At 71.8% G+C, this 56849-nt stretch carries 54 protein-coding genes (2 of these 54 running past the window's edge); 43 read left to right on the top strand and 11 right to left on the bottom strand.

Annotated elements, in window-relative coordinates; genetic code table 11:
- The 3 genes from AC4H2S_RS10430 to mshC all read left to right on the top strand — a co-directional run.
- Window positions 1-385 carry the 3' portion of a DUF3090 domain-containing protein gene (locus AC4H2S_RS10430; protein ID WP_491497076.1) on the top strand. 200 nt of this gene lie to the left of the window's left edge, so only the last 385 of its 585 coding nucleotides appear in the window; its start codon lies beyond the left edge, outside the window; the stop codon is at window positions 383-385.
- Window positions 375-1151 carry an SCO1664 family protein gene (locus tag AC4H2S_RS10425; protein ID WP_491496907.1) on the top strand — a complete coding sequence of 259 codons (777 nt, stop codon included), beginning with the start codon at window positions 375-377 and terminating at the stop codon, window positions 1149-1151. The genes AC4H2S_RS10430 and AC4H2S_RS10425 overlap by 11 nt, the downstream gene beginning before the upstream one ends.
- Window positions 1152-1214: 63 nt before the next feature.
- A complete protein-coding gene (mshC, locus tag AC4H2S_RS10420) occupies window positions 1215-2453 on the top strand; it encodes a cysteine--1-D-myo-inosityl 2-amino-2-deoxy-alpha-D-glucopyranoside ligase (protein ID WP_491496906.1) in 1239 nt (412 codons plus the stop codon).
- A 21-nt stretch (window positions 2454-2474) separates the two neighbouring features.
- On the opposite strand, the gene AC4H2S_RS10415 is transcribed toward mshC, so the two are convergent.
- A complete protein-coding gene (locus AC4H2S_RS10415; protein WP_491496905.1) occupies window positions 2475-3320 on the bottom strand; it encodes a PAC2 family protein in 846 nt (281 codons plus the stop codon).
- Window positions 3321-3526: 206 nt separating this feature from the next.
- Between AC4H2S_RS10415 and metH the strand changes: the two genes are divergently transcribed.
- Window positions 3527-7240 (top strand): methionine synthase, encoded by a 3714-nt coding sequence (gene metH, locus AC4H2S_RS10410; protein ID WP_491497075.1) that lies wholly within the window; start codon window positions 3527-3529, stop codon window positions 7238-7240.
- A 105-nt stretch (window positions 7241-7345) separates the two neighbouring features.
- On the opposite strand, the gene AC4H2S_RS10405 is transcribed toward metH, so the two are convergent.
- Complete coding sequence (locus AC4H2S_RS10405; RefSeq protein ID WP_491496904.1) at window positions 7346-8767, bottom strand: GntP family permease; 1422 nt, start codon at window positions 8765-8767, stop codon at window positions 7346-7348.
- A gap of 292 nt (window positions 8768-9059) precedes the next feature.
- On the opposite strand from AC4H2S_RS10405, the gene AC4H2S_RS10400 reads away from it, so the two are divergent.
- From AC4H2S_RS10400 to AC4H2S_RS10360, 9 genes are all read left to right on the top strand, one after another.
- Window positions 9060-9821 carry a transporter substrate-binding domain-containing protein gene (locus AC4H2S_RS10400; RefSeq protein WP_491496903.1) on the top strand — a complete coding sequence of 254 codons (762 nt, stop codon included), beginning with the start codon at window positions 9060-9062 and terminating at the stop codon, window positions 9819-9821.
- A gap of 4 nt (window positions 9822-9825) precedes the next feature.
- Complete coding sequence (locus tag AC4H2S_RS10395; RefSeq protein ID WP_491496902.1) at window positions 9826-10479, top strand: amino acid ABC transporter permease; 654 nt, start codon at window positions 9826-9828, stop codon at window positions 10477-10479.
- A 5-nt stretch (window positions 10480-10484) separates the two neighbouring features.
- The gene (locus tag AC4H2S_RS10390) at window positions 10485-11255 is read left to right on the top strand and encodes an amino acid ABC transporter ATP-binding protein (protein WP_491496901.1); all 771 of its coding nucleotides are present in this window, start codon (window positions 10485-10487) and stop codon (window positions 11253-11255) included.
- Window positions 11256-11302: 47 nt separating this feature from the next.
- Window positions 11303-12013, top strand: coding sequence for an HAD family hydrolase (locus AC4H2S_RS10385; protein ID WP_491496900.1), 711 nt, complete (start codon window positions 11303-11305; stop codon window positions 12011-12013).
- Window positions 12014-12124: 111 nt separating this feature from the next.
- Window positions 12125-13780: an ABC transporter substrate-binding protein gene (locus AC4H2S_RS10380; protein ID WP_491496899.1), complete on the top strand. Its 1656-nt coding sequence runs from the start codon at window positions 12125-12127 to the stop codon at window positions 13778-13780.
- A 90-nt stretch (window positions 13781-13870) separates the two neighbouring features.
- A complete protein-coding gene (locus AC4H2S_RS10375; RefSeq protein ID WP_491496898.1) occupies window positions 13871-14881 on the top strand; it encodes an ABC transporter permease in 1011 nt (336 codons plus the stop codon).
- A 5-nt stretch (window positions 14882-14886) separates the two neighbouring features.
- Window positions 14887-15900 carry an ABC transporter permease gene (locus AC4H2S_RS10370; RefSeq protein WP_491496897.1) on the top strand — a complete coding sequence of 338 codons (1014 nt, stop codon included), beginning with the start codon at window positions 14887-14889 and terminating at the stop codon, window positions 15898-15900.
- Window positions 15901-15905: 5 nt separating this feature from the next.
- The gene (locus AC4H2S_RS10365) at window positions 15906-16925 is read left to right on the top strand and encodes an ABC transporter ATP-binding protein (protein WP_491496896.1); all 1020 of its coding nucleotides are present in this window, start codon (window positions 15906-15908) and stop codon (window positions 16923-16925) included.
- Window positions 16922-18061, top strand: coding sequence for an ABC transporter ATP-binding protein (locus AC4H2S_RS10360; protein ID WP_491496895.1), 1140 nt, complete (start codon window positions 16922-16924; stop codon window positions 18059-18061). The genes AC4H2S_RS10365 and AC4H2S_RS10360 overlap by 4 nt, the downstream gene beginning before the upstream one ends.
- A 119-nt stretch (window positions 18062-18180) precedes the next feature.
- On the opposite strand, the gene AC4H2S_RS10355 is transcribed toward AC4H2S_RS10360, so the two are convergent.
- Window positions 18181-19095 (bottom strand): RecB family exonuclease, encoded by a 915-nt coding sequence (locus tag AC4H2S_RS10355; protein ID WP_491496894.1) that lies wholly within the window; start codon window positions 19093-19095, stop codon window positions 18181-18183.
- A 94-nt stretch (window positions 19096-19189) separates the two neighbouring features.
- Between AC4H2S_RS10355 and AC4H2S_RS10350 the strand changes: the two genes are divergently transcribed.
- The 4 genes from AC4H2S_RS10350 to AC4H2S_RS10335 all read left to right on the top strand — a co-directional run bounded on the left by AC4H2S_RS10350 (window position 19190) and on the right by AC4H2S_RS10335 (window position 23700).
- Window positions 19190-20359, top strand: a complete 1170-nt coding sequence (locus tag AC4H2S_RS10350; RefSeq protein WP_491496893.1) for a site-2 protease family protein — start codon at window positions 19190-19192, stop codon at window positions 20357-20359.
- 35 nt (window positions 20360-20394) lie between these two features.
- The gene (locus AC4H2S_RS10345) at window positions 20395-21387 is read left to right on the top strand and encodes a tRNA (adenine-N1)-methyltransferase (protein WP_491496892.1); all 993 of its coding nucleotides are present in this window, start codon (window positions 20395-20397) and stop codon (window positions 21385-21387) included.
- A 188-nt stretch (window positions 21388-21575) separates the two neighbouring features.
- The gene (gene arc, locus AC4H2S_RS10340; RefSeq protein ID WP_491496891.1) at window positions 21576-23321 is read left to right on the top strand and encodes a proteasome ATPase; all 1746 of its coding nucleotides are present in this window, start codon (window positions 21576-21578) and stop codon (window positions 23319-23321) included.
- Window positions 23322-23328: 7 nt separating this feature from the next.
- On the top strand, window positions 23329-23700 hold the full coding sequence (locus AC4H2S_RS10335) for a hypothetical protein (protein WP_491496890.1): 372 nt from the start codon (window positions 23329-23331) through the stop codon (window positions 23698-23700).
- Between the two features lie 172 nt (window positions 23701-23872).
- Here AC4H2S_RS10335 and AC4H2S_RS10330 read toward each other — a convergent pair whose 3' ends face one another.
- A complete protein-coding gene (locus AC4H2S_RS10330; protein WP_491496889.1) occupies window positions 23873-24496 on the bottom strand; it encodes a class I SAM-dependent methyltransferase in 624 nt (207 codons plus the stop codon).
- Between the two features lie 3 nt (window positions 24497-24499).
- On the opposite strand from AC4H2S_RS10330, the gene dop reads away from it, so the two are divergent.
- From dop to prcA, 4 genes are all read left to right on the top strand, one after another.
- Window positions 24500-26020, top strand: a complete 1521-nt coding sequence (gene dop, locus AC4H2S_RS10325; protein ID WP_491496888.1) for a depupylase/deamidase Dop — start codon at window positions 24500-24502, stop codon at window positions 26018-26020.
- A 183-nt stretch (window positions 26021-26203) separates the two neighbouring features.
- A complete protein-coding gene (locus AC4H2S_RS10320; RefSeq protein ID WP_491496887.1) occupies window positions 26204-26401 on the top strand; it encodes a ubiquitin-like protein Pup in 198 nt (65 codons plus the stop codon).
- Window positions 26398-27228, top strand: coding sequence for a proteasome subunit beta (gene prcB, locus AC4H2S_RS10315; protein WP_491496886.1), 831 nt, complete (start codon window positions 26398-26400; stop codon window positions 27226-27228). Before AC4H2S_RS10320 ends, prcB begins: the two co-directional genes overlap by 4 nt.
- Window positions 27229-27247: 19 nt before the next feature.
- A complete protein-coding gene (gene prcA, locus AC4H2S_RS10310; RefSeq protein ID WP_491496885.1) occupies window positions 27248-28225 on the top strand; it encodes a proteasome subunit alpha in 978 nt (325 codons plus the stop codon).
- On the opposite strand, the gene AC4H2S_RS10305 is transcribed toward prcA, so the two are convergent.
- Window positions 28171-28701, bottom strand: a complete 531-nt coding sequence (locus AC4H2S_RS10305; RefSeq protein WP_491496884.1) for a hypothetical protein — start codon at window positions 28699-28701, stop codon at window positions 28171-28173. The two genes, prcA and AC4H2S_RS10305, sit on opposite strands and share 55 nt — an antisense overlap.
- A 101-nt stretch (window positions 28702-28802) precedes the next feature.
- Between AC4H2S_RS10305 and pafA the strand changes: the two genes are divergently transcribed.
- The 12 genes from pafA (at window position 28803) to AC4H2S_RS10245 (ending at window position 40828) form a co-directional block, all read left to right on the top strand.
- The gene (gene pafA, locus AC4H2S_RS10300; RefSeq protein WP_491496883.1) at window positions 28803-30164 is read left to right on the top strand and encodes a Pup--protein ligase; all 1362 of its coding nucleotides are present in this window, start codon (window positions 28803-28805) and stop codon (window positions 30162-30164) included.
- Window positions 30165-30262: 98 nt separating this feature from the next.
- The gene (locus tag AC4H2S_RS10295) at window positions 30263-31222 is read left to right on the top strand and encodes an FKBP-type peptidyl-prolyl cis-trans isomerase (RefSeq protein ID WP_491496882.1); all 960 of its coding nucleotides are present in this window, start codon (window positions 30263-30265) and stop codon (window positions 31220-31222) included.
- Window positions 31223-31254: 32 nt separating this feature from the next.
- On the top strand, window positions 31255-32235 hold the full coding sequence (locus AC4H2S_RS10290) for a helix-turn-helix transcriptional regulator (RefSeq protein ID WP_491496881.1): 981 nt from the start codon (window positions 31255-31257) through the stop codon (window positions 32233-32235).
- Complete coding sequence (locus AC4H2S_RS10285; protein ID WP_491496880.1) at window positions 32232-33227, top strand: helix-turn-helix transcriptional regulator; 996 nt, start codon at window positions 32232-32234, stop codon at window positions 33225-33227. Before AC4H2S_RS10290 ends, AC4H2S_RS10285 begins: the two co-directional genes overlap by 4 nt.
- A gap of 47 nt (window positions 33228-33274) precedes the next feature.
- Window positions 33275-33586 (top strand): twin-arginine translocase TatA/TatE family subunit, encoded by a 312-nt coding sequence (gene tatA, locus AC4H2S_RS10280; protein ID WP_491496879.1) that lies wholly within the window; start codon window positions 33275-33277, stop codon window positions 33584-33586.
- A 20-nt stretch (window positions 33587-33606) separates the two neighbouring features.
- Window positions 33607-34443, top strand: coding sequence for a twin-arginine translocase subunit TatC (tatC, locus tag AC4H2S_RS10275; protein WP_491496878.1), 837 nt, complete (start codon window positions 33607-33609; stop codon window positions 34441-34443).
- A 23-nt stretch (window positions 34444-34466) separates the two neighbouring features.
- Window positions 34467-34865: a hypothetical protein gene (locus AC4H2S_RS10270; RefSeq protein ID WP_491496877.1), complete on the top strand. Its 399-nt coding sequence runs from the start codon at window positions 34467-34469 to the stop codon at window positions 34863-34865.
- Window positions 34866-34933: 68 nt separating this feature from the next.
- Entirely contained in the window at window positions 34934-35839 is a 906-nt protein-coding gene (locus AC4H2S_RS10265) for a diacylglycerol kinase (protein WP_491496876.1), read from the top strand.
- Between the two features lie 68 nt (window positions 35840-35907).
- Window positions 35908-38640, top strand: a complete 2733-nt coding sequence (locus AC4H2S_RS10260) for a DEAD/DEAH box helicase (protein WP_491497074.1) — start codon at window positions 35908-35910, stop codon at window positions 38638-38640.
- A 92-nt stretch (window positions 38641-38732) separates the two neighbouring features.
- On the top strand, window positions 38733-39668 hold the full coding sequence (locus AC4H2S_RS10255) for a 5'-3' exonuclease (RefSeq protein WP_491496875.1): 936 nt from the start codon (window positions 38733-38735) through the stop codon (window positions 39666-39668).
- Window positions 39669-39678: 10 nt separating this feature from the next.
- On the top strand, window positions 39679-40131 hold the full coding sequence (locus tag AC4H2S_RS10250; RefSeq protein WP_491496874.1) for an Lrp/AsnC family transcriptional regulator: 453 nt from the start codon (window positions 39679-39681) through the stop codon (window positions 40129-40131).
- Window positions 40132-40177: 46 nt separating this feature from the next.
- On the top strand, window positions 40178-40828 hold the full coding sequence (locus AC4H2S_RS10245) for a maleylpyruvate isomerase family mycothiol-dependent enzyme (protein ID WP_491496873.1): 651 nt from the start codon (window positions 40178-40180) through the stop codon (window positions 40826-40828).
- A 121-nt stretch (window positions 40829-40949) separates the two neighbouring features.
- Here AC4H2S_RS10245 and AC4H2S_RS10240 read toward each other — a convergent pair whose 3' ends face one another.
- On the bottom strand, window positions 40950-41903 hold the full coding sequence (locus AC4H2S_RS10240; protein ID WP_491496872.1) for a hypothetical protein: 954 nt from the start codon (window positions 41901-41903) through the stop codon (window positions 40950-40952).
- A 206-nt stretch (window positions 41904-42109) separates the two neighbouring features.
- Entirely contained in the window at window positions 42110-43588 is a 1479-nt protein-coding gene (locus AC4H2S_RS10235; RefSeq protein ID WP_491496871.1) for a KamA family radical SAM protein, read from the bottom strand.
- A 169-nt stretch (window positions 43589-43757) separates the two neighbouring features.
- Here AC4H2S_RS10235 and kdd point away from each other — a divergent pair, with 169 nt between their 5' ends.
- The 7 genes from kdd to AC4H2S_RS10200 all read left to right on the top strand — a co-directional run bounded on the left by kdd (window position 43758) and on the right by AC4H2S_RS10200 (window position 50893).
- Window positions 43758-44828: an L-erythro-3,5-diaminohexanoate dehydrogenase gene (kdd, locus tag AC4H2S_RS10230; RefSeq protein WP_491496870.1), complete on the top strand. Its 1071-nt coding sequence runs from the start codon at window positions 43758-43760 to the stop codon at window positions 44826-44828.
- The gene (kamD, locus tag AC4H2S_RS10225) at window positions 44828-46420 is read left to right on the top strand and encodes a lysine 5,6-aminomutase subunit alpha (RefSeq protein WP_491496869.1); all 1593 of its coding nucleotides are present in this window, start codon (window positions 44828-44830) and stop codon (window positions 46418-46420) included. The genes kdd and kamD overlap by 1 nt, the downstream gene beginning before the upstream one ends.
- Before the next feature lie 76 nt (window positions 46421-46496).
- Entirely contained in the window at window positions 46497-47264 is a 768-nt protein-coding gene (gene kamE, locus AC4H2S_RS10220; protein ID WP_491496868.1) for a lysine 5,6-aminomutase subunit beta, read from the top strand.
- Window positions 47261-47671 (top strand): 3-aminobutyryl-CoA ammonia lyase, encoded by a 411-nt coding sequence (kal, locus tag AC4H2S_RS10215; RefSeq protein WP_491496867.1) that lies wholly within the window; start codon window positions 47261-47263, stop codon window positions 47669-47671. Before kamE ends, kal begins: the two co-directional genes overlap by 4 nt.
- Before the next feature lie 404 nt (window positions 47672-48075).
- Window positions 48076-49614 carry an apolipoprotein N-acyltransferase gene (gene lnt, locus AC4H2S_RS10210; protein WP_491496866.1) on the top strand — a complete coding sequence of 513 codons (1539 nt, stop codon included), beginning with the start codon at window positions 48076-48078 and terminating at the stop codon, window positions 49612-49614.
- A gap of 23 nt (window positions 49615-49637) precedes the next feature.
- Entirely contained in the window at window positions 49638-50381 is a 744-nt protein-coding gene (locus tag AC4H2S_RS10205; protein ID WP_491496865.1) for a polyprenol monophosphomannose synthase, read from the top strand.
- Window positions 50378-50893, top strand: a complete 516-nt coding sequence (locus AC4H2S_RS10200; RefSeq protein ID WP_491496864.1) for an FxsA family protein — start codon at window positions 50378-50380, stop codon at window positions 50891-50893. Before AC4H2S_RS10205 ends, AC4H2S_RS10200 begins: the two co-directional genes overlap by 4 nt.
- 12 nt (window positions 50894-50905) lie before the next feature.
- Here the strand turns inward: AC4H2S_RS10200 and AC4H2S_RS10195 are convergent, their stop codons facing one another.
- The 3 genes from AC4H2S_RS10195 to AC4H2S_RS10185 all read right to left on the bottom strand — a co-directional run bounded on the left by AC4H2S_RS10195 (window position 50906) and on the right by AC4H2S_RS10185 (window position 53730).
- Window positions 50906-51286: an RNA polymerase-binding protein RbpA gene (locus tag AC4H2S_RS10195; protein WP_129454004.1), complete on the bottom strand. Its 381-nt coding sequence runs from the start codon at window positions 51284-51286 to the stop codon at window positions 50906-50908.
- 282 nt (window positions 51287-51568) lie between these two features.
- Window positions 51569-52921 (bottom strand): MFS transporter, encoded by a 1353-nt coding sequence (locus AC4H2S_RS10190; RefSeq protein ID WP_491496863.1) that lies wholly within the window; start codon window positions 52919-52921, stop codon window positions 51569-51571.
- On the bottom strand, window positions 52918-53730 hold the full coding sequence (locus AC4H2S_RS10185) for a glycerophosphodiester phosphodiesterase family protein (protein WP_491496862.1): 813 nt from the start codon (window positions 53728-53730) through the stop codon (window positions 52918-52920). The genes AC4H2S_RS10190 and AC4H2S_RS10185 overlap by 4 nt, the downstream gene beginning before the upstream one ends.
- A gap of 34 nt (window positions 53731-53764) precedes the next feature.
- Here AC4H2S_RS10185 and AC4H2S_RS10180 point away from each other — a divergent pair, with 34 nt between their 5' ends.
- Complete coding sequence (locus AC4H2S_RS10180) at window positions 53765-54025, top strand: zf-TFIIB domain-containing protein (RefSeq protein ID WP_491496861.1); 261 nt, start codon at window positions 53765-53767, stop codon at window positions 54023-54025.
- 21 nt (window positions 54026-54046) lie between these two features.
- Here the strand turns inward: AC4H2S_RS10180 and AC4H2S_RS10175 are convergent, their stop codons facing one another.
- Complete coding sequence (locus AC4H2S_RS10175; protein WP_491496860.1) at window positions 54047-55570, bottom strand: helix-turn-helix domain-containing protein; 1524 nt, start codon at window positions 55568-55570, stop codon at window positions 54047-54049.
- 101 nt (window positions 55571-55671) lie between these two features.
- Between AC4H2S_RS10175 and AC4H2S_RS10170 the strand changes: the two genes are divergently transcribed.
- Complete coding sequence (locus AC4H2S_RS10170) at window positions 55672-56688, top strand: zinc-dependent alcohol dehydrogenase family protein (protein WP_491496859.1); 1017 nt, start codon at window positions 55672-55674, stop codon at window positions 56686-56688.
- Window positions 56685-56849: the start of an alkaline phosphatase D family protein gene (locus tag AC4H2S_RS10165; RefSeq protein WP_491496858.1), read on the top strand. It continues 1632 nt past the right edge of the window; 165 of the gene's 1797 nt are visible here — the first part of the coding sequence; its start codon is at window positions 56685-56687; its stop codon lies beyond the right edge, outside the window. The genes AC4H2S_RS10170 and AC4H2S_RS10165 overlap by 4 nt, the downstream gene beginning before the upstream one ends.

The raw sequence follows: 56849 nt of genomic DNA, 5'->3' as shown, positions 1-56849 counted from the left end.
CGTGCTCATCCCGGCGATCGCCCCGCGCGACATGGCCGACACCGCGCCCCTCGAGCAGCCGATCGAGGAGGAGTTCCGCGCCGGCACGATGACCCTGTCGTGGGACGGTGCCGCCGAGCGCGTGGTGATCGAGGTGTTCCCGTTCACCGAGGCCGCGGTCGTCTCGCCCGAGCAGCTCCAGGAGGGCCTCGAGGAGCTCCTCGAGCCCGAGCCGGAGGAGATCTTCCTCGTCCGCGTCACCGCCGCCGCAGCCCGCTCGTTCGTGGAGAGGGCGCTCTCGGTGATCGGGGCCGGTCGTCCCGACTGCCCGTTCTGCGGCGAGCCCATCGACCCCGACGGGCACCTGTGCGTGCGCGCCAACGGCTTCCGGCGCCGTGATCCCTGACCTGCCCGAGGGCTTCCCCACCGGGGAGCTCACGCTTCACGGACGGGTCCTGCCGGCCTCCAACGCGACCTTCGTCGGCGAGGTCGACGGCGTCCGGGTGGTCTACAAGCCGATCGCGGGGGAGCGTCCGCTGTGGGACTTCCCCGACGGCACGCTCGCCGCGCGCGAGGTGGCGGCGTACGCCGTCTCGGAGGCGCTCGGCTGGGACGTCGTGCCGCCGACGGTCCTGCGCGAGGGCCCGCACGGCCCGGGGATGGTGCAGCTGTGGCGCGACGAGGTGCCCGACGCCTCGCCCGTCGACATCGTCGGCGAGGGGGAGGTGCCGCCCGGCTACCGCCACGTCTTCGACGGCCTCGACGCCCACGACCGCTCCGTGTCGCTGGTGCACGAGGACAGCGCCCCGCTGCGCCGGATGGCGCTCTTCGACGTGGTCGTCAACAACGCCGACCGCAAGGGCGGCCACGTGCTCCCCATGCCCGACGGGCACCGCTACGGCGTCGACCACGGGCTGACCTTCCACGTGGAGCACAAGCTGCGCACCGTGCTGTGGGGCTTCGTCGGCGAGCCGATCACCCCCGATGAGGCCGACGGCCTGCGCCGGCTCGCGACCGCGATCGACGGGGAGCTCGGCGTGGTGCTCTCGGGACTGCTGACCGAGGACGAGGTGGCGACCACCGCGCGGCGGGTCGACCGGCTCCTGGCCGGGGGCGCGTTCCCGGCGCCCGCGTCCTCGGCGTACCCCGTCATCCCGTGGCCGCCGTTCTGAGCCCAGCAGCCCCGACCGAGGCGCACCACGGGCCGCTCACGAGCGGCGGATAGGCTGCGCGGCATGCGCGCCTGGTCGTCCCCCGACGTTCCCACCCTGCCCGTGACGGGTCCCGTCGTGCGGGTGCACGACACGGCGAGCGACTCCGTGGTCGAGACCCGGCCCGACGGCGCGGCGCGGATGTACGTCTGCGGCATCACCCCCTACGACGCCACCCACATGGGCCACGCCGCCACGTACGTGGGCTTCGACCTGCTCCACCGCGCGTGGCGCAACGCCGGGCACCAGGTGACCTACGTCCAGAACGTCACCGACGTCGACGACCCGCTGCTCGAGCGAGCGACCAAGGTCGGCGTCGACTGGGCCGACCTGGCCCTGCGCGAGACGCAGCTGTTCCGCGAGGACATGGAGGCGCTGCGGGTCCTGCCGCCGGCCCACTACACCGGCGCCGTCGAGTCGATCCCGGAGGTCATCGCGCTGATCCAGCGCCTTGACGAGGCCGGTGCGGTCTACCGCGTCGAGGACGACCTCTACTTCTCGGTCGGCGCCGACACGACGTTCGGGTCGGTGTCGCGCCTGGACCGCGCCGCCATGCTCGAGATCTTCCCCGAGCGCGGCGGCGACCCGGACCGTGAGGGCAAGAAGGACCCGATCGACTGCGTGCTGTGGCGCGCCGAGCGTCCGGGGGAGCCCTCGTGGGACAGCCCGTGGGGTCCGGGCCGGCCGGGCTGGCACGTCGAGTGCTCCGCGATCGCGCTCGACCACCTCGGCCCGGCGTTCGACGTCCAGGGCGGGGGCAGCGACCTCGCCTTCCCGCACCACGAGATGTCCGCCGGTCACGCGCAGGTCGCGCACCCCGGCGAGCCGTTCGCCCGGGCCTACGCCCACGCCGGCATGGTCGCCTACGACGGCGAGAAGATGTCGAAGTCGCGGGGCAACCTCGTGTTCGTCTCCGCGCTCCGCAGGAGCGACGTCGACCCGATGGCGATCCGCCTGGTGCTGCTGCGCCACCACTACCGCAGCGACTGGGAGTGGACCGACGACCAGCTCTGGGACGCCGTCGACACCCTCGGCACCTGGCGCCGGGCCCTGGCGCTCGGCGCCGGCGCACCCGCGGCACCCGTGGTCACCGCCGTCCTCGACGCACTGGCCGACGACCTCGACGCGCCGACGGCGGTGGCCGCCGTGCAGGAGTGGGTCGAGTCGACGCTCGGCACCGCCGGGCTCGCGGACACCTCCGACCCCGAGGCCGCAGCGACCGTGCACCGGCTCCTCGACGCCGCGCTCGGCCTGTCGCTCTGACGTACGCCCGCCTCGAGCGGGTCAGTCGGTGTCGCGGCGCTTGAGGTAGCGCTCGAACTCGCGGGCGATCGCCTCGCCGGAGGCCTCGGGGAGGTCGGCGGTGTCGCGGGTCTCCTCGAGCGCCCTGACGTAGTCGGCGACGTCCTCGTCCTCCGCGGCGAGCTCGTCGACCCCGCGCTCCCACGCCTTGGCGTCGTCGGCGAGGTCGCCGATGGGCATCGGGGCCTGGAGCAGCTCCTCGAGCTGGCCGAGCAGCGCGAGCGTGGCCTTGGGGCACGGCGGCTGGGCGACGTAGTGGGGGACCGCCGCCCAGTAAGAGACGGCCGGGATGTCGAGCTGGGTGCAGGCGTCGTTGAAGACACCGACGATGCCGGTCGGGCCCTCGTAGGTCGACTGCTCGAGGGCGAGGCGGTCGACGAGCTCGGGCTCGGTCGCGGTGCCGGTGACCGGGATCGGCCGGGTGTGCGGGGTGTCGGCGAGCAGGGCGCCCAGCGTCACGACGAGCTCGGCGCCGAGGTCGTCGCAGGCGGCGAGCAGCTCGGCGCAGAACTGGCGCCACTTCATGTTGGGCTCGATGCCGCGCACCAGGATGACGTCGCGGTCGAGCTCGGCCGGGCGTGCGACGGCGATCCGGGTGGTCGGCCAGCTGAGCCGGCGGTGGCCGTTGTGGTCGGTGCTGATGATCGGGCGGTTGACCTGGAAGTCGTAGAACTCCTCGGGGTCGATCGCCCCGATCACCTCGGCCTTCCACTGCTCGAGGAGGTGGTCCACGAGGCCGGACGCCGCGTCGGCGGCGTCGTTCCAGCCCTCGAAGGCGGCGATCACCACGGGGGAGACCAGGTCCTGCACGTCGTCGAACTCGATCACCCCTCCAGCCTAGGGCGCGGCCCCAGCGTTTCCCTCGTGATTTCGCCGCCCGACCCGCCGGTGCCACCATGTGGGAACCCGGTCCGCCTGTCGGACGACGTTCCTAGGCTGGCGTCACCGCCATCCGAGAGGAGCCACGCACCGTGGAGCCACAGCACCGCCCCGACGCCACCGCCGCCCTCACGGCGATCCTGAGCGAGCGGATCATGGTGCTGGACGGCGCGATGGGCACGGCGATCCAGCGCGACCGTCCCGACGAGGCCGGCTACCGCGGCGAGCGCTTCGCCGACCACCCCAGCGACCTGGTCGGCAACAACGACCTCCTGACGCTGACGCAGCCCCAGCTGATCCGCGCGATCCACGAGGACTACCTCGGCGCCGGGGCCGACATCATCGAGACCAACACCTTCAACGCCAACGCGATCTCGCTGTCCGACTACGGCCTCGAGGACCTCGCCTACGAGCTCAACCTCGAGTCGGCCCGGCTGGCGCGCCAGGCCGCCGACGCGGTCGCGACCGACGACCGGCCCCGCTGGGTCGCCGGCGCCCTTGGCCCCACGACCCGCACGGCGTCGATCTCGCCCGACGTCAACGACCCGGGCGCCCGCAACGTCTCCTTCGACCAGCTCGCCGACGCCTACCTGACGGCCGCCCGCGGCCTCGTCGACGGCGGCGCCGACCTGCTGATGATCGAGACGATCTTCGACACGCTCAACGCCAAGGCCGCGATCTTCGCGGTCGAGACGCTCTTCGAGGAGCAGGGCCGCCGCTGGCCGGTGATCATCTCGGGCACCATCACCGACGCCTCGGGGCGCACCCTGTCGGGCCAGGTCACCGAGGCGTTCTGGGACTCGGTGCGCCACGCGCGCCCGCTGGCCGTCGGGCTCAACTGCGCGCTCGGCGCGCGCGACATGCGCCCCTACGTCGCCGAGCTGTCGCGCCTGGCCGACTCCTTCGTCAGCGTCTACCCCAACGCGGGGCTGCCCAACGCGTTCGGCGAGTACGACGAGACGCCCGACCAGACCGCGGCGGTGCTCGCCGAGTTCGCCGAGGCCGGCTTCCTCAACCTCGTCGGCGGCTGCTGCGGCACCACCCCCGAGCACATCGCCGCGATCGCGGGGGCCGTGGAGGACAAGAAGCGCCGCGAGCCGGTCGCGCACCAGCCCGTGATGCGCCTCGCCGGGCTCGAGCCGCTGACGATCACCGACGAGAGCCTGTTCGTCAACGTCGGCGAGCGCACCAACATCACCGGGTCGGCCCGCTTCCGCAAGCTGATCAAGGACGGCGACTACGACGCCGCGCTGAGCGTGGCGGCCCAGCAGGTCGAGGCCGGCGCCCAGGTCATCGACGTCAACATGGACGAGGGCATGATCGACGGGGTCGCGGCGATGGACCGCTTCCTCAAGCTGATCGCCGCCGAGCCCGACATCAGCCGGGTGCCGGTGATGGTCGACTCCTCGAAGTGGGAGGTCATCGAGGCCGGCCTCAAGTGCGTGCAGGGCAAGCCCATCGTCAACTCCATCTCCATGAAGGAGGGGGAGGAGGCGTTCCGCGCCCACGCGCGCCTGTGCCGCAAGTACGGCGCCGCGGTGGTGGTGATGGCGTTCGACGAGGACGGCCAGGCCGACAACCTCGAGCGCCGCAAGGCGATCTGCGAGCGGGCCTACCGGATCCTCGTCGACGAGGTCGGCTTCCCGCCCGAGGACATCATCTTCGACCCCAACGTCTTCGCCGTCGCCACGGGCATCGAGGAGCACGCCACCTACGGCGAGGACTTCATCGAGGCGACCCGCTGGATCAAGCAGAACCTCCCCGGCGCGAAGGTCAGCGGCGGCATCTCCAACGTGTCGTTCTCGTTCCGCGGCAACGGTCCGGTGCGCGAGGCCATCCACGCGGTCTTCCTGTTCCACGCGATCCGTGCCGGGCTCGACATGGGCATCGTCAACGCCGGTGCGCTGGTCGTCTACGACGAGGTCGACCCCGAGCTGCGCGAGCGCATCGAGGACGTCGTGCTCAACCGCCGTCCCGACGCCGCCGAGCGCCTGCTCGAGGTCGCCGAGCGCTTCAACGTCGCCGCCGGTGCCGTCGAGGTGACCGAGGACGAGTGGCGCGGCCTGCCGCTGCGCGAGCGGATCACCCACGCCCTGGTCAAGGGCATCGACGCCCACGTCGAGGCCGACACCGAGGCGCTGCGGGCCGAGATCGCCGCGACCGGCGGGCGTCCGATCGAGGTGATCGAGGGTCCGCTGATGGACGGCATGAACGTCGTCGGCGACCTGTTCGGCGCGGGCAAGATGTTCCTCCCGCAGGTGGTCAAGAGCGCGCGCGTGATGAAGAAGGCCGTGGCCTACCTGATCCCCTACATCGAGGAGGAGAAGGTCAAGGACCCGGCGCTGGCCGCGCAGAAGGAGACCAACGGCACCATCGTCATGGCGACGGTGAAGGGCGACGTCCACGACATCGGCAAGAACATCGTCGGCGTCGTGCTGCAGTGCAACAACTACGAGGTGATCGACCTCGGCGTGATGGTGCCCGCGCAGAAGATCCTGGACGCGGCGCAGGAGCACCAGGCCGACATCATCGGCCTCTCCGGGTTGATCACCCCCTCGCTCGACGAGATGGTCAACTTCGCCGCCGAGATGCAGCGCGTCGGCCTCGACCTGCCGCTCCTGATCGGCGGCGCCACGACCTCGCGGGCCCACACGGCGGTCAAGATCGACCAGAAGTACGACGGCCCCGTGGTCTGGGTCAAGGACGCCTCGCGCTCGGTGCCCACCGCCGCCGCGCTGCTCAGCCCGACGGGCCGCGAGAAGCTGATGGCCGACGTCCAGGCCGACTTCGACTCCCTCCGCACGCGCCACGCGGCCAAGAACGACCGGCCGCTGGTGACGCTGGAGCAGGCCCGCGCCAACGCCACGCCCATCGACTGGTCCGACTACCACCCGCCCAAGCCGCACATGCTGCTCCAGCAGGACCACGACGTGTCGCCGTTGACCGGCGTGGCCGTCACCCAGCACGTACGCGTGATCCGCGACCAGGACCTCGCGACCCTGCGCCGCTACATCGACTGGCAGCCGTTCTTCAACGCGTGGGAGATGAAGGGCGCCTTCCCCGACATCCTCAACAACCCGACCTCGGGTCCCGCTGCGCGCAAGCTCTACGACGACGCGCAGGCGATGCTCGACCAGCTCATCGAGGAGAAGTGGATCCGCGCCCACGGCGTGGTCGGCTTCTTCCCGGCCAACTCGGTCGGCGACGACGTCGAGCTCTACCTCGACGGCGACCGCAGCACCGTCCACGCCACCCTGCGCCACCTGCGCCAGCAGGGGCAGCACCGCGAGGGCGTGCCCAACCGCTCGCTGGCCGACTACGTCGCGCCCAAGGAGACCGGCCTGCGCGACCACGTGGGCGGCTTCGCGGTGACCGCCGGCGACGGGCTCTCGGAGCGGGTCGCGGCCCTCCGCGAGGAGCTCGACGACTACAACGCGATCCTGCTCGAGTCGCTCGGCGACCGGCTGGCGGAGGCGTTCGCCGAGCGCCTCCACGAGCGCGTGCGCAAGGAGCTGTGGGGCTACGCGCCCGACGAGCACCTCGACAACGTCGGGCTCATCAAGGAGCAGTACGACGGCATCCGCCCCGCCCCGGGCTACCCCGCCTGCCCCGAGCACACCGAGAAGCGCACCCTGTGGGAGCTCCTCGACGTCGAGGAGCACACCGGGATCACGCTGACGGAGTCCATGGCGATGTGGCCGGGCGCCTCGGTCAGCGGCTTCTACTACTCCCACCCCCAGTCTCAGTACTTCGTGGTGGGTCGCCTGGCCCGCGACCAGGTCGCCGACTACGCCGAGCGCAAGGGCTGGACCCTCGCCGAGGCCGAGCGGTGGCTCTCGCCCAACCTGGGCTACGACCCCGAGGACTGACCTCCGGCTGCGCGGGCGTCCCCCGGCGCCCGCGCTCGGGGTGGGTCATACGAAGCGGGACGAATGGGTGCGGGTCGGGATGACGCAACGCGCAACGACGACCCCTCAGAGCATCACGGCCGCCAGCATCACGAGCGGGAGCGAGACCACCGAGGCGACCGACGTGACGAGGGTCAGCGTCTTGAGGGTGCCCTTGGTCGACAGGCCGAGCAACGACTTGAACATCCAGAAGAAGTTGCTGTTGACCTGCAGCGCGAACATCGCGCCCGAGGCGATCGCCAGGCCGATCACGATGGGGGAGATGGTCAGCGAGTCGAGGATGGGGGCGATGATCCCGGCCGCGGTGATCGCGGCCACCGACACCGAGCCGATCGCCAGGTGGAGCACGGCGGCGATGAACCAGGCGAGCAGGATGCTCAGCACGACCGGCGCGCCCTCGTCGGCCTGGAAGAGATCGCCCAGGACGCTGTCGAGCCCGGTCGCCTCGATGACCGCGCCGAGGGAGCCCCCGACGCCGGTGATCAGCAGGATCTCGCCCGTGGTGTGGAAGCCGTCCTCCATCGCCGCGTTGGTGTGCTCGCGCCCGGCGGCGGCCCGGGAGAGGGCGTACGCCCCGAGCAGGCCGAGGAAGAGGGCGATGTTGGCGTCGCCGAGGAACGCGATGAACGTGGTCGACCAGCCCCCGAGCTCGGCGAACGCCCCGAGCGCGATCAGCACCAGCGGCACCAGGATCGGCAGCATCAGCACCCCCAGCGGCAGGTGGCGCACACCCTCCCGGGCCTCCGCCTCGGTGGCCTCCGCCTCGCTCCGGGCCATCGCCTCCTGCGCCGTCTCGGCCTCGCCGGTGAGGTAGGCCCGGTCGGCGGCCTCCTGAGCGGCCATCGCGTCGTCGACCTCCTCGTCGGACTCGGGGTCCCAGAAGCCGCCGGCCGCGAAGAGCAGGCGCATCAGGAGGGTGGACACGAGCGCCGTCACGAGCCCGATCACCACCCCGTAGACGAGCCAGTCGCCGAGCCGGATGTCGAGGAGCCCGGCGATCGAGATCGCGGCCAGGCCCGGGATGACGAAGACGTAGCCGGCGAAGATCCCGCAGCCGAGCGCCGAGGCGAGCACTGGCAGGCCCACCTTGCCGACGAACGGTGATGCGGAGCGGGCCACCGGTGCGGCGAGCACCACCTGCACGTCGACGTAGATCGACGGCATGACCACGGCCAGCATCGAGGTCAGCGCGTAGGGCAACCGCCCCGAGCCGACCTTCTGCACCAGTAGCGCGACCAAGCGGCGGAAGGCGCCCGTGGAGTGGAGCAGCGCCCCGATGAGCACGCCGAAGCCGATCAGCAGCCCGACCTCCGCCATGATCCCGCCGAAGCCGGTCGTGATCGCCTCGACGGTGCCGGCGAAGCCGACGCCGCCCGCCAGGCCGAGGTAGAGCGAGCCGAGGATCAGCGAGATCACCGGGTCGATGCGGCCCTTGATGATCAGGGCGACGACCAGGACGATCGCGATGGCGGTGTGCAGGGCGACCATGGCTCTCCCGAGGGTGGACGTCCCCGGGAGCCTCCCGGGTGCCCTCTGTCTACCGGTGCAGGGGTGCCACTGGCTAGGACGCCGGTGGATGATCGCGCGGGGGACCGCCTCCCGACCGCGCCTCCCGGGGCCGGGCCGGGGGCAGCCCCGGGGGCGGCGGGCGTTAACCTCGTTCGCCTGACCGAAGCGCGACTCTCGGCCCCACGACCACGTGGGGTGGCCGAACGGAGGCAGGACGACGATGAACAAGCTCCCCCGCAGGATGACGAACCGACGGCGGACGGGGGGCATCGTGGCCCTCGCGACTGCCGCCCTGATGACCCTCGCGGCGTGTGGTGGTGATGACGGCGACGCGGCCTCGGACGGGCCACGCCTGATCAACGACGGCGAGCTGGTCATCGCCATGAGCGGCGAGTTCCAGCCGTTCAGCTACTTCGAGGACAACAAGCTCACCGGCTTCGACTACGACATCGGCGTCGCGATCGCCGAGGAGATGGGTCTCGAGCCCAAGACCGAGACCGGCGCCTTCGACACCCTCATCCAGGGCGTGAAGAGCCAGCGCTACGACGTGCTCATCGCGTCGATGACACCGACCGAGGAGCGCGACCGGGCCGTCGACTTCACCGACAGCTACTACACCTCCGGCGCGACGATGTTCGTCCCCCAGGACAGCGACTGCGAGGACCCCCGCGAGATGGACTCGCCCAAGGTCGGGGTCGCGTCCGGGACGACCTACCAGACCTTCCTCGAGGACGAGGGCCTCGCGGGCGAGGTGGTGACCTTCACCTCGGACGTCACCGCCCTCCAGGACGTCGACGCGGGACGTCTCGACGGTGCGATGACCGACCGCCTCGTCGGCCTCTACCAGATCGACCGCGCCGAGCGCGACCTGCGCGCGTGCGGCGACCCGCTCTACAGCGAGGAGCCCGCGTTCGCGGTTGACGAGGGCAACACGGCGCTCGTCGACCAGCTCAACGAGGCCCTGGCCGCCATCAAGGACGACGGCACCTACGCCGAGATCAGCGAGAAGTGGTTCGGACAGGACATCTCCTGACGCCATGAGCTTCCTCGACCACCTCGTCGACACGGCGCCGGTCTTCCTGGACGCCACGTGGATCACGCTGCGGCTCACCGCCACGGCGCTCGTGTTCGCCTTGCTCCTCGGCTCCGTGGTGGCGGCGATGTCCATGAGCGGGGTCGCGGTCCTGCGCTGGATCGCGACCGGGTTCATCGGACTGATCCGCGGCACGCCCCTGATCGCCCAGATCTTCGTCCTCTACTTCGGCATCGCCGAGATCGTCACGCTGGACAAGTTCTGGGCGGGAGCGATCGCGCTCGGAGTCCACAACGCGGCCTACATCGCCGAGATCATCCGCTCCGGCTTCCAGTCCGTGCCCAAGGGCCTCGACGAGGCGTCCAGGTCGCTGGGCATGTCGCGGCTCAGGACGCTGCGCCGGGTGCGGGCGCCGCTCGCGCTAAGGGCGATCCTCCCGGTGCTGGGCAGCCAGTTCATCATCGCGGTCAAGGACTCCTCGCTCGTCGCGTTCATCGGCCTGCAGGAGCTCTTCCTCAGCGCTCGCAACGAGGCGGCAGCCACCTACGAGCCGCTGACGATGTACCTCATCGTCTCCCTCTACTACCTGGCCATCGTGCTGGCGCTCACCTTCGTGGTGAACCGCCTCGAGCACCGACTCAGCGCCCACCGGAGGTGAGCGGCATGACCAGTCCCGAGACGTCCGCGCCCCAGGAGGGCGAGCCCGTCGTCGAGATGCGCGACATCCTCAAGTCCTACGGCGACACCGTGGTGCTCGAGGGGGTCGACCTCGACGTGCACCGCGGCGAGGTCGTGGTGCTCATCGGCCCGTCCGGCGCCGGCAAGAGCACCCTGCTGCGGTGCATCAACGGTCTCGAGCGCATCCAGGGCGGCACGATCCGGGTCGCGGGGGAGGAGCTGTCCTACCGGGAGAAGGACCTCAACCGGGTCCGCAGCCGCATCGGGATGGTGTTCCAGTCCTTCAACCTCTTCCCGCACCTCAAGGTCGTCGACAACCTGACGATGGCCCAGGTCGACGTGCTCGGCCGCTCGAAGGCCGAGGCACGTGAGCGGGCGCACGAGCTGCTCCGACGGGTCGGCCTGCCGGACAAGGCCGATGCCTATCCGGACCGGCTCTCGGGCGGCCAGCAGCAACGCGTGGCCATCGCCCGCGCGCTCGCCATGGATCCCGAGGTCATGCTGTTCGACGAGCCGACCTCGGCGCTCGACCCCGAGCTGGTCGGCGAGGTGCTGCAGGTGATGCGCACCCTGGTGGACGACGGGATGACGATGGTCGTGGTGACCCACGAGATGCGCTTCGCGCGCCGAGCCGCCGACCGCGTCGTGCTGATGGCCGACCACGGGATCGCCGAGCAGGGCACGCCGGAGGAGGTCCTCGAGCGCCCCTCCAGCGAGCGCGGCCGCGCCTTCCTGGCCGAGCTCGGCGACGGCTGAGCGGCCCTGGCTCCTCGTCCGCGGAGTGCTCGTGGAACGATGCTCCCGTGATTCCTGCGGCGGTCCTGTGGGACATGGACGGCACCCTGGTCGACACCGAGCCCTACTGGATCGACACCGAGTACGCGTTGGCGGAGAAGTACGGCGGCACCTGGTCGCAGGAGCACGCGTTGAGCCTCGTCGGTCGCGCGCTGCTCGACTCGGGCGTCTACATCCGCGAGCACATGGGCATCGACCGCACGCCCGAGGAGATCGTCGAGGAGCTGCTCGACGGCGTGGTCGCGCGTGTCGAGGTCGAGGTGCCCTGGCGCCCCGGCGCCCGCGAGCTGCTGGCCGACCTGCGCGAGCGCGGCGTCCCCTGTGCCCTGGTGACCATGTCCTGGCAGCGCTTCGTCGACCCGATCCTGGCCCAGCTGCCCGAGGGCACCTTCGGCACGGTCGTCACCGGCGACCGCGTCGCGCAGGGCAAGCCGCACCCGGAGCCCTACCTCACCGCTGCCGCCGACCTCGGCCTGGCGCCGGGCGACTGCCTTGCCGTCGAGGACTCCGACACCGGCGTCACGTCGGCCGTCGCCGCCGGCTGCACGGTGCTGTGCGTGCCCAACCACGTGCCGATCCCGGCGGGGGAGCGGCGCGTGTTCGCCGAGACCCTGGCGGGGCTCGACGCCGTGCGGCTGGGCGCCCTCGTCGAGGCGTACGACGCCGGGGAGCGCCGCGTGGCGTCGCGCGACGCGGCTCGGAGCACGCGCCACCCGTGACCCGACCGTGACCATCTCGGTGTGGTCCGGCCCACGTCCGCCGGTCTAGGGTGCGGGACACACCTGATCGATTACCGGACGGAAGGACTCGGGATGTCTGTGAGACGCACCGTGGCTACCTGGACCACGGCGGTCCTGGCGGCCGCCACCTTGGCGAGCTGTGCCGACAGCCAGCGCGACGACGGCGAGAGCGGGGGCAGCGGCAGCGGGGACGACGGCACCTTCGTCTTCGGTGCGGCCGGTGCGCCGGAGATGTTCGACCCCTTCTACGCCACCGACGGTGAGACGTTCCGCGTCACCCGCCAGATGTTCGAGGGCCTCCTCGGCATCGAGCCGGGCAGCGCCGAGGTCGTTCCGGAGCTCGCCACCGACTGGGAGCCCAACGAGGACGGCACCGAGTGGACCTTCACACTGCGTGACGACGTCACCTTCCACGACGGCGAGCCCTTCAACGCCGAGGCCGTGTGCGCCAACTTCGAGCGGATGTTCGACCAGAACGAGGCCGGGCAGACCGCCGGCGAGTACTGGGGCTACGTGATGGGCGCCTTCGCCAACGACGCCGACAACTCGCTCTACCAGGGCTGCGAGGCCACCGACGAGTACGAGGCCGTGGTCTCGATCAGCGGCCCGACCTCCGGCTTCCCGACGATGCTGACCCTCGAGTCGCTGTCGATGCAGTCGCCCAAGGCGCTCGAGGAGGGCGACGCCAACGGCATCGCCGCCGAGGGCGAGGGCTTCAGCTTCCCCGCCTACGCCGACAACCCGGTCGGCACCGGTCCGTTCACCTTCGGTGAGTACGACGAGGCCAACGGCGAGATCATGCTCGAGCGCAACGACGACTACTGGGGCGACACCGCGAAGGTCAGCGAGCTGGTCTTCCGGGTCATCCCCGACGAGAGCACCCGCCGCCAGGAGCTCGAGGCCGGCAGCATCAACGGCTACGACCTGCCCAACCCGGTCGACTGGGCCGGCCTCGAGGAGGACGGCAACAGCGTCGAGGTCCGCGACCCGTTCAACATCCTCTACATGGGCTTCAACCCCGAGGCCAACCCGGAGCTGAAGGACCTCAAGGTCCGCCAGGCGCTCTACCACGCCCTCAACCGCGACCAGCTGGTCCAGACCCAGCTGCCCGAGGGCGCCGCCGTTGCCACCCAGTTCATGCCCGACACGGTGAGCGGCTACAACACCACCCTCGAGGCCTACCCGTACGACCCCGAGGAGGCCGAGCGCCTGCTGCAGGAGGCCGGCGCCGAGGGCCTGGAGCTCACGTTCGCCTACCCGACCGAGGTCAGCCGCCCGTACATGCCGGACCCGGAGAAGATCTTCGAGGCGGTGCGCAGCGACCTCGAGGCCGTGGGCGTCAAGGTCAACGTCAAGACCGCCTCGTGGAACGGCGGCTACCTCGACAACGTCACCGCCGGCCGCTACGACGCCTACATCCTGGGCTGGACCGGCGACTACGACTCGGCGTTCAACTTCATCGGCACGTTCTTCGGCAACCTCAAGGAGAACGACTTCGGCACCACGGGCTACCCGTGGGGCAAGCAGCTCGCCGACGACCTCAAGGCCGCCGACGCGATCGTGGACGAGGGGGAGCGCGGAGCGGCCTTCGAGGAGATCAACCGCCAGATCATGGAGGAGTACCTCCCGGGCCTGCCGATCAGCCACTCGCCGCCCGCGCTCGTCGTGGGACCCGGCGTGGAGGGCGTGACGCCGAGCCCGCTCACCGCCGAGGAGTTCGACACGGTCGTCGTGGGTGGGAAGTGACCCCCGTCCGCTGACCGATCGACAGTGCACGACGTCCGGGGGCCGTACCAGCGACGGCCCCCGGACCGTGCAGGCGTGTGAGGAGAACGCGTGATCCGCTTCGTCGTACGACGACTGCTGCAGATGTTCCTGGTGGTCCTCGTGCTGTCCGTGCTCGTCTTCGCGTGGCTGCGCTCGCTGCCCGGCGGGCCGGTGTCCGCGATCCTGGGCGAGCGGCAGACGCCCGAGCGGCGCGCCGCCCTCGAGGCGGCGCTCGGGCTCGACCAGCCCCTGCCCGTGCAGTACCTCAGGTTCCTCGAGCGTGCCGTCCAGGGCGACTTCGGCGTCTCCACCAAGGTGCTGCCCGGTGAGGACGCGCTCCAGATCTTCCTCGACCGGCTGCCGGCCACGGTGGAGCTGTCGTTCCTCGCCCTCGTGCTGGCGATCGCGCTCGGCATCCCGCTCGGCTACGTCGCCGCGCGCCGCCAGGGCTCGGTGGTCGACACGGGAGCCGTCATCTTCTCCCTCGTCGGCGTGGCGGTGCCGGTGTTCTTCACCGCCTTCCTCCTCAAGTACTTCTTCGCCGTCGAGTGGAACCTGCTGCCGGTGTCCGGGCGACAGAGCACGGGCATCGACGCCACCCGGGTGACGGGGATGTTCGTCCTCGACGGCATCCTGACCCGCGAGTGGGACGCCGCCTGGGACGCGCTCAAGCACCTGATCCTGCCGGCGCTCGCGCTGGCCACCATCCCGTTCGCGGTCATCTTCCGCATCACCCGTGCCTCGGTGCTCGACGTGCTCGACGAGGACTACGTGCGCACGGCCGAGGCCAAGGGTCTCACCACCCGCGTGATCCGGGCGCGGCACGTGCTCCGCAACGCCATGCTCCCCGTCGTCACCACCATCGGCCTGCAGGTCGGAGGCCTGCTGGCCGGCGCGGTGCTGACCGAGACCGTCTTCTCCTACCGCGGCGTCGGCGAGGCACTGGCCACCGCCTTCCGCGAGAAGGACTATCCCGTGCTGCAAGTGCTGATCATGGCGGCCGCGGTGATCTACGTCCTCGTCAACCTGCTGGTCGACATGGCCTACGCGGTCATCGACCCCCGGATCAGGACGAGGTGAGCCCCGTGCCCGACCCGACTCCCACGACCCCCACCCCGGCTCCCACCGACCCGACGCCCGAGCGTGCGCCGCGGCGGCCGTCGTACGGCCGGATGCGCAAGGAGCGCATCGACGCCCTCGCCACGGCCGGCACCGTCGACGACGAGCCCGGCGTCTCGCTCATCCGCAGCGCGTGGAAGCGGCTGCGGCGCAACCCGGTCTTCCTCCTCGGCCTCGTGATCACGGTCGCCTTCGTGGTGCTCGCGATCGTCTCCCCGTGGCTCGCCCCGTGGGACCCCACCGCGCGGCCGCTGCTCGACAAGGTGCGACCGCAGTCCAACCCCGTGCCGGGCCCCGAGGCCGGCCACCTGCTCGGCGCGGACGACCGGGGCCGCGACCTGCTCTCGCGCCTGCTCGTCGGCAGCCGGCAGACCCTCATCGTGGGCGTGTTCGCCACGCTTTTCGGCCTCGTCGGCGGACTCACCCTCGGCACCATCGCCGGCGCCATCGGCGGCTGGGTCGACGCGGTCGTCATGCGCATCGTCGACGTGATGCTGTCGATCCCGTCGCTGCTCCTGGCCTTCACCGTCGCCTCGCTGGCCCGCGAGCCCAGCCAGTGGACGCTGATCATCGCCATCGCGATCATCCAGGTGCCGGTCTTCGCCCGGCTGCTGCGCGGCTCCATGCTCGCGCAGCGCAGCAGCGACCACGTGCTCGCCGCCCGGTCGCTGGGCGTACGACCGACGTCGATCGTGTTCCGCCACATGCTGCCCAACTCGCTCGGACCGGTGATCGTCCAGGCCACGCTCTCGCTGGCCGTGGCGATCGTCGACGCCGCCGCCCTGTCGTTCCTCGGCCTGGGCAACCCCGACCAGCGACAGCCCGAGTGGGGGCAGATGCTGGGCCTCGCGCAGGACTACATCTCCGAGGCCCCGCACCTGGCGTTCTACCCGGCCGGGTGCATCATCGTCGTGGCGCTGGGCTTCACGCTCATGGGGGAGTCCCTCCGCGAGGCGCTCGACCCGAAGTCGAGGAGGTGATCTCGATGACCCAGTCCCTGCACCAGCCCACCCGCTCGGCGGCGTCCGGCGAGCCGCTGCTCTCCGTGCGCGACCTGCGCGTCACGTTCGCCCGGCACGGCGAGGTGCCGTTCCGGGCGGTCGACGGCGTGAGCTTCGACGTACGCCCCGGGCAGACCGTCGGCCTGGTCGGCGAGTCCGGCTGCGGCAAGTCGGTCACGTCGCTGGCGATCATGGGCCTGCTGCCCGGCCGCGGCAACACCGTGGAGGGCCAGGCGCTCTTCGACGGCGAGGACCTGCTCACGCTGTCGCCCTCGCAGATGCGCGACCGCCGCGGCGCCGACATCGCGATGATCTTCCAGGACCCGCTGTCCTCGCTGAACCCGGTCGTGACGATCGGTCGCCAGGTCACCGAGGTGATGGAGCGCCACCAGGGCCTCAGCCGCAAGGAGGCCACCCCCAAGGCCGCCGACCTGCTCGAGCGCGTCGGCATCCCCGACCCCAAGGCCCGGCTGATCAACTACCCCCACCAGCTCAGCGGAGGCATGCGCCAGCGGGCGCTGATCGCGATGGCGCTCGCCTGCAACCCGCGGCTGCTCATCGCCGACGAGCCGACGACCGCCCTCGACGTGACGATCCAGGCCCAGATCCTGGCGCTGCTCAAGGAGCTCGTGGTCGACACCGGCACCGCGCTCGTGATGATCACCCACGACCTCGGCGTCGTCGCGGGGCTGTGCGACGAGGTCAACGTGCTCTACGGCGGCAAGGTCGTCGAGCGCGGTGGTCGCCACGGGCTCTTCGCCCGGCCGCGCCACCCCTACACGGTCGGCCTGCTCCGCTCCATCCCGCGCCTCGACGCCCCGCGCGGGGAGAAGCTCGACCCCGTCCCGGGGTCGGTCGCCGACAACCTGCCGTGGGACTCCGCCTGCGCGTTCGCCCCGCGCTGCGCCAACCGGATCGGCGTCTGCACCGAGGAGACGCCCCAGTGGGAGGGTGACCACGTGGTCGGGTTCCGCTGCTTCAACCCCGAGGGAGGAGTCCGATGACGGAGCCGGCACGCGCGACCGAGGAGTCCGACGTCCTCGTCGAGGTCCGTGGGCTCGAGGTCCACTTCCCGATCAAGAGCGGTCTGCTGTTCGACCGCACGGTGGGCCACGTGCGCGCCGTGGACGGCGTCGACATGGTCATCCGCCGCGGCGAGACCTACGGGCTGGTGGGGGAGTCGGGCTGCGGCAAGTCCACCCTCGGCAAGGCGATCCTCAACCTCGAGCCGCCCACTGCCGGGTCGGTGGTGTTCGACGGCACCGACATCGCCTCGCTCAAGGGCGAGGCCCTGCGGCGCGAGCGCAAGCGCTTCCAGATGGTGTTCCAGGACCCGATGTCGAGCCTCGATCCGCGCCAGACCGTCGAGTCGCTCGTGCTCGAGGGGATGCGCGCGCACGGCATGGCCGACGACAAGGCGAAGACCCACGCCCGCCTGCGCGAGCTGATGTCCGCGGTCGGGCTGCCGCCCGCGGCGCTCAGCAAGTACCCCCACGAGTTCTCCGGCGGCCAGCGCCAGCGCATCGGGATCGCCCGGGCCCTGTCCGTGGGGCCCGACCTCATCGTCGCCGACGAGCCGGTCAGCGCGCTCGACGTCTCGATCCAGGCGCAGGTCGTCAACCTGCTCCAGGACCTCCAGGACGAGCTCGGCCTGACCTACCTGGTGGTCGCCCACGACCTCGCGGTCGTGCGCCACATCAGCGACCGGATCGGTGTGATGTACCTGGGCGCTCTCGTCGAGGAGTCCGGCGCCGCGGAGCTCTACGACGTGCCGCTGCACCCCTACACGCGGGCGCTGATGTCGGCGGTGCCGGTGCCCGACCCGGTGGTCGAGGACTCGCGCGAGCAGATCCTGCTCACCGGCGACCTGCCCTCGCCCGCCAACCCGCCGACCGGGTGCCGCTTCCACACCCGGTGCCCCTGGCGCCAGGAGACGCGCTGCGACACCGAACGCCCCCAGCTGCGCGTCGTGGACGTCGAGGGCGCCTCGTCCGGCCACCGCGTCGCCTGCCACTTCGCCGAGGAGATCGCCGCCGGCACGATCCAGCCCCACCGCGTCGACGCCCAGCTGGTGCCGGAGGGCTTCGGCGCGATCGACGCGGGTCCCACGACGCCTCCCGACGCCTACGTCACGCCCTAGCCTGACCGTCGTACCTCCGCTGCGTCATACGGTCGTCCGGTCGGTATGGGTGCGGGTTCGTCTGACGCACCCGGCGCCAGCCGGAGGCAGGACACCGAACGACGGCGAGGCGGGGGAGGTCAGTCGGCGGACTCGTCGGCCGAGGCGTCGGCCACGGGCGGGGTGGGGGCGGGGAGGGGTGGGATCGTGCCGCCCTTGGTCGGACAGTACTGGTGGAAGGAGCACCAGTCGCACAGCCGCGACGGGCTCGGCCGCCAGTCGCCGGAGTCGCGGGCGGCCTGGATCGCGCGCCACACCGCCTCGACCTTGCGCTCGGTGGCGCGGAGGTCGTCCTCGTCGGGCTCGTAGCGCAGGATCTCGCCGTTGCCGAGGTAGACCAGCTGGAGCACCGACGGCACGACGCCGCGAAGGCGCCAGATCACCAGGGCGTAGAACTTCATCTGGAACAGGGCCTTGGCCTCGTAGCCCTCGCCGGGGCTGCGGCCGGTCTTGTAGTCGACGACCCTGATCCGGCCGTCGGGGGCGACGTCGACCCGGTCGACGAAGCCGCGCAGCAGCAGCCGCGAGTCGAGCAGCGTCTCGACGTAGAGCTCGCGCTCGGCCGGCTCGAGGCGACGAGGGTCCTCGAGGTCGAAGTAGCGCGCGAGCACCGTGCGGCACGACGTGAGCCACGCCGCCACATCGGGGCCCTCGCCGCCGAACATCGCGCCCAGGTCGGGCTCGGCCGCCAGCAGTGCCTCCCACGCCGGCTCGAGCATGTCGTCGGCTCGAGTGGGGGTGCGGTCGGGCGCGGGGAGGTCGAAGAGGTCCTCCAGCACCTTGTGCACGACCGTGCCGCGCACGGCGTCGGGCGACGGCTCCTCGGGCAGCCGGTCGATCGTGCGGAAGCGGTACATCAGGGGGCAGGCCATGAAGTCGCCCGCCCTGCTGGGCGAGATCGCGCCGAGCACGTCCACGCCGTCGACCGGCGTCGAGACCCGATCGGCGGGGGACTCGGGCACGGCATCGGGCGGAGCGGCGAGGGGGTTCGTCATGGCTCGGCTCACCCTAGGCGAGGCGTGCGACACCGACCGTCCCGGCGTGCGCCGCCGGACGGTCGCTGTGGGCGGGGTTCGTTAGGGTTCAGACGTGGCCGACCCGACCGAACCAGCCCCCGCCGACGCACGTCGTCAGGCGGCGCCCCGCGCGCCGGGCACCTTCCGGATCGGGTCGATCGCCGGCATCGACGTGCTGATCACCACCTCGTGGTTCGTCGTTGCGTTGCTGATCTCCGTCGCGTTCGGTCCGCGCATCGAGGCGGTCGAGCCGGGTCTCGGGTTCTGGAAGTACGTCGCGGGCTTCGTGTTCGCGGTCGTGCTCTACCTCTCCGTGCTGCTCCACGAGGCGTCCCACGCCGTCGTCGCGCAACGCCTCGGCTACGGCGTCACCTCCATCACGCTCCACTTCCTGGGCGGCATGACCGAGATCGACGGCACGTCGCGCAAGCCGCGTCACGAGTTCTGGATCGCCGTGGTCGGCCCGCTGACCTCGATCGCGGTCGGCCTCGTCGCGGGTGCCGCGTGGCTGGTGCTCCCCGACGGCCTGGTGGGCATGGCGGTGGGCGGCCTGGCCGCGTCCAACCTGCTCATCGGCGTGCTCAACCTCGTCCCCGGGCTGCCGCTCGACGGGGGACGGGTGCTCAAGGCGGCCGTGTGGGGAGCCAGCGGCGACCAGCACCGCGGCACCATCGTCGCGGGGTGGGGCGGTCGGATCACCGCGCTGGCGCTGCTCGCGTGGCCGCTCGTGATGGAGCCGTTGACGGGGACGTCGCCGACGTTCCTCGACATCGCGCTGGTCTTCATCCTCGGCCTGTTCCTGTGGACGGGCGCGACGGCGGCCATGGCGCACGCCCAGCTCCGGCGGCGGCTGCCGGCACTGGTCGCGCGGCCGCTCGCGCGTCGTACGCTCACCGTCCCGGAGGACCTCCCGCTCGCCGAGGCCGTGCGCCGGGCCCAGGAGGCACAGGCCGGCAGCATCGTCACCGTCGCCGCAGACGGCACGCCCGTCGGCATCGTCAGCGAGGCGGCCGTGACGGCCATGCCCGCCGACCGGCGCCCGTGGGTCGCGGTGTCCGCGGTGGCCCGCACGATGGAGGACGGGCTGACGCTGCCCGCCACGGTGGCCGGCGAGGACCTCATCATGGCGATCAGCCGCCGTCCGGCCGAGGAGTACCTGCTCGTCGAGGACGACGGCCGCATCTACGGGGTGCTGGCGACCGCCGACGTGGACCGGGCCTTCCGCGACAACGCCCGCCGCTGAGGGAAATCCGGGCTCCGGACACTAGGGTGCGGGCCATGTCCGAGCCGTCCGCACCCTCTCCCGACGTCCCCGCCGAGGCCTGGTCCGGCGTCCACCGCGGCCCCCTGCGCGAGGGCGAGTGGGTGCGCCTGACCGACCAGAAGGGCCGCAAGCACAACTTCGAGCTGGTGGCCGGCAAGCGGTTCTTCTCCAACAAGGGCCACCTCGACCACGACGAGATGATCGGTCGCGACGAGGGCTTCACCGTCACCTCCTCGGCCGGCGGCCAGTACCTCGTCTTCCGGCCGCTGCTCAACGAGTTCGTGGTCTCGATGCCCCGCGGCGCGGCGGTCGTCTACCCCAAGGACGCGGCGCAGATCGTCGCCCTGGCCGACATCTACCCCGGCGCCCGCGTCTTGGAGGCCGGTGCCGGGTCGGGCGCCCTGACCTGCTCGCTGCTGCGTGCCGTGGGTCCGTGGGGACGGGTCACGTCGTTCGAGCTGCGCGAGGAGTTCGCCGAGGTCGCTCGCCGCAACGTGCACCAGTTCTTCTCCGCCCCCGACGGCCAGACGCACCCCGCGTGGGACCTGCGCCTCGGCGACCTCAAGGAGGGCCTCCCGGCCCTCGGCGGCCAGGTCGACCGCGTCATCCTCGACATGCTCGACCCCTGGAACTGCGTCGACGTCGTCGCCGACGCCCTGGTGCCCGGCGGCATCGTGTGCGCCTACGTCGCCACCACGACCCAGCTGTCCCGGGTGGTGGAGACCCTGCGCGCCCACGGCGGCTTCACCGAGCCGCAGCCGTGGGAGTCCATGGTCCGCGACTGGCACGTCGAGGGGCTGGCCGTGCGGCCGGGCCACAAGATGATCGGCCACACGGCGTTCCTGGTCACCGCGCGACGCATGGCCCCGGGGGCGAAGCCGCCGCGCAAGACCCGGCGTCCGGCGCCCGGCGCCTACGGACCCGACTACACCGGCCCGCGCCCCGCTGACGTACCCCCGCACGAGCCGGTCGAACAGCCCGAGGTCGCCCTGCCCGACGAGGCATGAGCGGCATCGAGGTCGTCGACCCCTCACCCCGCTGGGCCGAGCAGCTCGAGGAGGTCGCCGCCGGCCTGCGACTCAACGGGGGGTGACCCCCCGCGCCGGCGGCGTTGCGAAACGGTGAGGCAACACGGCGAGATATCCACTTCCGTCCCGTGGCCGGATGGGTAGTGTCGTGGAACAGGAGGTGCGAGATGTCTGAGCCGACACGCGAGCAACTTGCCACGCAGGTGCGTTACCTGGAGGCCGAGGTCACCGACCTGCGCCGCCGTCTGGAGGACCTGCCCGGACAGTCGCGCGGCCTCGAGAGCCGCCTCGCCGACACGCAGCGATCCCTCGCGGCGGTCTCGAGCCAGAACGAGCGGCTCGCCCAGACGCTGCGCGACGCCCGCGACCAGATCACCACGCTCAAGGAGGAGGTCGACCGGCTGGCGCAGCCGCCGGCGGGCTTCGGCACCTTCCTCGCGCGCAACGACGACGACTCCGTCGACGTGTTCACCGGCGGCCGCAAGCTCCGCGTGAGCGTCAGCCCGGCCGTCGAGCTCGACGGCCTGGTGCGCGGCCAGGAGGTCATGCTCAACGAGGCGCTCAACGTCGTCGCCGCCCTCGACTTCGAGCAGGTCGGCGAGGTCGTGATGCTCAAGGAGATCCTCGCCGACGGCGAGCGCGCGCTGGTGATCGCCAACGCCGACGAGGAGCGGGTCGTCCGCCTCGCCGAGCCGCTGTGCGCCGAGGACGTCACCATCCGCGCCGGCGACTCGCTGCTGCTCGACACCCGCGCGGGCTACGTCTACGAGGTCGTGCCGAAGTCGGAGGTCGAGGAGCTCGTCCTGGAGGAGGTGCCCGACATCGACTACACGCAGATCGGCGGCCTCACCACCCAGATCGACGCCATCCGCGACGCCGTCGAGCTGCCCTACCTCCACCCCGAGCTGTTCCGCGACCACGAGCTCAAGCCCCCCAAGGGCGTGCTGCTCTACGGCCCGCCCGGCTGCGGCAAGACGCTGATCGCCAAGGCGGTCGCCAACTCGCTGGCCAAGAAGGTCTCCGAGCGCACCGGCGCCTCGGGCAAGTCCTACTTCCTCAACATCAAGGGCCCCGAGCTGCTCAACAAGTACGTCGGGGAGACCGAGCGCCACATCCGCCTGGTCTTCCAGCGGGCGCGGGAGAAGGCCTCGCTCGGCACCCCCGTCATCGTGTTCTTCGACGAGATGGACTCGCTGTTCCGCACGCGCGGCTCGGGCGTCTCCTCCGACGTGGAGAACACGATCGTGCCCCAGCTGCTCAGTGAGATCGACGGCGTCGAGGCGCTGGAGAACGTGCTGGTGATCGGCGCCTCCAACCGCGAGGACATGATCGACCCGGCGATCCTGCGCCCCGGGCGGCTCGACGTGAAGATCAAGATCGAGCGCCCCGACGCCGAGTCGGCGCGCGACATCTTCTCCAAGTACCTCACCCCGAGCCTGCCGCTGCACGCCGAGGACCTCGCCGAGTTCGGCCAGGACCGCACCGCCACCGTCAACGCGATGATCCGCGCCACGGTCGAGCGGATGTACACCGAGTCGGAGGAGAACCGCTTCCTCGAGGTCACCTACGCCAACGGCGACAAGGAGGTCCTCTACTTCAAGGACTTCAACTCCGGCGCGATGATCCAGAACATCGTCGACCGCGCCAAGAAGATGGCGATCAAGGACTTCCTCGACAGCGACCTCAACCCCGCCCAGCGCGGGCTTCGGGTCCAGCACATGCTCCAGGCGTGCGTCGACGAGTTCAAGGAGAACGAGGACCTGCCCAACACCACCAACCCCGACGACTGGGCGCGGATCTCGGGCAAGAAGGGCGAGCGGATCGTCTTCATCCGCACGCTCATCACCGGCAAGCAGGGCACCGAGCCGGGGCGGTCGATCGACACCGTCGCCAACACCGGCCAGTACCTCTGAGACACCGGTGGCGACCCCCGACGAGGACCTCGGCCACCGCGACATCGAGGCTGCCCTCGAGACCCGCCGAGAGCTCGGCGCGCGCTACGACGCCGAGCTCGTCGACGGGTTCGCCGAGCGCATCCAGCGGGCCGTGGAGCAGCGGGTCGCCGAGGAGCGCGCGCTCGAACGCCGCCAGTCGAGGGGCGACGACGGGGCGCGGATCCGGCAGTTCGTTCTCGGACTCGTCTCCGTCGGGGCGGGCATCCCGATCACCGTCGCCACCACCGTCGCCACCGACGGATGGGGCCTACCCGCCGTGGTCGTCGCCTGGCTGGGCATCGTCGGCGTCAACGCCGCCCACGCCTCCACGGTCAATGGGCAGCGGCGCGCTCCCTGAGCCTCCTGGGAGGGGTTGCCATCCGGCCAGCAACCACTAGGTTGTGCGGATGCGAACCATCCTGATCATCGTCGTCGTCGTCGTTGTCGTGCTCTTCCTCGTGGGGTTCCTGCGCCGCGGCCGTTGATCCCGGCCCGCATCAGGCCCCCACATCCGGACCCTGGCCCGGACGTCAGCCGGCCTCGAGCCGGTAGACGTAGGTCCAGGGCCGCGACACTCCCGGTCCCGGGAGGTAGGACTGGTCGAGCTCGTCGACCCGCCAGCCGGCGTCCGTCGCCAGCGCGACGACGTCGCGGGTGAGGTGGCAGCCCCCTGCGACGGCGCGCTGCACGGGCTCGAGGCGCCGCTGCCAGCGTCGTACGGACTCCTCGGGAGCCGTGCCGTGCTCCAGCACGTGCAGTCGCCCGCCCACGCCCACGACCCGCCGCGCCTCGCGCAGCGCCGCCACCGGGTCGGGGATCGTGCACAGGCTGAACGTCACCAGCGCGCTGTCGTGGGAGCCGTCGGGCAGGTCGAGGCGCTGGCCGTCGAGGCCCGCGCGATCGATCGGCACGCCGCCGCGCGCCCGTCGTGGCCCGGAGAGCTCCCAGCCCAGGTGGGAGGGCTCGATCGCGGTCACCGACGTGACCGCCGGGGGATACCAGCGCACGTTCAGCCCGCTGCCGAAGCCGACCTCGAGCACCCGCCCGGTGAGGCCGGCACAGGCGAGCGCGCGCAGGTCGCCCACCTCGTGGCCGCGCAGGCTCAGGTCGGTCAGTCGCGGCACCACCCGCTCGTCCCACACCCGTAGGCTCATCACATGAGCGTACGACGCGTGATGGGCACGGAGGTCGAGTACGGGATCTCGGTGCAGGGACTGCCGTCGGCCAACCCGATGGTCGCCTCGTCGCAGATCGTCAACGCCTACGCCAGCTCGACGGTGCGGGCCAGGCGGGCGCGCTGGGACTTCGAGGAGGAGTCGCCGCTGCGCGACGCGCGCGGCTTCGACATGGCTCGCCAGGTGGCCGACGCGAGCCAGCTCACCGACGAGGACCTCGGCCTGGCCAACGTCATCCTCACCAACGGCGCACGGCTCTACGTCGACCATGCGCACCCGGAGTACTCCTCGCCCGAGGTCACGACGCCGCTCGACGTCGTGCGCTGGGAGAAGGCGGGGGAGCAGGTGATGCTCGACGCCTCGCGGATGGCCGCGCAGGTGCCCGGCAGCGCGCCGATCCTGCTCTACAAGAACAACACCGACAACAAGGGCGCCTCCTACGGGGCCCACGAGAACTACCTGATGCGACGCTCGACGCCGTTCGCCGAGATCGTGCGGCACCTGACGCCGTTCTTCGTCTCCCGCCAGGTCGTCACGGGCGCGGGGCGGGTGGGCATCGGCCAGGACGGGCGCGACACCACCGCCGAGCGCGGCTTCCAGATCAGCCAGCGCGCCGACTACTTCGAGGTCGAGGTCGGCCTCGAGACGACGCTGAAGCGACCGATCATCAACACCCGCGACGAGCCGCACGCCGACCCGGCGATCTACCGCCGCCTGCACGTCATCCTCGGCGACGCCAACCTCGCCGAGGTCTCGATCTACCTCAAGTCCGGCACCACCTCGCTCGTGCTCGCCATGATCGAGGACGGCTTCATCGACCGTGACCTCAGCGTCGACGGGGCCGTCAAGGCGCTGCGCGACGTCTCGCACGACCCGACGCTCCAGCACCTCGTCACCCTGCGCGACGGGCGCCGGCTCACCGCCGTGCAGCTGCAGCTGGAGTACCTCGAGCTCGCCCGCAAGTACGTCGAGGACCGCTATGGCGCCGACGCCGACGAGCAGACCGTCGACGTCCTCGCGCGCTGGGAGTCGGTGCTGACCCGCCTCGAGCGCGACCCCTTCGAGTGCGCCGCCGAGCTCGACTGGGTCGCCAAGCTCAAGCTGCTGCGCCAGTACCGCGACCGCGACGACCTCGACTGGGACGACGCCAAGCTGCACCTGATCGACCTGCAGTACGCCGACGTGCGCCCCGACAAGGGCCTCTACCACCGCCTCGCCGCCGCGGGCCGCATCGAGCGACTGCTCGACGACGCCACCATTGAGGCAGCCATGCACGACCCGCCGACCGACACCCGCGCCTACTTCCGCGGTCGCTGCCTCGACAAGTACGCCGACTCGGTGGCCGCCGCGTCCTGGGACTCGGTGATCTTCGACCTCCCGGGGCGCGAGTCCCTCCAGCGCGTCCCGACGATCGACCCGCTCCGCGGCACCCGCGCCCACGTCGGCGAGCTGATCGATCGCTGCGACACCGCCCAGGCGCTCGTCGCCGCGATCACCCGCTGACCGGCGCCCGGGGCGCGCGTTCCGCCTGCTGTCGGAGTCCCCGCTCGAGCGGGGACTCCGACACCTGGAGGCCGTTGCAACCCCCTCCAGGTGTCGGACTTCCCCGCCAAGTACGACGGCGACGCGCCGGGCGCCGAGGTGGGACGTCCTTGTGGCGTCGGTGGGAGTGGATAGGGTCGAGTCATGGCCCAGGAGCAGAAGCAGCCGCGCAAGTCCTCGCAGGAGGAGACGGCGACCGAGGAGGTCACCGAGACCGACGTCGCCGAGCGCAAGGAGATGATCGACGAGGACGTCGACGCGATCCTCGACGAGATCGACGAGGTCCTCGAGACCAACGCCGAGGACTTCGTGAAGTCGTTCATCCAGAAGGGCGGACAGTGAGCGAGAGCCGCCTGCCCACGGCGTTCATGACTCCCGGCACGTCGAGCTTCGCCGACTTCCTCGGCGCGCAGGCCCCCGACCTGCTGCCGTCGCGCCGCGCCGTGCCCGCCGGTGACGCCGGCGACCTCGCCCCGCACGGCACCACCATCGTCGCTGCCACGTTCGACGGCGGCGTCGTGATGGCCGGCGACCGCCGGGCCACGATGGGCAACATCATCGCCCAGCGCGACATCGAGAAGGTCTTCCCGGCCGACGAGTTCTCCGTGGTCGGCATCGCCGGCACGGCGGGCCTGGCGGTGGAGATGGTGCGGCTGTTCCAGACCGAGCTGGAGCACTACGAGAAGATCGAGGGCACCACGCTGTCGATGGACGGCAAGGCCAACCGCCTCGCGGCCCTGATCCGCGCCAACCTCGGCCTGGCGATGCAGGGCCTGGCCGTCGTACCGCTCTTCGCCGGCTACGACGTCGCCGCCGGCCAGGGCCGGATCTTCAGCTACGACGTGACCGGCGGGCGCTACGAGGAGACGGCCTTCCACTCGGTCGGCTCGGGCTCGCTGTTCGCTCGCGGGTCGCTCAAGAAGCTCTACCGCGACGACCTCGACGCCGAGGGAGCCGTCACCGCCGTGGTCCAGGCCCTCTACGACGCCGCCGACGACGACTCGGCGACCGGCGGTCCCGACCTCACGCGGCGGATCTTCCCGGTCGTCCACGTGATCACCCCCGACGGCGGCCACCGGCTGACCGACGCGGAGGTCGCCGTCATCGCCGACCGGATGATCGCCGCCCGCATGCTGCGGCCCGACGGCCCCGCCGCGCCCCTCACCTGACGCAGGAGTCACCCATCCCATGAGCATGCCGTTCTACGTCTCGCCCGAGCAGCTGATGAAGGACCGGGCCGACTTCGCCCGCAAGGGCATCGCCCGCGGTCGATCCGTCATCGCGGTCCAGTACGCCGACGGCGTGCTGTTCGTCTCGGAGAACCCCTCCCAGGCGCTGCACAAGGTGAGCGAGATCTACGACCGGATCGCCTTCGCGGCGGTCGGTCGCTACAACGAGTTCGAGAACCTCCGCATCGCCGGCGTCCGCCTCGCCGACATGCGCGGCTACGCCTACGACCGCCGCGACGTCACCGGCCGCGGGCTCGCCAACGCCTACGCCCAGACCCTCGGCACGATCTTCTCCTCCGGTGGCGAGAAGCCCTACGAGGTCGAGATCTTCGTCGCCGAGATCGGCGACGCGCCCGAGGACGACCAGCTCTACCGGCTCACCTACGACGGCCAGGTGGCCGACGAGCACGGCTACGCCGTGATGGGTGGTGCCGCCGACGTCGTGGCGAGCTACCTGGCCGAGCACTACGTCGCCGGTGCCTCGCTCGAGGACGTCCTCCGCGTGGCCGTGGCGGCGCTGGGCCACAGCGACACCGAGGACCGGGTGATCCCCGCCGACGCCCTCGAGGTCGCCGCGCTCGACCGCACCCGCACCCAGCCGCGCAAGTTCCTGCGCGTGCGGGCCTCCCGCATCACCGAGATCCTCGGCGGACGCGGCCCGGAGCAGGCCGGCGAGGCCGCTCCCGAGGACGCCCTCGCCGGGGCCGGTCCCCGGCAGTCCGGCGAGGACGACCCGGCCGACCCGACCGACCAGGTCTCCGGGGCGGTCGCGCCCCTGGAGGACCCCGTCACCGCCGAGCCGCCCGCCGAGCCGCCCGTGGCGCCCCCGGTCGCGCCGCCGACGACCCCGCCGCCCGCGACGCCGCCGTCTCCGGGTCCTGGTCAGCCGCCGGCCCCGGGCACCCCTCCGCCGCCCACCGAGCCGGGCGAGGTCTGAGCCTGCCGGTCCGCCTCGCGGCGGGCCGCGACCCGGCGGTCGACCGCGCTGATCGCCAGCGAGCTACCCGCCGCCGCCACGCCCATCCACAGGCGCGGGCGGCGTACGCCGTGCCGGCGCAGCCAGCCCTCGGCCCAGCCGTCGAGCGCCTCGGTGCCCCGGCTCGTGCCGGCGACGACGAGACACGTGGCCACGCCGACGGCCGCCGCGGCTCCCCGGCCCAGCGCCGAGGCGTCACCGCCCTGACCGGCTCCCGGGGCGAAGCGCCCCGGGTCGTGGGCGAGCAGCGCGGCCCCAGCGCCCGCCAGCGCTCCCATCCCGCCGTGCATCGCCCAGCGCGCCGGTCGTGACCAGCGCTGCATCGGCAGGCGCGCGGTCGCGAGGCCGGTGAGCGCTGCGGTCACGAGGTGGGCCGGCCACGAGTCGAGCGCGCTCGTTCGCGGGGGGCGTGCAGGGGCGAGGAGGGTGTCGTCCATGCCCGGAAAGATAGATGCCGACGCAAGCAGCATCGACCGCCCACCGGGATTTCGGTGCGTGGCGGCCCGCCGCGCGTGGCACCCGGTCCTAGGGTGTGGACATGGACCGGCGCATCTTCGGCATCGAGAACGAGTACGGCGTCACGTGCACGTTCAAGGGGCAGCGCCGGCTCAGCCCCGACGAGGTGGCGCGCTACCTCTTCCGCAAGGTCGTGAGCTGGGGTCGTTCGTCCAACGTCTTCCTGCGCAACGGCGCCCGTCTCTACCTCGACGTCGGCAGCCACCCGGAGTACGCCACCCCCGAGTGCGACGACATCGTCGACCTCGTCACGCACGACAAGGCGGGGGAGCGGATCCTCGAGGGCCTGCTGCTCGACGCCGAGCAGCGCCTCCACGAGGAGGGCATCGCGGGTGACATCTACCTGTTCAAGAACAACACCGACTCCGCCGGGAACTCCTACGGCTGCCACGAGAACTACCTCGTCGGCCGCGCCGGGGAGTTCAGCCGGCTGGCCGACATCCTGATCCCCTTCCTGGTGACCCGCCAGATCGTGGTCGGTGCGGGCAAGGTCGTGACGACCCCGCGGGGCGCGTCGTACAGCGTGAGCCAGCGCGCGGAGCACATCTGGGAGGGCGTCAGCAGCGCCACCACCCGCAGCCGGCCGATCATCAACACCCGTGACGAGCCGCACGCCGACGCGGAGCGGTTCCGCCGGCTGCACGTGATCGTCGGCGACTCCAACATGAGCGAGACCACCACCCTGCTCAAGGTCGCCTCCTGCGACCTGGTGCTCCGCATGATCGAGGAGGGGGTGGTGATGCGCGACCTCACCATGGAGAACCCCATCCGGGCCATTCGCGAGATCAGCCACGACACCACCGGGCGCCGCAAGGTCCGCCTGGCCAACGGTCGCGAGGCGAGCGCGCTGGAGATCCAGGGCGAGTACCTCTCCAAGGCCCGCGACTTCGTCGACCGCCGCCAGATCTCCACGCCCACGATCGAGCGGGCGCTCGACCTGTGGGAGCGCGGGCTCAAGGCCGTCGAGTCCGACGACCTGGGCCTGGTGGACCGCGAGATCGACTGGGTCATCAAGCTCAAGCTCATCGAGCGCTACCGCGCCAAGCACGGCCTCTCCCTGGGCGATGCCCGCATCGCCCAGCTCGACCTGGCCTACCACGACATCCATCGGGGCCGCGGCCTCTACTACCTGCTGGAGAAGCGCGGCGCCGTCGCCCGGGTGAGCAGCGACCTCAAGATCTTCGAGGCCAAGAGCGTGCCGCCGCAGAACACCCGCGCCCGGCTGCGTGGCGAGTTCATCCGGCGCGCGCAGGAGCGCCGCCGCGACTTCACCGTCGACTGGGTGCACCTCAAGCTCAACGACCAGGCGCAGCGCACCGTGCTCTGCAAGGACCCGTTCAAGGCCTACGACGAGCGCGTCCAGCGGCTGATCGACGGCATGTGAGGATCCCGTGACCGGCCCGTGCCGGTGTCGCGGCCTGTCGCGTGGGGGTTGCTGGATAGGGTGACCGGGCAACGCCGACCGATCGAACAGGTGAATCCGTGTCTCGTGTACGTTCCGCTGCCCTCAGCGGTGTCCTCGCCCTCAGCATGCTCGGACTGGCCGCGTGCGGCTCCGAGTCCAGCGACACCGACGAAGGGGGCGCGCCGCTGAGCTCGGTGACCATCGAGGGCAAGCAGGGCGAGGAGCCCAAGGTGACCTTCGACGGCCGCCTCGACGGCTCCAGGGACGAGACCGAGATCCTCGTGGAGGGCGACGGCGACGAGGTCGCCGACGGTGACACCGTCAAGGCCAACTGGTGGATCGGCAACGGCTTCACCGAGGAGGAGGCGCAGACCACCTGGACCAAGGACGGCGCGCCGCAGTCGGTCGAGATGTCCGAGGACGTCCTGCCGTTCCTGCGCGAGGCCATCATCGGCAACCAGGTGGGCGACCGCGTCGTCCTGCTGACCTCCGCGGAGCGGGCGTTCGGCGAGGGCGGTCGCCCCGACATCGGCATCGGCAACCGCGACGCCGTGCTGGCGATCGTCGACATCCTCGACACGGCCGAGACCGTGCCGCCCCTCGACGGCCCCCAGGGCGAGGACAAGAAGCCCGCGGGCTGGGCGCCGACCCTGATCGAGAAGGACGGCGTGATCACCGGGCTCGACTTCACCACGGCCCACAAGCCCAGCGGCGAGCTGATCGCCACCACGCTGGTCAAGGGCGACGGCCCGAAGGTGAAGGCCGGGCAGACCCTGACCGTCAACTACCTCGGCCAGGTCTACGAGGCCGACGAGCCCTTCGACGAGTCCTACAGCGGCGAGCCGGCCGAGTTCCCCATCGGCGTCGGCCAGGTCATCCCGGGCTGGGACGAGCGCCTGGTCGGACGCACCGTCGGCTCGCGAGTGATCCTCGAGATCCCGCCGGCCAAGGGCTACGGCGAGAAGGGCAACGAGCAGGCCGGCATCAAGGGCACCGACACCCTGTTCTTCGTCGTCGACATCCTGGCCGCCTCCTGATCCAGGGGCACACCGGAAGAGCAGGGGGAGGCATGGCGACGCCACGGGCAGAGCGGCTGATGAACCTGCACATCCTGCTGCTCGGAGCCAAGCGCTTCATCGGCAAGGACGCGATCCGCGAGGCGTGCTATCCCGAGCACGCCCGCGGGCCGGCCGGCGACGAGGCGTTCGAGCGGGCCTTCGAGCGCGACAAGGAGGCGCTGCGCCAGATCGGCGCGGTCATCGAGGTCGGCAGCGCGGACGCGTTCTTCGACGACGAGATCGGCTACCGCATCCCCACTGAGCAGACGTCACTGCCCGAGATCCGCTTCGAGTCCGACGAGGCCGCCGTGCTGGGCCTCGCCGCGCAGGTCTGGCAGCAGGCGACCCTGGCCAAGGCGACCGGTCGCGCGCTGGCCAAGCTCAAGGGCCAGGGCGTCGAGATCGACCCGTCGCGCCTCGAGGTCGTCGCTCCCGCCATCACCGCCGACGAGCCGGCTTTCGAGCCGCTGTGGGACGCGACCGGCAAGCGCCGCCAGGTCAGCTTCCCCTACCAGCGCGCCGACGAGACCGAGCCGACCACCCGGCGGGTCCAGCCGTGGGGGCTGGTGCGGTCCTCGGGCCGCTGGTACGTCGTCGGCTTCGACGTCGACCGCGGTGCCGAGCGCGTCTTCCGGCTCTCGCGCATCGTCGGCCCGGTCCGGGCCACCGGTCGGTCCGGGGCGTACGACGTCCCCCCGGGCACCGACATCCGCGACGTCGCGCGGCGGCTCTCGCCGTCGGTGCCGTCGGTTCGCGCGGAGATCCGGGTGCGGCAGGGCACCGGGGTCGGCCTGCGCCGGCGCGCGGAGTCGGTCACCCCGCTCGGGGACCGTCCCGGCTGGGACGCCGTGGTGGTCGAGGGGCCGGTGCCCGACCTGTCCGACGAGGTGCTCACCTGCGGTGCCGACGCGGTCGTCGAGGCGCCGCAGTCGCTGCGCGACGACGTCGTCGCCCGGCTGCGCGCCGTGGCCGGAGCGGGGGAGGAGCGATGACCGCCCAGGCCGGCGACACCGCCCCCGACCAGGTCGCGCGCCTGCTCGCGCTGGTGCCCTACCTGCTCGCCCGCGGCGAGGTACGCCTCGAGGACGCCGCGGCCCACTTCGGCACCGACGCCGAGCAGATCGAGCGCGACCTGCGGCTGCTGTTCATGACCGGGCTCTCCCCGGGGCTGCCCGGCGACCTGATCGAGGTCGACCTCGAGGCGCTCGAGGGCGACCGGGTCATCAGGGTCGACAACGCCGACTACCTCGCCCGCCCGGTGCGCTTCTCGCCGGCCGAGGCCACCTCGCTGGTGGTCGCGCTGCGCACGATGGTCGAGACCGCGCCGGCCGAGGCGCGCGAGGTGATCGAGCGCACCCTGACCAAGCTGGAGGAGGCGGCGGGCCAGGACGACGAGAGCCTCCTGCGCCTCCACGTCGCGCCCACCCCGCTCGAGCGCAGCGCCGTGGTGCCGGTGCTGGAGTCGGCGATCGCGCACGGCCACCAGGTCGAGATCACCTACCACGTCCCCTCGCGCGACCAGGAGTCCACGAGGCTCGTCGACCCGCGCGGCCTCGCTCGCGTCGAGGACCTGCTCTACCTCGACGCCTGGTGCCACACCGCCGGCGGCGACCGGGCGTTCCGCGTGGACCGCATCGTGGCCGCCACCGAGCTCGACAGCCCGGTCGCCGACCCGGGGGCGCGCGCCCGCGACCTGACCGGCGGCTGGTTCAGCGATGCCGAGACCACGACCGTGACGCTGCGGCTGGCTCCGCCCGCGCGGTGGGTCGCCGAGTACTTCCCCGTGACCGGGCGCCGTCCCGGTCCCGACAGCACGCTCGACGTCGATCTGGAGGTGGCCAGCGAGGAGTGGGCGAAGTCCCTGCTGCTGCGCCTGGCACCGCACGCGACGCTGCTCGCACCCACGGCCTGGGCCGAGGCGTTCACGGCAGCGGTCCGAGCGGCGCTCCGCCTCTACGACGACGACGGCGTAGACTCCGGGTGACCGGCCGAGCGACATCCACACAACCGCACGAATGACGGAGTGAGACCATGTTCAACCCGATGATCGGCATGCCGCAGGGTCTCGAGTGGCTTGTGATCCTGGCGATCGTGGTGCTCGTGTTCGGTGCCGCCAAGCTGCCCGACCTCGCCCGCAGCTCCGGCCAGGCGCTCCGCATCTTCAAGACGGAGACCAAGGGCCTGCGCGACGACGACGACACCGACAAGACGCCCGAGCAGCGCGAGCTCGAGGCGCGCGCCAAGGCCGCCGACCCCGCCCACGACCCGTCCCACGACCGTGCCCCCCGGGGTGACGCGTCGGGTGAGGTGCTCCGCGAGCGGCGCGACGACACCACCGCCTGAGTGCAGGAGCCCCGAGGAGCGTGAGGATCGCCGGTCTCGTCGGCCTGTTCAAGGGGCCGCCGAAGGACGCCGTGGGCCCCGACGGCCGGATGGCGCTCGCCGACCACTTCCGCGAGTTCCGCGCCCGGCTGCTGCGCTGCCTGCTCGTGTTCGTGCTGGCGCTCGCCGTGGCGCTGCTGTTCCGGCACTTCCTGATCGACCTCGTCTACGGTCCCTACGAGGATGCGCAGGCCAAGCTCCCCGAGGGCACCACCACCGCGACCACCAGCGGCGCCGGGGCCGGGCTCCTGCTCTGGCTGACGCTGTGCGGGTTCGCCGCCGCGATCGTGACCGCGCCCTACTGGCTCTACCAGATATGGGCGTTCGTGCTCCCCGGCCTCTACGAGCAGGAGCGGAGGATGAGCCGCATCTTCGTGGCCGTCGCCGGGCCGCTCTTCCTCGCCGGCATCGTCCTGGGCTACCTGACGCTGCCCGTGGCGCTCGAGGTGCTCATCGGCTTCAACCCCGAGGGCGTCACCAACCTCATCGACTTCAACGACTACCTGCAGTTCTTCACCCGCACCCTGTTCGTGTTCGGGCTGGCGTTCAACATCCCCGTCTTCGTGGTGCTGCTCAACTTCGCCGGCGTCGTCAAGGGGTCCTCCCTCAAGGCCTACCGGCCGTGGATCATCATCGGCACCTTCGTGTTCGCCGCCGTCGCCACGCCCTCGGCCGACCCCTTCACCATGACGCTGATGGCGGTGCCGATGGTGCTGCTGTTCTTCGCCTCCGAGGCGATCGCGCGGTTCAACGACCGCAGGCGCGAGCGGCGCGCGCCCAACGCCGGGCTTGCACCGGACGAGCTGTCCTCCCTCTGAGGACGCTCTGACAGGGTGGTGCCATGCACGACGCCGCCCTCACCGACACCGACCCGTTCGACCTGCCGGAGTGGCTGGGCACCAGCGACGTGGTCTGGCGCGCCGACGCCGGCCTGGGCACCGGGCACCTGGTGGAGGGACGGCTGACCGCCGCGGAGGACCCGGCGCTGGAGATCGTGTGCGACCTGCTGGCGGTCGACGAGGCCTATCCCGCTCCGGTGGTGGACGACGCGACCCGGCTGCGGGTGCACCAGGCGTGGCGGCACGGGCAGGTCGTGGTCGGCGAGCGCGGCTCGCGGCTGGCCCTGGCCGTCCCGGGCACCGGGTTCGGCCCCGAGCTGGTCCTCGACGCTCTCGGCCGGCTCGCCCGCGCGGTGGGCGCCCGCCCGGAGCGCTACGCCGCCCTGCTGCGGCTCGGCTGACCCACCCGCGGCGCCCGCCCGCGGCGTACCCGGCCGCCCGAGTCGGTGCCGGGGGATAGGGTCGCGCCATGCTCCACCCCGCGGCTCCCGAGCACCAGGTGCGAGGGCGCGAGATCGCCCTGCTCACCAATCCGACGGCCGGCGGTGGCCGTGGAGCCCGGCACCGCGACGTCGCGCTCGTCCGGCTCCGCGAGAGCGGCTTCGTGGTGCGCAACCTCCAGGGCCGCGACGCCGACGAGGCCGCCGACCTGGCCAGCGCGTGCGTCGCCGACGGCGTCGAGGCGCTCGTGCTGTGCGGCGGCGACGGGCTGGTCCACCTCGGGGTGCAGGCGGTGGCCGGCACCGGTGTGCCCCTCGGCCTGATCCCCAGCGGCACCGGCAACGACTACGCGCGCTACCTCGGCCTCCCGCGCACCGACCCGCTCGCGGCCGCCGACCGGGTCATCGCCTCCCGGCGACGCACCATCGACCTCGCCCGCAGCGGCGATCGCTGGTTCGTCACGGTGCTCGCCGCCGGGTTCGACGCGATCGTCAACGAGCGCGCCAACGCGATGACGTGGCCGCGCGGCCAGATGCGCTACAGCCTCGCCACCCTCGCCGAGCTGCGCACCTTCCGGCCCATTCCCTACGTGCTGCAGCTCGACGACGACACGGTGGAGCACGAGGCGATGCTCGTCGCGGTGGGCAACGGGCCGTCGTTCGGTGGCGGGATGCGCATCACCGAGGGGGCGCTACTCGACGACGGGCTGCTCGACGTCGTCGTGATCACCCGGATGAGCAAGTCCAAGCTCGTGCGCTCCTACCCGCGCCTGTTCACCGGCAAGGTCGACGGCGTCACCGAGTACGTCCACCGCCGGGTGCGCTCGGTGACCGTCGCGGCGCCCGGCATCGTGTCGTACGCGGACGGCGAGCGCTTCGCCCCGCTGCCCCTGACCATCGACTGCGTCCCCGGCGCCCTGGAGGTGATCGCGTGAGCGAGCACGACGACCAGCCCACCCCGGCCGAGCGCTACGCCGCGTTCCGGCGCGACAAGCCCTACCCGATGCTCAAGGACTTCTCCGGCCTCTACGGCTTCGAGCTCGACGACTTCCAGGTGCGTGCCTGCCGTGAGATCGAGGACGGGCGGGGGGTGCTCGTCGCGGCCCCGACCGGGTCGGGCAAGACGATCGTGGGCGAGTTCGCCATCCACCTGGCCCTGCAGACCGGGCGCAAGGCGTTCTACACCACGCCCATCAAGGCGCTGTCCAACCAGAAGTACCACGACCTGGTCAAGCGCTACGGCGCCGCCAACGTCGGCCTGCTGACCGGCGACAACGTCGTCAACGGCGAGGCGCCGGTGGTGGTGATGACCACCGAGGTGCTGCGCAACATGCTCTACGCGGGCTCGCGCACGCTGCTCAACCTCGGCTTCGTGGTGATGGACGAGGTGCACTACCTCGCCGACCGGATGCGCGGCGCGGTGTGGGAGGAGGTCATCATCCACCTGCCGGAGTCCGTGACGCTGGTGTCGCTGTCGGCGACGGTGTCCAACGCCGAGGAGTTCGGCGAGTGGCTGGAGACCGTGCGCGGCGAGACCACCACCATCGTGGAGGAGAAGCGGCCGGTGCCGCTGTTCCAGCACGTCATGGTGGGGCGCCGCCTGCTCGACCTGTTCGCGTCCTCCGACGTCGACGCGAGCGCCGGGTTCGTCAAGGAGGGCGCGCCGGTCAACGACGAGCTCACCCGCATCGCCCGCGACGACTGGGCCAGCTCCCGGCTGATGCGGGACCGGCGCTCGCCGCGCAAGGGCAAGCCCGGCTCGTCGAAGAACCCCCGCGCCGTCGGCAACGGCCGCCGGGTGTGGATCCCGAGCCGCGTCGACGTCGTCGAGCGCCTCGACCGTGAGGGCCTGCTCCCGGCGATCGTCTTCATCTTCAGCAGGGCCGGCTGCGACGCCGCCGTCAGCCAGCTCGTCCAGGCCAACACCCGGCTCACGACGGCGGCCGAGCGCGACGAGATCTTCGCGCGGGTCGAGGAGGCCTCCCGCACCCTGCCCGAGGAGGACCTCCACGTCCTGGGCTACCACGAGTTCCTCGACGGCCTGACCCGCGGCGTCGCCGCCCACCACGCCGGGCTGCTGCCGGCGTTCAAGCAGGTCGTCGAGGAGCTGTTCCAGGACGGCCTGGTCAAGGTCGTCTTCGCGACCGAGACGCTGGCCCTCGGCATCAACATGCCCGCGCGCACGGTCGTGATCGAGAAGCTCTCGAAGTGGAACGGCGAGACCCACGCCGAGCTGACCCCGGGGGAGTACACCCAGCTGACCGGGCGGGCCGGTCGTCGCGGGCTCGACATCGAGGGGCACGGCGTCGTGCTCTACCAGCCAGGGATGAACCCCCGCGAGGTCGCCGGCCTCGCCTCCACCCGCACCTACCCGCTGCGCTCGTCGTTCCGCCCGTCCTACAACATGGCGGTCAACCTCGTGCACCAGTTCGGCCGCGCGCGCTCGCGTGAGCTGCTCGAGCAGTCCTTCGCCCAGTTCCAGGCCGACAAGGCCGTCGTCGGGCTGGCCCGGCAGGTGCACAAGGCGGAGGAGGCCCTCGACGGCTACCGCGAGGCCGCGACCTGCCACCTCGGCGACTTCATGGAGTACGCCGCCCTGCGCCGGCGCATCTCCGACCTCGAGAAGGGCGCCGCGCGCGAGCGCCGCCTCGACCGGCGCGAGGAGGCGATGCAGTCCCTCGGCAAGCTGCGTCCCGGCGACGTGATCCACGTGCCGGCCGGCAAGTTCAGCGGCCTCGCGGTGGTGATCGACCCGGGACACTCCGGCGACGAGCCGCGCCCCTACGTCGTCACGGCCGACCGGCAGGCCAGGCGGCTGGCGCCGATGGACTTCCCGACGCCGGTCGAGGCCATCGGCCGGCTGCGGATCCCCAAGTCGTTCAACGGCCGCAACCCCGCCATGCGTCGCGACCTCGCCACCGCGCTGCGCGCCAAGGCACGCGGCCTCGACGCCCCCGGTGAGCGGCGCACCCGGCCGCGCGACTCGTTCAGCGACACCCCTGCCGACCGGGAGATCGGCCGGCTGCGCGCCGAGCTGAAGGCCCATCCGTGCCACCAGTGCCCCGAGCGCGAGGACCACGCCCGCTGGGCGGAGCGCTGGTTCAAGCTCGAGCGCGACACCGAGACCCTCAAGCGCCGCGTCGACAACCGCACCAACACCGTCGCGCGCACCTTCGACCGGGTGTGCGACGTGCTGACGGCTCTCGACTACCTCGAGGGCGACACGGTCACCGAGAAGGGCTCGCACCTGCGGCGCCTCTACACCGACATGGACCTCGTCGCCGCGGAGGCGATCCGGGCCGGGCTGTTCGACGCTCTCGCGCCGTCCGAGCTGGCGGCGGTGCTCTCGGCGCTGGTCTTCGAGGCGCGGCGCGCCGACGACGCGTCCTCGCCGAAGATGCCCGGTGGGCAGGTGCGGCCGGTGCTGGCCGAGCTCGTGCGCGTCTGGGGCCAGCTCGACGCCCTGGAGCGCGACCACCGCCTCGACTTCCTGCGCGAGCCCGACGTCGGGTTCGCGTGGGCGGCGTGGCGCTGGGCCGAGGGCGACGACCTCGACGACGTGCTGATGGTCACCGGGCTGTCGGCCGGCGACTTCGTCCGCTGGATGAAGCAGCTGCTCGACCTCTGTGGCCAGGTCGCCGACGCGGCGGGGGAGCGTGAGCTGCGCGAGACGGCACGGGCGACCGCCAGGCTGCTCAAGCGGGGCGTGATCGCCTACAGCGTCCTGGCCGACTGACGACCCAGAGAGTCCACGCGGGCCAGCATCGCCGACCGCGGCGTGGAGCGTGGTGGGCACCGACGACGCCGTGATGTGGAAGGCTTCCGGCCATGTCCACCGGTGACCGCCTCCTGCTCCTCGACACCGCCTCGCTCTACTTCCGGGCGTTCTTCGGTGTGCCCGACTCGGTGAAGGCGCCCGACGGCACTCCGGTCAACGCGGTGCGTGGCCTGATGGACTTCATCAGCCGGCTGGTGGGGGAGTACGACCCGACCCACTTGGCCTGCTGCTGGGACGACGACTGGCGCCCGCAGTGGCGCGTCGACCTGCTGCCCTCGTACAAGGCGCACCGGGTGGTGCGCGAGGTGCCGGGCCCGCGGCCCGACGTCGAGGAGGTGCCCGACCCGCTCGAGGCGCAGGTGCCGGTGATCCGCGAGGTGCTGGCGGCCTACGGCATCCCGGTCGTGGGGCACGCCGAGATGGAGGCCGACGACGTCATCGGCACCCTGGCGACCGGCGCCGGGATGCCGGTCGACATCGTCACCGGCGACCGCGACCTGTTCCAGCTCGTCGACGACGACGCCGAGGTGCGGGTGCTCTACGTCGCGCGCGGCGTCAGCAAGCACGAGCGGGTCGACAACGCCTGGGTGCGTGCCAAGTACGGCGTCGACGCGCGGCAGTACGCCGACCTCGCCACGCTGCGGGGCGACGCCTCCGACGGCCTCCCCGGCGTCGCCGGGGTCGGCGACAAGACGGCAGCGACGCTGCTCGGCAGGTTCGGGACGGTCGAGGCGATCATCGAGGCGGCCGGCGACCCCGACTCCGACATGGGGCCCGGGCCGCGGGGCAAGATCAAGGCCGCCGCCGACTACCTGGCCGTGGCGCCGCGCGTGGTCGCCGTACGCCGTGACCTCGACCTGGGCTCGCCCGACCTGACCCGCCCGCGCACGCCCGCCGACCACGACGCGGTGGTCGCGCTCGACACCCGCTGGGGCCTCGGCTCGTCTGCCGTGCGCCTCGTGCAGGCGCTGTCCGGGTCGGACTAGGGTGTCGCGGGTGAGCTCCTCCGAGGTCGACGCCAAGGATCGCCAGATCCTCGCGCTGCTGGCGACCGACGGCCGGATGTCGTTCACCGACCTCGGCAAGGCGACCGACCTGTCGACCTCCGCGGTGCACCAACGCGTCAAGCGGCTCGAGCAGCGCGGGCTGATCAAGGGCTATGGCGCGACGATCGACCACGAGCAGCTCGGCCGCCCGCTCACGGCCTTCATCTCGATCACCCCGATCGACCCCTCCCAGCCCGACGACTACCCCGAGCGGCTGATGGGCATCTCGGAGATCGAGTCGTGCTGGTCGGTCGCCGGCGAGGAGTCCTACATCCTCAAGATCCGCGTCGCCACGCCGTACGCGCTCGAGGAGCTGCTGGCCCGGATCCGCGGCGCCGCGAGCGTGTCGACCCGCACCACGATCGTGCTCTCGACCCCCTACGAGAACCGTCCCCTGGACTGACCCGGGCCGGTGCCGCGGCCCCAGCCACCCTCGGTGGGAGCCCGCCATGACAGACATCCCCGCACTCACCGACCTCGTCCGGGGCGAGCGACGCGCGTTCATCGACACGCTGCGCGCGCTCGACGACGACCAGTGGCAGGCGCCGTCCCTCTGCGCCGGCTGGCGGGTGGTCGACGTCGCCGCCCATCTTGCGTGGGCGCCGGTCCTGGGTCTCGGCGCCGCCGCGGTCGGGTTGGCCCGCCACGGCTTCTCGGTCAACCGGATGATCGCGCGGTCCGCGGTCGAGTGGTCGGCGCGCGGGCGCGAGGAGGTCCTGGCCCAGCTGGAGGGCAACCTCGCCGACGACGCCCGGCCGGCGGGGATGCCCGCGGTGGCCGCCCTGGCCGACGCCGTGGTGCACGGCCTCGACGTGCGCCGCCCGCTGGGCCTGCCGCACGCGGTGCCCCCGGAGGCGCTCGCCCCGGTCGCCGACTTCGCCCTCCACACGCCGTGGCCGCTGACCGCCGTGGTCGGCGGCAGCGCGCGGCGCCGGGTGTCGGGCGTACGCCTGGTCGCCGAGGACGCGGGGTGGTCCCACGGCTCGGGCCCCGAGGTCCGCACGAGCGCGGAGGCGGTGCTTCTCCTCCTCCACGGCCGCCCGCCCGCCCCCTCCGAGCTCTTCGGCCCCGGGGTGGCGACCCTGCTCGCCCGGCTCTGACGGTCCCCCGTTGCCGTCCGGCCGCGCTGCGGTTTCCCCGGTCAACCGGGGAAACCCCGACATATGGGGGCATGCACGCCACCAGAAGTCTGCAAACGACGCGAGAAGTCCCGCGATACGGTCAGGCCCCGACGGGGCGCCGGCGGCTCTCCAGCACCCGACGGATGCGCGCAGCGGTGGCGACGGGCGCCTCCAGGTCTGCCCACCCGATGCGCAGGCACACCCACCCGGTCAACTGGCACACCCGCTCCTCGCGCGCCTTCTCCCGCATGAGGTAGGCGTCGAGGGTCTCGCCCTCGCGCCGGAAGCGCGCGTACTTGACCTTGCCGTCGAACTCCAGGAAGACGCCGTGGTCCGGCCAGGCGAAGTCGAGGCGGGCGAACAGGCGGCTGTGCTCGTCGTAGACCGCGAGCTGCGGCTCGGGGCGGGGCAGCCGCTGCTGGCGGCACAGGTAGTACGTGCGGGTCTCGGCCGGCGACTCCATCCGCTCGTCGGCCAGCGCGACCACCAGGTGCGCGGACAGCGTGTGCGGCCAGTGCTTCATGGCGTGCACCGCCTCCAGGAGCTCTGGACGGGTGAGGTGCCCGGCGTGGAGCAGACCGTTGACCACCACGAGGGCCTGCTCGGGCGGGGTCGTGGCGATGACCTCGACGGCGCAGCGGGGTGCGGGCGTGAGCCGAACGCCGCCGACGAGCTGCACATCGGTCTCGACGAGGTCGCCGCCGTGGTGGATCACCCCCGCCTCGCGACGCGCCCCCTTGCCGTCCGTGCGCGTCGTGTGCACCTCGTCCAGCGCGATGTTCCAGACCGGCACCCGCCGCTCGATCGCCGCCGACACGTGGGAGAGCACCGCCGACGGGTGCGAAGTGCGCAGCACGGCGCGGCAGGTCACCCGGTGGCGGTCCTCGGGCGACAACCCGTCCCACAGGGCCCGCTCGACGTACGCGCCGTGCCGGACGCGGTGGAGATGACCCGCGGCGACGAGGCGAGACAACTGGTAGTCGGTGTACCCGTCCTCGACGAGCTCACGTCGCAATCGTACGGCGTGGTCGAGGTCCGGCGGGAGTGTCTGCACGGCGACAGCGTGCCCGGGTCACGCGGTGGGGCAAACAGTCCGGCACTGCCTGTGGACAAGCCGCACGGCCGGGTGCGGCCGACCTCTCGCGCGAGTTGCGGACTTCTCGGGGCGTACATGCCCCGAGAAGTCGGGGTTTCCCCGGTCAACCGGGGAAAACCAGCGCCAACGCGCGAAGCAGCGAGGGGGGAGGGAGGAGCGAGGCCTCAGTAGGCCTGGAGGGCGGCGGTGCGGCGGGAGGCCTCGGCCATCTCGGCGGCCTTGAGCGAGGCCTCGTCGAGGCGGCCGTGCTCCTCCCACCACTGCTGCCCGGCCTCGGGCAGGGTGTGGATCGGGTCGTAGTACTCGAAGTGGCGCGACAGGGCCTCGGCGTCGTCGGACTCGATGGACGTGCGGTAGTTCTTCGTCCAGTAGGAGATGCCGCGCTCGGTGTCGTAGTCGGCGTTCTGGTGCACCCAGCGCTTGCCGACGAACGGGACGTCGCACACGATGCGCGGCGTCGCGAAGCCCGGCAGGTAGCCCATGATGTGGTGCTGCAGGCGCTGCGCGTCGGCGAGCGAGACGCGCCAGTGCTCCGAGAACGGGATCATGTCGCACATGTAGAAGTAGTAGGGCATGACCTGGGCGCCGTCGAGCAGGCGGAAGCACAGGTCGAGCAGGGTGTGCGGGTCGGCGTTGACGCCGTTGAGCAGGACGCCCTGGTTGCGTACGTCGCGCAGGCCGGCGTCGAGCATCGCCCGCGACGCCTCGGCGACGATCGGCGTCACGGAGTTCGCGTGGTTGGCGTGGGTGTGCATCGCCAGCGAGACGCCGCGCGAGCGGGCGACGGCGGCGACGCGGGCCACGCCCTCGACCACGTCGGGCTGCAGCCAGTGCTGCGGCAGGCCGATCAGGGCCTTGGTCGCGAGCCGGATGTCGCGGATGTTGTCGACCTCGAGCACCGACATGAGGAACGACTCGAGGCGCGGCCACGGCATGTTGGCGACGTCGCCACCGGAGACCACGACGTCGCGCACCGACGGCGTGCGGCGCAGGTAGTCGATCATGTCGCCGAGGCGGTCGTTGGGCTTGCCGGCGAACTTGAGCTTGTCGATGACCGGCGTCGAGTTGCCGACCAGGTCCATGCGGGTGCAGTGGCCGCAGTACTGCGGGCAGGTCGGCAGCAGCTCGGCGAGGACCTTCGTGGGGTAGCGGTGGGTGAGGCCCTCGGTCGCCCACATGTCGTGCTCGTGGAGGGAGTCGCGCGCGGCGTGGGGGTGCGAGGGCCAGTCGGTGCGACGGTCGCTGAAGACCGGGATCATGTAGTGCCGGATCGGGTCGACGTCGAACGCCTCGGTCAGCGACCCGGCGCCGGCGGGCTCGAAGGTGGGCACCATCGTGTTCATCATCTGCGGCGGCACGAGCATCGACATGGTCGCCCGCTCGGCCTGGTCGCGCTCGAGGTCGGCGTAGAACCGCTCGTCGAGCAGGTCGCCCATCAGCTCGCGCAGCTGCTTGACGTTCTTGATGCAGTGGGCGCGCTGCCACTGCACCGAGGCCCAGTCGGCGGCGGTGACGTCGGACCAGCCGGGGAAGCGCGTCCAGTCGGGCTCGACGAGCTCGACGCGCTGGTAGGGGTAGGGCTGGCCGGCGTCGCGGCCGGTGGCGAGGTCGGTCCCGAGGGCGGGGGCGGTCTCGATGCTCATCAGGTCTCCTTGCGATGGCCCCGGGCCGAGCGGGAGCGGGGTCGGGTCGGGCGGCGCGCCGGTTGTGTGCGCGCCGACACATCTGGGAGAGTACGTGGAGAAAGTGCGGCGAGTCCAATGCCACGCCGCAAGATTTGCGGTCCAGCACGAACGTAGAAGGATGCCCTGCATGAACACCTCCTCGGACATCCAGGCGGACGTCCGCACCAGTGACCCCACCGGCCTCCACCGGGTGCTCGACGAGCGGACGGTGCTGCCGCAGGCGGCCGAGCGCCTCGACACCCGCGCCGAGCTCTGGCCCGACGAGGTGCGCGTGCGCGTCGAGCGGCTCAACCTCGACGCGGCCTCGTTCCGCCAGCTCGAGCGCAGGCACGCCGGCGACGGCGACGCCGTGCGCGCGGAGGTGCGCGACATCGTCGCCACCCGCGGCAAGATGCAGAACCCCGAGACCGGCTCCGGCGGCATGCTCGTCGGCACCGTCGAGGAGGTCGGGCCCGAGTCGCCGCTCGGCCTGTCGGTGGGCGACCGCATCGCCACGCTGGTCAGCCTCACGCTGACTCCCCTCGTCATCGAGGACGGCCTCGCCGGCTGGGACGGGCGCAGCGAGCAGGTGCCCTGCGACGGCTACGCCGTGCTCTTCGGGCGCTCGATCGCCGCCGTCATCCCCGACGACCTCGACCCCGCCCTCTCGCTCAGCGTGATGGACGTCTGCGGGGCCCCGGCACTCACCGCCCGCGTCGTCGAGGAGTACGTCGCCCGCGGGCAGGCGCCGACCGTGGCCGTGATCGGTGGCGCGGGCAAGTCCGGCTCGCTGAGCCTGGCCGCCGCCCGCGCGGCCGGCGCAGGTCGCACCGTCGGCGTCGTGCCCCACCAGGGCGAGCACGACCTGCTCACCGACGCCGGCCTCGCCGACGCGGTGGCGCTCGCGGACGCCCGCGACCCGATCGCCCTGCGCGACGCTGTCGTGGCGGCCGGCGGCGGCCCGGCCGACGTCACCGTCGTCTGCGTCGACGTGCCCGGGTGCGAGGGCGGCGCGATCCTGTCGACCGCCGAGGGCGGCACGGTGATCTTCTTCTCCATGGCCACCAGCTTCAGCGCCGCCGCCCTGGGCGCGGAGGGCCTGGCGGCCGACGTGCGGATGCTGGTCGGCAACGGCTACGTCCCGGGCCATGCCGCGCTCGCCATGGACCTGCTGCGCGGCGACGCCGGCGTCCGCGCCCTGTTCGAGCGGAGGCTCTGATGGCGTCCACGACCGGCCGGCTCGGCCTCGACCGCGCCGAGGTGCGCCGCGCGCGCACCCTCGCGCGCCAGGTCGGCAAGCCCATCGTCGACCTCGCCCAGCGCCACACCACGGTGAGCGTCGAGCGCGCCACGCTGCGCCTCGCCGGGCTCGGCGGGGCCGACCCCGACGGCACCCCGTGGGTCAACCGGCTCGCCGACGCCGTACGCGCCGACACCGGCCTCGAGCACGGCGTCAGCGCGCCCGTGTGGGACGCGCTGCTGCGCGGTGAGGGCGACGACCTGCTCACCCTCGCCCAGAAGGCGGCCGCCGGCTCGGTGACCTTCCGGGTCCCGGAGGGCAAGGACGCCACCAGGGCGCGCGCCGCGGCGCGCAAGGCGGTCGGCGCCGGCATCAAGCAGGTCGACCGGCAGCGGGTGGCGCGCGAGCGGATGATCGCGCGGGTCGGCGACGCGCCCAGCAAGCCGTGGATCTACCTCATCGTCGCCACGGGCGACATCCACGAGGACATCCCGCAGGCCCAGGCCGCGGCCCGTGAGGGCGCCGACGTCATCGCGGTGATCCGCTCCACCGGGCAGTCGCTGCTCGACTTCGTGCCCGAGGGCGCGACGCGTGAGGGGTTCGCGGGCACCTACGCCACCCAGGAGAACTTCCGGCTGATGCGAGCCGCGCTCGACGAGACGTCGCGGGAGCTCGGCCGCTACGTCCGGCTCACCAACTACGCCTCCGGCCTGTGCATGCCCGAGATCGCGGCGCTCGCCGGCCTCGAGCGGCTCGACATGATGCTCAACGACTCGATGTACGGGATCCTCTTCCGCGACATCAACCCGATCCGCACCTTCGTCGACCAGCGCTTCAGCCGGCAGGTCCACGCCCGGGCGGGCATCATCATCAACACGGGCGAGGACAACTACCTCACCACGGCCGACGCCGTCGAGGCCGCGCACACCGTGACCACCAGCCAGCTGCTCAACGAGTACTTCGCCAAGGAGGCGGGCCTCGAGGACTGGCAGCTCGGCCTGGGCCACGCCTTCGAGATCGACCCGGCCGTCCCCGACTCGTTCCGCCTCGAGCTGGCCCACGCCATGCTCGCGCGCGACCTGTTCCCCGACGCGCCGTTGAAGTGGATGCCCCCGACGCGCCACATGACCGGCGACATCTTCAAGGGCTACCTGCTCGACGGCTTCTTCAACCTCGTCGGCGCCCTCACCGGCCAGGGGATCCTGCTCGTGGGCATGATGACCGAGGCGGTCGTCACCCCGTGGATCTCCGACCGCGACCTGGCCCTGCAGAACGTCCGCTACGTCATGAACGCGGCCGGCAACCTGCACGAGGACTTCCGCCCGGCGCCCGACGGCTTCATCGCCGGGAGGGCGCGCGAGGTGCTCGGGGAGGCCATCGGCCTGCTCGAGGAGATCAAGGCCGACCGCAGCGTTCCGGGCCAGCCGCCGCTGCTCTCCGCCATCGCGGACGGCACGTTCGGCCTGATGAAGCGCCCGGCCGACAAGGGCAAGGGCCTCGAGGGCGTGGCCCGCAAGGCGGCCGACTACTACAACCCGGCGACCGAGATCCTCGAAGGAGCGCAACGATGAGCGAGCGCAGCGAGCGCATCAGCGAGCACAGTGCCCCTTGTGCCTCATGGGCGCACGGAGCGAAGCGAGTACGTCCATGAGCCTGATCCGGCCGTACGGCGACACCACGGGTGACGGCATGGTGCAGCTGTCGTTCACGCTGCCGATCGCGCACTCCAAGGTCGCCGAGGGCGCGGCGGTGCAGCTCGCCAACAAGATGGGCATGGACCCGGCCCTGGTCGTCCACGCCAAGCCGATGGGGGAGGGGTTCACGTTCTTCGTCGTCTACGGCCGCGTCAACCACCTCGTGGACCCCAGCACGGTGGAGGTCGTCGAGCGCGACTACCCGCTGCTGACCCCCAAGGAGGCCAACGCCGCGATCAAGCGCTCGCTGCGCCGCCGCCTGGTGGTCGTCGGCGGGTGCATCGGCACCGACGCCCACACCGTCGGCATCGACGCGATCCTCAACATCAAGGGGTTCGCGGGGGAGAAGGGCCTGGAGTACTACCGCGAGCTCAAGGTCGTGAACCTCGGCGCCCAGGTCTCCGTCCCGCAGCTCGTCGAGGCCGCGCACGAGGAGAAGGCCGACGCCGTGCTGGTCTCGCAGGTCGTGACGCAGCGCGACGCCCACCTGCTCAACACCCGGGAGATGTCGGCGGCGTTCCGCGAGGCCTACCCGGCCGCGCAGCGCCCGCTGCTCGTGGTGGGCGGACCCCGCTTCGACGAGACCATGGCAGGCGAGCTCGGCGTCGACCGCGTCTTCGGCCGGGGCACCACGCCCGGCGAGGTCGCGTCGTTCATCGTCCACCGGCTCACCGGCCCCCGCCCGGGCACCCAGCAGGACGAGAAGGAGAAGGCCTCATGAGCGAGTCCGTCGCGAGCCGGGTCGGCACGGTCGTCACCCACCGCCGCTACGTCCCCTACTCCCACGCCCACTACGCCGGCAACCTCGTCGACGGGGCCTACAGCCTCGGCCTCTTCGGCGACGTGGCCACCGAGATGTGCATCGTCCTCGACGGCGACGAGGGGTTGTTCGCCTCCTACTCCGACGTCCAGTTCCGGGCCCCGGTCCGGGCCGGCGACGTAGTCCAGGTCACCGCGACGCTGGTGCGCGAGGGCACCCGCAGTCGGGTGATGGACTTCACGGTGAACATCGTGGGGCGGGGCGCGCCGACCCCGGACGCGCCGGGCCGCGCCGAGGTGCTCGACCCGCCGGTCGTCGCCACGACCGCCACGGGCACGGTCGTCGTCCCCCCTGCCGCGCAGGCCTAGGCACACGAATCGGCGTGTCATGCGCCGACACGCCGAGAACCTCGAAATTTGTCTCGCGAGTTTGCGCGGCAGCACCCTCGCGTGACCTGCGAGAACACACGTTCGCGCAGGTCAGGACCGTGTTGACACCCCCCTCGCGCGCGGGGGAGGGTTTCGGGGTCCGCCTGTGCAGCTCGCGGGTGGCGCCTTCGGCAGAAGGGAGACGAACGTGGGGTACGTGACGCCAGCGATGCCCTCCGTCCGTCGACTCGTCGACGGCGTCCCGCGGGGGCTGGATGCGGGAGGGGTCCCGGGGCCGTAGACAACTTCGTGCACGCGTCAGCCAGGCGGGTGCGCGTTGGTCCGAAGCCCCAGGGTCCCTCCCGCACCGCTGCAGGCGATCAGCCGTCGGCTACGGTCTTTGCGTGCCGCTCCGCGTCCTCATCGCCTTCGCCGGCGGCCTCGTCCTGGCAGCCGCGTTCGAGCCGATCGGCTACGCGTGGCTGATGCCTCCAGCCATCGCGGTGCTGGTGCTGTGCGTACGCGGCCTGTCGCCGCGTCGTGCCTGGGTGCCCAGCCTCGCGTTCGGTGTGGCGTTCACGTTCGCGGTGATGGTGTGGATGCGCTCGGTCGGCACCGACGCCTGGATCGCGATGTGCGCCATGGAGTCGGCGTTCTTCATCCCACTCGGCGTGGGGCTCGCGTGGAGCATGCGGGTGCGCGCCTGGCCGGCGCTCGCCGCCCTGTGGTGGGTCGGCATCGAGACGCTGCGCAGCGGCTTCCCCTTCAGCGGCATGCCCTTCGGCCGGCTGGTGTTCGCGACCGCCGACACGCCGTGGGCCGACGCCCTGCCGTGGATCGGGATGACCGGGGTGAGCCTCCTCGTCGCGCTCACCGGCACCACGCTGGCCTGGGTGGTCCTGCAGCTGCGCTCCCCGTCGCGCGCGACGTACGCCGCGGTGGCTGCGCTGGTCGTGGTCACCCTGGCCCCGGCGCTCGTGCCCTACCCCCTCGAGCGCACCGGCAGCGCCACGGTCGCCGCCGTCCAGGGCGACGTCCCGGGCACCGGTCTCAACGTCCCGGCGGTGCACCGTCAGGTCACCGCCGACCACGCCCGCCTCACCCGCGAGCTCGCCGACGCGGTCGCGGCGGGGGACCAGCCCCGGCCCGACTTCGTCGTGTGGCCGGAGAACTCGACGGCCGTCGACCCGTTCCTCGACACCGAGGTGCACGGCGAGATCGTCGCCGCCTCCGACGCCATCGACGTGCCGATCATCGTGGGCGGCACCAACAGCAACCCGCTCGACGACACCCAGGTGCTCAACCAGGGCATCGTCTACCAGCCCGGCCTCGGGAGTGGTGACCGCTACACCAAGCGGCACCCGGTGCCCTACGGCGAGTACATCCCCTTCCGGGGCAGCAGCTGGATGCCCTCGTCCTACGGCCGGCTCACCGAGGTGGGCCGCGACATGGTGCGCGGCACGAGCCTGGAGCCGATGCGGGTGGGCGACGTCCGCGTCGCCGACGCGATCTGCTTCGACGTCGCCTACGACGAGGGCATCGCCGGCCAGGTGGCCCGCGGCGCCGACCTGGTGACCGTGCAGACCAGCAACGCGATGTTCAGCCGCACCGGTCAGCTCGCCCAGCAGTTCGAGATCAGCCGGCTGCGCGCCCAGGAGACCGGCCGCTGGGTCGTGGTGGCCGCGATCAACGGCATCTCCGGCGTCGTGCGCCCCGACGGCACCGTGGTCGCCTCGGTGCCCGCGCGCGGCCAGGAGGTGCTGGTGGAGGAGGTCGGCCTCAGCACGACGATCACCCCCGCGGTCCGGTTCGGCGTCTGGCCCGCCCGACTCGCGCTCGCGTTCCTGCTCCTCCACACGGTCGTGGTCCTCATCGCCTATCGTCGTCGCCGGCAGCGTGACCGCGTCGCCGACCCTCGCCCGGAGACCCCGGCGAGCCCCTGAGCCCCGGAGTGAGGTGCGCACGCGTGAGCGTCGACGGACTCGGCCGCTGCGTGATGGTCGTGCCGACCTACAACGAGTCGGAGAACCTCGAGTGGATCGTGGGCCGGCTCCGGGCCGCGCAGCCCGGCGTCGACGTCATGGTGGTCGACGACAACAGCCCCGACGGCACCGGCGAGCTCGCCGACCGGCTGGCCGCCGCGGACCCGGCCGTCAGCGTGGTGCACCGCACCGAGAAGGCCGGGCTGGGGGCCGCCTACCTGCACGGCTTCGATGTCGCGCTCCGGGCGGGCTACGACGTCATCGGGGAGATGGACGCCGACGGGTCCCACCAGCCCGAGCAGCTCGGGCGACTCCTCGACGCGCTGCGCACCGCCGGCCTGGTGATCGGGTCGCGCTACGTGCCGGGCGGCTCGGTGGTCAACTGGCCGGTGGGGCGCCTCCTGCTGTCGCGGGGCGGCAATGTCTACGTCCGGCTGCTGCTCGGGATGCGGGTCAAGGACGCCACCGCCGGCTACCGCCTGTTCCGACGCACCACGCTCGAGGCGATCGACCTTGGCTCGGTGAGGTCTACTGGATACGTGTTCCAGACCGATCTCGCCTATCGCACCGTGTCGCGTGGCTTCCGGGTCACCGAGGTGCCGATCGACTTCGTCGAGCGTGAGCGCGGCGACTCCAAGATGAGTGGCCAGGTGGCCGGCGAGTCGCTGCGGATGATCACCCGGTGGGGACTGTCGCAGCGGTGGTCCCGGCTGCGGGGGCGGGCATGAGCCAGCCGTTCCCGACGTCCCCGCGGCCCCGGCGCCGCTGGCTGCGGCCGCTGCTGGTCGTCGCGTTCGTCGTCGTGCCCCTGGTCGAGATCTGGGCCATCCTGGAGGTCGGCCAGCTCGTCGGCCCCTGGTGGACGATCGTGCTGCTCGTCCTCGACAGCATGCTCGGCGCGTGGCTGATCAGGCGCGAGGGCGCCCGGGCGTGGGCCGCGCTCCGGGAGGCGCTCTACAGCGGCCGCATGCCCGCCAAGGAGATCGCCGACGGTGCGCTGATCCTCATCGGCGGCACGTTGATGCTGAGCCCGGGCTTCGTCCTCGACATCGCGGGCATCGTGTTGATCCTGCCCTTCACCCGACCGGTCGCGCGCCGGCTGCTCACCAAGGTCGTCGAGCGACGCCTCGTGGTCGCACCGGGCTTCGGCTTCCCCCCCGGCCCGTTCGGGCCCGGGAACGACACTCGCCCCGGACCGGGGCCCGAGGGCCCGGTGGTCCGGGGCGACGTCGTCGAGTGACGCGTCAGCCGCTCAGCTGACCCGCTTCTTCTTGTTGGCGCGGTGCAGGTGCGCGGGGCCGATCTCGCCTCCGCGCAGCAGCTCGAGACGCTCCTTGAGGATGTCCTCGAGCTCCTTCTCCGAGCGCCGCTCCAGGAGCATGTCCCAGTGCGTGCGCGCGGGCTTCTCCACCTTCTCCTCGGGGAGGATCCCCGCCGTGCTCAGCGCCTCGGCGCCGCAGCGCGGGCACTCCCAGACCGCCGGGATGTCGGCCTCGACCGACATCGTCACCTCGAAGTCGTGACCCTGCTTGCACCGGTAACCGACCTGCTGGCGAGCGGCGAACTCGATGCCGCGCTCGTCCTCGAAACTCTGGCCGCCGAGTCGTGCGCCACGTAGTGTGCGCTCCGCCACCGTGCCCACCTCCATTGGATTGCTGACACCCGTTGTGTTGTGTTCGGGTCTTCTCCGGTGCAACGAGCCAGAACCCTCGATGGTGACGCCGCTCGTGACGACGCGGCTCGCCTGCACCGAACTCCTACGATCTTCAACGGTAGCGGGGTCGCTCCAATTCCGCGGATTTACCGCGACACCCCCCACGCTCAGGCGTGACGGAATGCACCCCCAGGGGTGGAGCGCGTCCCGGGCCCTGCAGATCAGCGCCCCGACGAGGCGCCGGGCGGGCCCGGCCGGGCGTCAGATGACCGCCGGCACGTCGTTGCCCGCGTCGCGGATGCCCTTGGCGGTGTCGACGCGCATGAGCAGCAGGCCGCCCACCACGAAGAACACGATCAGCGCGAAGATCGCCGGTCGGTAGGAGTCGGTGAAGGTGTAGACCAGGCCGAACACCAGCGTGCCGAACCACGACGTGCCGCGCTCCATGGCGTGGTAGAAGCTGAAGAACTCGGCCTCCTTGCCGCGGGGGATCAGCAGCGAGAAGTAGGAGCGGGCCAGCGCCTGGGTGCCGCCGAGGACCAGCCCGATCGCAGCACCGAGCACCAGGAGGGGGACGAGCGACTTCTCGGGGATGACCAGCCCGGCGGTGACGATGGCCATCCAGATGACCAGGCCGCCGAGAATGGTGTTCTTCGCGCCACGGCGCGCCGCGATGCGGCCGAACAGCAGCGCCCCGCCGACCGCGACGAACTGCACCAGGAGGTAGACGCCGAGCATGGTGCCCTGCGCGAAGCCGAGCTCCTCCACGCCGTAGACGGAGGCTTGGCTGATCACGGTCTGGATGCCGTCGTTGAAGAACAGGTAGGCGAGCAGGAACGTCAGCGCGACGGGATAGTTGCGCAGCTCCTTGAGGGTGATCCAGAGCTGGCCGAAGCTGCGCTGCAGGACGCCTCCCTCGACGTGCTCGACGTGGACCGGCGGGTGGTTCTGCAGCCCCCGGTAGGGAATGAAGGTGAAGGCGGCCCACCACAGGGCGGCGGAGAGCAGCGAGATCCGCACGGCCATGCCCTCGGTGAGGCCGAAGGTGTCGTGGAGGCTCACCAGCACGAAGTTGACCGCGAGCAGCAGGCCACCGCCGGCGTAGCCGTAGGCCCAGCCGCGCGAGGAGACCCGGTCGCGGTCGGACTCGGAGGAGATGATCGGCAGGATCGAGTCGTTGACCACCGCCGAGGCGGCGAAGCACAGGTTGGCCAGGATGAACGTGATCGCGCCGAGCTGCCAGTTGTCGCCGGTCATGAAGAACAACAGCGCGGCGAAGAACGCGCCGGCCCACGCGAATCCGGCGAGCAGGTCCTTCTTGCGCGACGTGCGGTCGGCTACGGCCCCGAGCAGGGGGAGCACGACGGCGGAGATGAGCGTGGAGAACGTGATGACGTAGGCCGGCAGCGCGCCGGGGGCGACCGACAGCCCGAGCACCGAGACCCGGTTGTCGACCGCGGCCTCCTTCGCGACCGCGATCAGGTAGGGCCCGAAGAGGACGCCGGACACCGTCGTGGCGAAGGCGCTGTTGGCCCAGTCGTAGAAGTACCAGGCCCGCTGCTCCTTGGCCTGCGCCAACGGCGACAGGTCCGCGATGCCGTCCACCTTGCTCATGCCTGATCCTCCACGTGTCCGTTCCACTGTCCGCGGGCGCGGAGCACGTCCCTGAGTATGTCCGTGCGATCGGTCATGATGCCGTCGACACCACGGTCGAGGAGGGCGTTCATCTCGATCGGGTCGTCGATCGTCCACACGTGCACCTGCAGTCCGGCCGCGTGCGCGCGTCGGACGAGCCCTCGCGAGACCACCAGCACCCGGCCGCGGTGGTGCGGCACCTGCAGCGCGACCGGGCGCCCGCGCGTGAGCCACCGCGCGAGCCGGGCGCTGGGCGAGAGCACGAAGGCGACCACCTCGAGGGGGTGGGCCGAGGTCGCCACCCGGCCCCCCGTGCGGCGGCGGAACCCCTCGAGCCGGCGACGCGAGAACGAGCCGACCAGCACCCGGTCCCAGGCGGCGCGCTCCTCGATGAACTCCGCCAGCGCCTCCACCGCACCGTCGGCCTTGAGGTCGACGTTGAACCGCGTGGTGGGGAACGCGTCGAACAGCTCGGCGAGCGTCGGCACCGACTCGCTGCCGCCGACGACCGCACGCTGCACCTCGGCGTAGGTCGACTCCGCGATGCTGCCCGTGCGGTCGGTCACCCGGTCCAGGACCGTGTCGTGGAAGGCCAGGAGCACGCCGTCGCTGGTGACGTGGACGTCGGTCTCCAGGTAGGCGTAGCCGAGCTCGACCGCGTGGGTGAAGGCGGTGAGCGTGTTCTCCAGGCCCTCGATCTCCGGGTGGTAGGCACCACCACGGTGGGCGAAGGCGAGCGGGCGGGGCGCGTCGAGGTAGGGCGGGACGCCTGGTCGGGGGGATCGCACGCGAGAAGTATGCGGTCAGCGGTACCGTCGAGGGATGGAGAGCATCACGTGTCCCCAGTGCGGTGTCGAGATGACCGAGCGGACCCACGGCGAGGCGAAGGTCAGCGTGTGCCCCGAGGGGCACGGGGTGTTCCTCGCCCGTGCCGACCTCGGCCTGCTCGTCGAGGCCGAGAACGACTGGCACCGCAACAGCGGCCAGCACACCGCGCCACTCCCGCGCATCACCGCCGACATGACCGCCCCGCCCACCACCGGCAAGGTGTCGCGGGCCTGGGTGGAGACCCTCTTCGGCTGACGCCGAGGGGGGCCGGGCGGCTCAGATGTCGCGGAAGGTCTCGATGTTGGCGCCCAGCTCGTTGAGCCGCTCGGCCAGGTCCTCGTAGCCACGGTGGATGACGTAGGTCGAGCGCAGCACGCTGCGGCCCTTGGAGGCGAGCATCGCGATGAGCAGCACGACGGCGGGACGCAGGGCGGGCGGGCAGACGATCTCCGCACCGGAGAAGTGCGTCGGGCCGTCGACGAGCACCCGGTGCGGGTCGAGCAGCTTGACCTGGGCGCCGAGCTTGTTGAGCTCGGTGAGGTAGATCGCCCGGTTCTCGTAGACCCAGTCGTGCAGCAGGGTCTGGCCGTCGGCGACGGCCGCGATGACCGCGAAGAACGGCAGGTTGTCGATGTTGAGCCCCGGGAACGGCATCGGGTGGATCTTGTCGAGCGGCGCCCGCAGCTCCGAGGGGTGCGTGGTGAGGTCGACCAGGCGGGTCTCGCCGTTGAGCGCGACGTACTCCGGCGAGCGGTCGTAGCGGAAGCCCATCTCCTCGAGGATCGCCAGCTCGAGCTCGAGGAACTCGATCGGCGCCCGGCGGATGGTGATCTCTGACTTGGTGACGATCGCGGCCGCGAGCAGCGACATCGCCTCGATGGGGTCCTCGGACGGCGCGTAGTCGACGTCGACGTCGATCGACGCGCGGCCGGTGATGCGCAGGGTGGTGGTGCCGACGCCCTCGACCTCCACGCCGAGCTTGCGCAGGTAGAAGCACAGGTCCTGGACCATGTAGTTGGACGAGGCGTTGCGGATCACGGTCGTGCCGGGGTGGAGCGCGGCGGCCATGAGCGCGTTCTCGGTGACCGAGTCGCCGCGCTCGGTGAGCACGATGGGCCGCTCCGGCTCGATCGCGCGGTTGACGCTGGCGTGGTAGGCGCCCTCGGTGGCCTTGACGTCGAGGCCGAACGGGCGCAGGGCGGCCATGTGCGGCTCGACGGTGCGCTCGCCCAGGTTGCAGCCGCCGGCGTAGGGCAGCTCGAACTCCTCGGTGCGGTGGAGCAGCGGGCCGAGGAACATGATCACCGAGCGGGTGCGGCGTGCGGCGCCCTCGTCGATCGCGGCGAGGTTGAGCTCGGCCGGCGGGATGATCTCGAGGTCGTTGTCCTCGTTGAGCCAGCGGGTGGCGACGCCGAGCGAGTTGAGCACCTCGAGGAGGCGGTTGACCTCCTCGATCCGGGCGACCTTGCGCAGCGTCGTACGGCCGCGGTTGAGCAGGGAGGCGCACAGCAGCGCGACGCCGGCGTTCTTGGAGGTCTTGACGTCGATCGAGCCGGAGAGCGTGGTCGGGCCCTCGACCCGCAGGTGGGTGGGGCCGGCGCCGAGCGCGACGATCTCGGAGTCGAGCGCCGCGCCGATGCGGGCGAGCATCTCGAGGGAGAGGTTCTGGTGGCCCTTCTCGATGCGGTTGATCGCGCTCTGACTCGTGCCGAGCAGCTCGGCCAGCTGGTGCTGGGTGAGCCCGCGGTGCTTGCGGGCGTCGCGGATGAGGTTGCCGATGCGGCCCTTGTAGTCAGCCATGCCGAACACGGTATCTCAGATATGAGATAACGCCAGTTGGCGCGATCCGGGCCCCTCCCAAGGGCGGGGGAGGCCCTTCGGGAGCGTGGCAGGATCGCGCCATGCGTGCAACGACGATCCATGCGCCCGGCGACATCCGCTTCGAGGAGGTGCCCGATCCGCGCATCGAGGCGCCCACCGACGCGGTGGTGAAGGTGGTCGCGGGCTGCATCTGCGGCTCGGACCTCTGGCCCTACCGTGGCGAGAACGACATCCGGGCCGGGGCGACGATCGGCCACGAGTGCATCGGCATCGTCGAGGAGGTCGGCTCGGAGGTCTCGCGGACCAAGGTCGGCGACTTCGTCATCGTGCCGTTCTGCCACTGCGACAACACGTGCGCCCACTGTCGCGCGGGCGTGCAGTCGGCGTGCGTCAACCTCGGGGGCACCTCGAGCGGGCAGGGGGAGTACGCCCGGGTGACCCAGGCCGACGGCAGCCTGGTCGCCACCGACGGGATGCCCGACGACGACCTCCTCCCGTCCCTGCTCGCGCTCTCCGACGTGATGGCCACCGGCTGGCACGCCGCCGTCGCCGCAGGCGTGCAGCCCGGCCACACCGTGGTGGTCGTCGGTGACGGCGCCGTGGGGCTCTGCGGGGTGCTGGCCGCCGCGCAGATGGGCGCCGAGCGGGTCGTGGTGATGTCGCGCCACGAGCCCCGCCAGGAGATCGCCCGGGCCTTCGGCGCCACCCACGTCGTCGCCGAGCGCGGCGAGGAGGGGGAGGCCCGCATCGCCGACCTCACCGAGGGGATCGGCGCCGACGCCGTCCTGGAGTGCGTGGGCACCGACGGCGCGATGAGGACCGCGTTCACGGTGGCCCGGCCGGGCTCCACCGTGGGCTTCGTGGGCGTGCCGCACGGCGTGGAGCTGCCGGTGCGCAGGATGTTCCAGAAGAACGTCGGCCTCGCCGGCGGGATGGCTCCCGTGCGCCGCTACCTGCCCGACCTGCTCGAGCGGGTGCTCTCCGGCGCGATCGACCCCGGGAAGGTGTTCGACCTGACGCTGCCGATGGCCGAGGTGGCCGAGGGCTACCGCGCGATGGACGAGCGCCGCGCGATCAAGGTGCTGCTGCGCCCGTGAGCCGACCCGACGACCGGCTCCTGCTGGGGCCGCTGCTGCGCTATGTCGACGAGACCTCGGCATCGGTCTGGGTCGAGACGGCGGCCCCCGGCACGGTCACCGTCGTCCGCGGCGCCACCACTGCGAGCGCGCCGACGTTCCTGGTCCACGACCACCACTAC

This window comes from Nocardioides sp. Z13_37 (assembly GCF_058355585.1).
The sequence above is the reverse complement of the archived record's forward strand: the minus strand, read 5'-3'. Positions and strand labels throughout refer to the sequence as shown.

Bases quoted from the DNA above. Each gene is read 5' to 3' on its own strand.
- mshC (WP_491496906.1), top strand. From the start codon at position 1,215: ATGCGCGCCTGGTCGTCCCCCGACGTTCCCACCCTGCCCGTGACGGGT.
- metH (WP_491497075.1), top strand. From the start codon at position 3,527: ATGGTGCTGGACGGCGCGATGGGCACGGCGATCCAGCGCGACCGTCCC.
- AC4H2S_RS10405 (WP_491496904.1), bottom strand. From the start codon at position 8,767: ATGGTCGCCCTGCACACCGCCATCGCGATCGTCCTGGTCGTCGCCCTG.
- AC4H2S_RS10395 (WP_491496902.1), top strand. From the start codon at position 9,826: ATGAGCTTCCTCGACCACCTCGTCGACACGGCGCCGGTCTTCCTGGAC.
- AC4H2S_RS10390 (WP_491496901.1), top strand. From the start codon at position 10,485: ATGACCAGTCCCGAGACGTCCGCGCCCCAGGAGGGCGAGCCCGTCGTC.
- AC4H2S_RS10365 (WP_491496896.1), top strand. From the start codon at position 15,906: ATGACCCAGTCCCTGCACCAGCCCACCCGCTCGGCGGCGTCCGGCGAG.
- AC4H2S_RS10360 (WP_491496895.1), top strand. From the start codon at position 16,922: ATGACGGAGCCGGCACGCGCGACCGAGGAGTCCGACGTCCTCGTCGAG.
- AC4H2S_RS10355 (WP_491496894.1), bottom strand. From the start codon at position 19,095: ATGACGAACCCCCTCGCCGCTCCGCCCGATGCCGTGCCCGAGTCCCCC.
- AC4H2S_RS10345 (WP_491496892.1), top strand. From the start codon at position 20,395: ATGTCCGAGCCGTCCGCACCCTCTCCCGACGTCCCCGCCGAGGCCTGG.
- arc (WP_491496891.1), top strand. From the start codon at position 21,576: ATGTCTGAGCCGACACGCGAGCAACTTGCCACGCAGGTGCGTTACCTG.
- AC4H2S_RS10330 (WP_491496889.1), bottom strand. From the start codon at position 24,496: ATGAGCCTACGGGTGTGGGACGAGCGGGTGGTGCCGCGACTGACCGAC.
- dop (WP_491496888.1), top strand. From the start codon at position 24,500: ATGAGCGTACGACGCGTGATGGGCACGGAGGTCGAGTACGGGATCTCG.
- AC4H2S_RS10320 (WP_491496887.1), top strand. From the start codon at position 26,204: ATGGCCCAGGAGCAGAAGCAGCCGCGCAAGTCCTCGCAGGAGGAGACG.
- prcA (WP_491496885.1), top strand. From the start codon at position 27,248: ATGAGCATGCCGTTCTACGTCTCGCCCGAGCAGCTGATGAAGGACCGG.
- AC4H2S_RS10305 (WP_491496884.1), bottom strand. From the start codon at position 28,701: ATGGACGACACCCTCCTCGCCCCTGCACGCCCCCCGCGAACGAGCGCG.
- pafA (WP_491496883.1), top strand. From the start codon at position 28,803: ATGGACCGGCGCATCTTCGGCATCGAGAACGAGTACGGCGTCACGTGC.
- AC4H2S_RS10290 (WP_491496881.1), top strand. From the start codon at position 31,255: ATGGCGACGCCACGGGCAGAGCGGCTGATGAACCTGCACATCCTGCTG.
- AC4H2S_RS10285 (WP_491496880.1), top strand. From the start codon at position 32,232: ATGACCGCCCAGGCCGGCGACACCGCCCCCGACCAGGTCGCGCGCCTG.
- tatA (WP_491496879.1), top strand. From the start codon at position 33,275: ATGTTCAACCCGATGATCGGCATGCCGCAGGGTCTCGAGTGGCTTGTG.
- AC4H2S_RS10270 (WP_491496877.1), top strand. From the start codon at position 34,467: ATGCACGACGCCGCCCTCACCGACACCGACCCGTTCGACCTGCCGGAG.
- AC4H2S_RS10265 (WP_491496876.1), top strand. From the start codon at position 34,934: ATGCTCCACCCCGCGGCTCCCGAGCACCAGGTGCGAGGGCGCGAGATC.
- AC4H2S_RS10260 (WP_491497074.1), top strand. From the start codon at position 35,908: ATGCTCAAGGACTTCTCCGGCCTCTACGGCTTCGAGCTCGACGACTTC.
- AC4H2S_RS10255 (WP_491496875.1), top strand. From the start codon at position 38,733: ATGTCCACCGGTGACCGCCTCCTGCTCCTCGACACCGCCTCGCTCTAC.
- AC4H2S_RS10245 (WP_491496873.1), top strand. From the start codon at position 40,178: ATGACAGACATCCCCGCACTCACCGACCTCGTCCGGGGCGAGCGACGC.
- AC4H2S_RS10235 (WP_491496871.1), bottom strand. From the start codon at position 43,588: ATGAGCATCGAGACCGCCCCCGCCCTCGGGACCGACCTCGCCACCGGC.
- kdd (WP_491496870.1), top strand. From the start codon at position 43,758: ATGAACACCTCCTCGGACATCCAGGCGGACGTCCGCACCAGTGACCCC.
- kamD (WP_491496869.1), top strand. From the start codon at position 44,828: ATGGCGTCCACGACCGGCCGGCTCGGCCTCGACCGCGCCGAGGTGCGC.
- kamE (WP_491496868.1), top strand. From the start codon at position 46,497: ATGAGCCTGATCCGGCCGTACGGCGACACCACGGGTGACGGCATGGTG.
- kal (WP_491496867.1), top strand. From the start codon at position 47,261: ATGAGCGAGTCCGTCGCGAGCCGGGTCGGCACGGTCGTCACCCACCGC.
- AC4H2S_RS10200 (WP_491496864.1), top strand. From the start codon at position 50,378: ATGAGCCAGCCGTTCCCGACGTCCCCGCGGCCCCGGCGCCGCTGGCTG.
- AC4H2S_RS10190 (WP_491496863.1), bottom strand. From the start codon at position 52,921: ATGAGCAAGGTGGACGGCATCGCGGACCTGTCGCCGTTGGCGCAGGCC.
- AC4H2S_RS10180 (WP_491496861.1), top strand. From the start codon at position 53,765: ATGGAGAGCATCACGTGTCCCCAGTGCGGTGTCGAGATGACCGAGCGG.
- AC4H2S_RS10175 (WP_491496860.1), bottom strand. From the start codon at position 55,570: ATGGCTGACTACAAGGGCCGCATCGGCAACCTCATCCGCGACGCCCGC.
- AC4H2S_RS10170 (WP_491496859.1), top strand. From the start codon at position 55,672: ATGCGTGCAACGACGATCCATGCGCCCGGCGACATCCGCTTCGAGGAG.